At 72.5% G+C, this 57,671-nt stretch carries 40 protein-coding genes and 1 pseudogene (1 of these 41 running past the window's edge); 21 read left to right on the top strand and 20 right to left on the bottom strand.

Features of this window, described 5'->3' with window-relative positions:
• Positions 1–435, top strand: partial view of a cytochrome P450 gene (locus IG78_RS0129025; protein WP_225881911.1) — the final stretch only. Its footprint begins 831 nt before the window's first position; the window shows 435 of its 1,266 coding nt (coding positions 832–1,266); the start codon falls outside the window, past its left edge; it ends in the stop codon at positions 433–435.
• Positions 436–933: 498 nt separating this feature from the next.
• Here IG78_RS0129025 and IG78_RS0129020 read toward each other — a convergent pair.
• Positions 934–1,177 (bottom strand): annotated as a pseudogene (locus IG78_RS0129020) (hypothetical protein); the annotation flags it as partial.
• A 424-nt stretch (positions 1,178–1,601) separates the two neighbouring features.
• Between IG78_RS0129020 and IG78_RS0129015 the strand changes: the two are divergent.
• The 3 genes from IG78_RS0129015 to IG78_RS0129005 all read left to right on the top strand — a co-directional run bounded on the left by IG78_RS0129015 (position 1,602) and on the right by IG78_RS0129005 (position 6,110).
• A complete protein-coding gene (locus IG78_RS0129015; protein WP_051853029.1) occupies positions 1,602–3,857 on the top strand; it encodes an MMPL family transporter in 2,256 nt (751 codons plus the stop codon).
• 232 nt (positions 3,858–4,089) lie between these two features.
• A complete protein-coding gene (locus IG78_RS0129010) occupies positions 4,090–4,974 on the top strand; it encodes a DUF4097 family beta strand repeat-containing protein (protein WP_051853028.1) in 885 nt (294 codons plus the stop codon).
• A 68-nt stretch (positions 4,975–5,042) separates the two neighbouring features.
• Positions 5,043–6,110, top strand: coding sequence for a Ppx/GppA family phosphatase (locus IG78_RS0129005; protein WP_078964714.1), 1,068 nt, complete (start codon positions 5,043–5,045; stop codon positions 6,108–6,110).
• Positions 6,111–6,159: 49 nt separating this feature from the next.
• Here the strand turns inward: IG78_RS0129005 and IG78_RS42825 are convergent, their stop codons facing one another.
• From IG78_RS42825 to IG78_RS0128955, 10 genes are all read right to left on the bottom strand, one after another.
• Complete coding sequence (locus tag IG78_RS42825) at positions 6,160–7,491, bottom strand: aromatic ring-hydroxylating oxygenase subunit alpha (protein ID WP_063760810.1); 1,332 nt, start codon at positions 7,489–7,491, stop codon at positions 6,160–6,162.
• A gap of 58 nt (positions 7,492–7,549) precedes the next feature.
• Positions 7,550–10,342, bottom strand: coding sequence for an undecylprodigiosin ligase RedH (gene redH, locus IG78_RS0128995; RefSeq protein ID WP_030568414.1), 2,793 nt, complete (start codon positions 10,340–10,342; stop codon positions 7,550–7,552).
• Complete coding sequence (locus tag IG78_RS0128990) at positions 10,339–11,481, bottom strand: SAM-dependent methyltransferase (RefSeq protein ID WP_030568412.1); 1,143 nt, start codon at positions 11,479–11,481, stop codon at positions 10,339–10,341. Before IG78_RS0128990 ends, redH begins: the two co-directional genes overlap by 4 nt.
• Positions 11,469–12,296, bottom strand: coding sequence for a thioesterase II family protein (locus tag IG78_RS0128985; RefSeq protein ID WP_037684827.1), 828 nt, complete (start codon positions 12,294–12,296; stop codon positions 11,469–11,471). Before IG78_RS0128985 ends, IG78_RS0128990 begins: the two co-directional genes overlap by 13 nt.
• 59 nt (positions 12,297–12,355) lie before the next feature.
• Entirely contained in the window at positions 12,356–20,443 is an 8,088-nt protein-coding gene (locus tag IG78_RS44355; RefSeq protein ID WP_030568408.1) for a type I polyketide synthase, read from the bottom strand.
• A gap of 11 nt (positions 20,444–20,454) precedes the next feature.
• On the bottom strand, positions 20,455–22,272 hold the full coding sequence (locus IG78_RS0128975; protein WP_078964713.1) for an amino acid adenylation domain-containing protein: 1,818 nt from the start codon (positions 22,270–22,272) through the stop codon (positions 20,455–20,457).
• Positions 22,273–22,277: 5 nt separating this feature from the next.
• A complete protein-coding gene (locus tag IG78_RS0128970) occupies positions 22,278–24,158 on the bottom strand; it encodes an aminotransferase class I/II-fold pyridoxal phosphate-dependent enzyme (RefSeq protein WP_030568404.1) in 1,881 nt (626 codons plus the stop codon).
• Complete coding sequence (locus IG78_RS0128965; protein WP_030568402.1) at positions 24,155–24,415, bottom strand: acyl carrier protein; 261 nt, start codon at positions 24,413–24,415, stop codon at positions 24,155–24,157. The genes IG78_RS0128970 and IG78_RS0128965 overlap by 4 nt, the downstream gene beginning before the upstream one ends.
• 7 nt (positions 24,416–24,422) lie before the next feature.
• Complete coding sequence (locus IG78_RS44350) at positions 24,423–24,731, bottom strand: acyl carrier protein (RefSeq protein WP_030568400.1); 309 nt, start codon at positions 24,729–24,731, stop codon at positions 24,423–24,425.
• A gap of 84 nt (positions 24,732–24,815) precedes the next feature.
• Positions 24,816–25,847, bottom strand: a complete 1,032-nt coding sequence (locus IG78_RS0128955; protein WP_030568399.1) for a beta-ketoacyl-ACP synthase III — start codon at positions 25,845–25,847, stop codon at positions 24,816–24,818.
• 415 nt (positions 25,848–26,262) lie between these two features.
• Between IG78_RS0128955 and IG78_RS0128950 the strand changes: the two genes are divergently transcribed.
• The 5 genes from IG78_RS0128950 to IG78_RS52240 all read left to right on the top strand — a co-directional run bounded on the left by IG78_RS0128950 (position 26,263) and on the right by IG78_RS52240 (position 31,770).
• On the top strand, positions 26,263–27,621 hold the full coding sequence (locus tag IG78_RS0128950; RefSeq protein ID WP_225881910.1) for a beta-ketoacyl-[acyl-carrier-protein] synthase family protein: 1,359 nt from the start codon (positions 26,263–26,265) through the stop codon (positions 27,619–27,621).
• A 54-nt stretch (positions 27,622–27,675) separates the two neighbouring features.
• Positions 27,676–28,587: a DUF6206 family protein gene (locus IG78_RS0128945; protein ID WP_030568395.1), complete on the top strand. Its 912-nt coding sequence runs from the start codon at positions 27,676–27,678 to the stop codon at positions 28,585–28,587.
• A gap of 4 nt (positions 28,588–28,591) precedes the next feature.
• Positions 28,592–29,353 (top strand): 4'-phosphopantetheinyl transferase family protein, encoded by a 762-nt coding sequence (locus IG78_RS0128940; protein WP_030568393.1) that lies wholly within the window; start codon positions 28,592–28,594, stop codon positions 29,351–29,353.
• 13 nt (positions 29,354–29,366) lie between these two features.
• On the top strand, positions 29,367–30,677 hold the full coding sequence (locus IG78_RS0128935) for a hypothetical protein (RefSeq protein ID WP_030568391.1): 1,311 nt from the start codon (positions 29,367–29,369) through the stop codon (positions 30,675–30,677).
• 415 nt (positions 30,678–31,092) lie between these two features.
• Positions 31,093–31,770 (top strand): response regulator transcription factor, encoded by a 678-nt coding sequence (locus IG78_RS52240; RefSeq protein WP_030568389.1) that lies wholly within the window; start codon positions 31,093–31,095, stop codon positions 31,768–31,770.
• Between the two features lie 90 nt (positions 31,771–31,860).
• On the opposite strand, the gene IG78_RS0128925 is transcribed toward IG78_RS52240, so the two are convergent.
• From IG78_RS0128925 to IG78_RS0128910, 4 genes are all read right to left on the bottom strand, one after another.
• Complete coding sequence (locus IG78_RS0128925) at positions 31,861–32,217, bottom strand: RedY protein (protein ID WP_051853027.1); 357 nt, start codon at positions 32,215–32,217, stop codon at positions 31,861–31,863.
• A gap of 16 nt (positions 32,218–32,233) precedes the next feature.
• Positions 32,234–33,454 carry an L-prolyl-[peptidyl-carrier protein] dehydrogenase gene (redW, locus tag IG78_RS0128920; protein WP_030568386.1) on the bottom strand — a complete coding sequence of 407 codons (1,221 nt, stop codon included), beginning with the start codon at positions 33,452–33,454 and terminating at the stop codon, positions 32,234–32,236.
• Entirely contained in the window at positions 33,451–36,996 is a 3,546-nt protein-coding gene (locus IG78_RS44345; protein ID WP_051853026.1) for a polyketide synthase, read from the bottom strand. The genes redW and IG78_RS44345 overlap by 4 nt, the downstream gene beginning before the upstream one ends.
• A gap of 197 nt (positions 36,997–37,193) precedes the next feature.
• Positions 37,194–37,979, bottom strand: coding sequence for an AfsR/SARP family transcriptional regulator (locus IG78_RS0128910; RefSeq protein ID WP_030568382.1), 786 nt, complete (start codon positions 37,977–37,979; stop codon positions 37,194–37,196).
• Positions 37,980–38,382: 403 nt separating this feature from the next.
• Between IG78_RS0128910 and IG78_RS0128905 the strand changes: the two genes are divergently transcribed.
• From IG78_RS0128905 to IG78_RS0128895, 3 genes are read left to right on the top strand one after another with little or no spacing between them, the layout of a single operon-like run.
• Positions 38,383–39,138: a TetR/AcrR family transcriptional regulator gene (locus tag IG78_RS0128905; protein ID WP_078964712.1), complete on the top strand. Its 756-nt coding sequence runs from the start codon at positions 38,383–38,385 to the stop codon at positions 39,136–39,138.
• A complete protein-coding gene (locus IG78_RS0128900; RefSeq protein WP_030568378.1) occupies positions 39,135–39,794 on the top strand; it encodes an ABC transporter ATP-binding protein in 660 nt (219 codons plus the stop codon). Before IG78_RS0128905 ends, IG78_RS0128900 begins: the two co-directional genes overlap by 4 nt.
• On the top strand, positions 39,781–40,605 hold the full coding sequence (locus tag IG78_RS0128895; protein WP_037684825.1) for a hypothetical protein: 825 nt from the start codon (positions 39,781–39,783) through the stop codon (positions 40,603–40,605). Before IG78_RS0128900 ends, IG78_RS0128895 begins: the two co-directional genes overlap by 14 nt.
• Before the next feature lie 37 nt (positions 40,606–40,642).
• Here the strand turns inward: IG78_RS0128895 and IG78_RS0128890 are convergent, their stop codons facing one another.
• The 3 genes from IG78_RS0128890 to IG78_RS0128880 all read right to left on the bottom strand — a co-directional run bounded on the left by IG78_RS0128890 (position 40,643) and on the right by IG78_RS0128880 (position 44,837).
• A complete protein-coding gene (locus tag IG78_RS0128890) occupies positions 40,643–42,082 on the bottom strand; it encodes a cysteine desulfurase (protein ID WP_030568374.1) in 1,440 nt (479 codons plus the stop codon).
• The gene (locus IG78_RS0128885) at positions 42,069–43,523 is read right to left on the bottom strand and encodes a family 2B encapsulin nanocompartment shell protein (protein ID WP_037684849.1); all 1,455 of its coding nucleotides are present in this window, start codon (positions 43,521–43,523) and stop codon (positions 42,069–42,071) included. The genes IG78_RS0128890 and IG78_RS0128885 overlap by 14 nt, the downstream gene beginning before the upstream one ends.
• Before the next feature lie 207 nt (positions 43,524–43,730).
• Positions 43,731–44,837 (bottom strand): mechanosensitive ion channel family protein, encoded by a 1,107-nt coding sequence (locus IG78_RS0128880; protein ID WP_030568371.1) that lies wholly within the window; start codon positions 44,835–44,837, stop codon positions 43,731–43,733.
• 450 nt (positions 44,838–45,287) lie between these two features.
• Between IG78_RS0128880 and IG78_RS0128875 the strand changes: the two genes are divergently transcribed.
• The 6 genes from IG78_RS0128875 (at position 45,288) to IG78_RS0128850 (ending at position 51,737) form a co-directional block, all read left to right on the top strand.
• Positions 45,288–46,415 (top strand): ROK family transcriptional regulator, encoded by a 1,128-nt coding sequence (locus IG78_RS0128875; RefSeq protein WP_030568369.1) that lies wholly within the window; start codon positions 45,288–45,290, stop codon positions 46,413–46,415.
• 46 nt (positions 46,416–46,461) lie between these two features.
• Positions 46,462–47,727, top strand: coding sequence for an ABC transporter substrate-binding protein (locus tag IG78_RS0128870; RefSeq protein WP_030568367.1), 1,266 nt, complete (start codon positions 46,462–46,464; stop codon positions 47,725–47,727).
• Complete coding sequence (locus tag IG78_RS0128865) at positions 47,724–48,668, top strand: carbohydrate ABC transporter permease (RefSeq protein ID WP_030568365.1); 945 nt, start codon at positions 47,724–47,726, stop codon at positions 48,666–48,668. The genes IG78_RS0128870 and IG78_RS0128865 overlap by 4 nt, the downstream gene beginning before the upstream one ends.
• On the top strand, positions 48,661–49,548 hold the full coding sequence (locus IG78_RS0128860; protein ID WP_030568363.1) for a carbohydrate ABC transporter permease: 888 nt from the start codon (positions 48,661–48,663) through the stop codon (positions 49,546–49,548). The genes IG78_RS0128865 and IG78_RS0128860 overlap by 8 nt, the downstream gene beginning before the upstream one ends.
• Positions 49,549–49,638: 90 nt before the next feature.
• A complete protein-coding gene (locus tag IG78_RS0128855; protein ID WP_063760809.1) occupies positions 49,639–50,721 on the top strand; it encodes a Gfo/Idh/MocA family protein in 1,083 nt (360 codons plus the stop codon).
• The gene (locus IG78_RS0128850; RefSeq protein WP_030568359.1) at positions 50,718–51,737 is read left to right on the top strand and encodes a Gfo/Idh/MocA family protein; all 1,020 of its coding nucleotides are present in this window, start codon (positions 50,718–50,720) and stop codon (positions 51,735–51,737) included. Before IG78_RS0128855 ends, IG78_RS0128850 begins: the two co-directional genes overlap by 4 nt.
• A gap of 61 nt (positions 51,738–51,798) precedes the next feature.
• Here IG78_RS0128850 and IG78_RS0128845 read toward each other — a convergent pair whose 3' ends face one another.
• A complete protein-coding gene (locus IG78_RS0128845) occupies positions 51,799–53,115 on the bottom strand; it encodes a CAP domain-containing protein (RefSeq protein ID WP_030568357.1) in 1,317 nt (438 codons plus the stop codon).
• Between the two features lie 288 nt (positions 53,116–53,403).
• On the opposite strand from IG78_RS0128845, the gene IG78_RS0128840 reads away from it, so the two are divergent.
• The 3 genes from IG78_RS0128840 to IG78_RS0128830 are packed head-to-tail and all read left to right on the top strand — an operon-like array spanning position 53,404 to position 56,048.
• Positions 53,404–54,714 (top strand): radical SAM protein, encoded by a 1,311-nt coding sequence (locus IG78_RS0128840; RefSeq protein WP_030568356.1) that lies wholly within the window; start codon positions 53,404–53,406, stop codon positions 54,712–54,714.
• Between the two features lie 29 nt (positions 54,715–54,743).
• The gene (locus IG78_RS0128835; RefSeq protein ID WP_030568354.1) at positions 54,744–55,475 is read left to right on the top strand and encodes an SDR family NAD(P)-dependent oxidoreductase; all 732 of its coding nucleotides are present in this window, start codon (positions 54,744–54,746) and stop codon (positions 55,473–55,475) included.
• 12 nt (positions 55,476–55,487) lie between these two features.
• Positions 55,488–56,048 (top strand): GNAT family N-acetyltransferase, encoded by a 561-nt coding sequence (locus tag IG78_RS0128830; protein ID WP_030568352.1) that lies wholly within the window; start codon positions 55,488–55,490, stop codon positions 56,046–56,048.
• Positions 56,049–56,056: 8 nt separating this feature from the next.
• Here IG78_RS0128830 and IG78_RS0128825 read toward each other — a convergent pair whose 3' ends face one another.
• Positions 56,057–57,583, bottom strand: coding sequence for an amino acid permease (locus tag IG78_RS0128825; RefSeq protein ID WP_199813213.1), 1,527 nt, complete (start codon positions 57,581–57,583; stop codon positions 56,057–56,059).
• Positions 57,584–57,671 lie beyond the last annotated feature (88 nt).

The raw sequence follows: 57,671 nt of genomic DNA, 5'->3' as shown, positions 1-57,671 counted from the left end.
CACCCGCACGAGCGGGACCAACTGCGGCGCGATCCCGCGCGGATGCCCGGCGTCGTCGAGGAGACGCTGCGTGTTCTCACGCCGTTCCAGGTCTTCCACCGCGTCACCACCAAGGAGGTGCGGCTCGGCGACCGGACGCTGCGCGCGGGGCAGTTGGTCGCGGTGTGGGCCGGCGCGGCCAACCGTGACGAGCGGGTCTTCGCCGACCCGCAGGAGTTCCGTCCGGAGCGCGACCCCAACCCGCACCTCGCGTTCGGCAGGGGCATCCACTTCTGCCTGGGGGCGCCGCTCGCCCGTCTCGAGGGCCGGGTCGCCCTCGGCATCCTCCTGGAGCGCTACCCGGAACTGCGCGCGGATCCGGACAACCCGCCGGTCCTGATGCGGAGTCCGGAGCTGACAGGGCCGCGTTCGTTGCCGCTGCGCACCGGCCGGTAGGGGAAACGGTCCGGGGGCCGTCGGTACGACCAGGCGTTCAGTCGGTGGGGCGCCTGCGGGACCTGCGGGGGCCGGGGGACTTGTGGTCCTTCACGGGCTTGCCGAAGCCGAGGCCGTCGTCCGGCCGGAGCGGGCCGACGAGGGAGTGGAAGACGTCGTCGAGGGTGGCCCGGTGCACCGTGATCGCGGCCGCCTCGACCGCCGCACCGTCCAGGGCGTCGAGCACGGCCCGCACGTCCGCGACGCTGCAGTCGCTCGGCAGGTGCAGGGTGAGTTCCTCATGGTCGGCGCGCACACAGTCGAAGAGCCCGGCGGCCTCCTCCATGCCGGTGACGGTGTCGAACTGCAGCCGGATGCTGCCGCCGCACGGCCCCGCGGCGGACAGCGGGATCACCGGCGCCACCGCCTCGGACGCCATCGCCTCGGAAGCCGCCGCTTCGGAAGCCGCCGTGTCGGAGGCCGCCCTGCTCCGCGCGCCCGCCGGGTGGTTCCGCGCGGACGACGGCGGTGTCACCACGAACTCGGGGTCGAGGCCCCGCAGTTGTACGACCACCGAAACCGGGGCGAGGTCGCGATTGACCTCGCCCATGGCGGCGCACAGGGCGTTGAGCAGGGTGAGCCGGGCGGCGGACTGCAGGGGGCCGGTGAGTTGCCGGGCGAGGGCCCGGGTCTCGGCTCCGCCCGCGTCCGCGGCGACCGCGAGCTCCTGACGGAGATCGTCGAGGTACGGGGTGAGGTCCATGACGTCATCATGGCACAAAGATGGCGCCATTCAAGCGCCAATGGACGTTCTCCGGACGCCTGGCCGAATACCGGTCCTCCTTGTTTTTGCCGGAATTCGACCGTGCGGCCGGGTGGATGCGGGGGTACACGGGAGGGCGCAGCGGTCCGGAGCGGGCGGGTCCACCGGGGCTGAATCCCTGGCCTGGAGTGGGTGAGGCGATGTGCGGGGCGGGTTCGGGCGGATGGAGCGCGACGTCCTGTCGCGCTCCCCGGCGCGCACGCTGGGCGCATGAACCGCGCCTTCGGCGTTGGTGCCTTGGCTGTGCCAAAGTGGGCTTGCAGTGGTGCCACGATGGTGCCATAGTTGCGCTGCGGGTCGTACGCCGTACAGGAGCAACGACCGTCCCCTCGTTCCTGACTACCCGACAGGAGTCCTCCTCGCCGTGGCTACCCTCCTCTACAAACTGGGCCGCTTCGCCTTCCGGCGACGCGGCGTGATGGTTCTGCTGTGGGTGCTGGTGTTCGGCGGTGTGGGCTACGCCGCCTCGTCCGCCCCGGCACCCCCCGCCGACACGTTCTCGATGCCCGGCACGGAGTCGCAGAAGGCGTACGACCTGCTGGAGGACAAGTTCCCGGACGCGAGCGCCGACGGCGCCACGGCCCGCGTGGTGCTGCGGGTGCCCGGCGACGGAAAGATCACCGACTCCGGCGCCAAGGCCAAGGTCGGCAGGGTCGTCGCCGAACTGCGCAAGGCGCCCCAGGTCGCCAAGGTCAGCGACCCCTACGCGGGCGGCGCCGCCGTCAGCAAGGACAAGTCGACCGTCTATGTGTCCGCCACCTACAAGGTGATCGCGACCAAGGTGTCCGAGAAGGCGCACGACGCCCTGGACGACACGCTGGCCGACGCGCGCAAGAGCGGTCTGAAGGCCGAAGCCGGCGGTGACGCCGTCAAGGTGGAGCAGACCATGAACGGCTCCGCCGAAGCCGTCGGTATCGCCGTCTCCGCGATCGTCCTGCTGCTCACCTTCGGCTCCCTGATCGCCGCGGGCATGCCGCTGCTCACCGCGCTCGTCGGTGTGGGCGTCGGCATCTCCGGCATCACCGCGCTCGGCTCCACGCTCGGCCTCTCGTCCACGACCACGACCCTGGCCATGATGATCGGGCTCGCCGTCGGCATCGACTACGCGCTGTTCATCGTCTCCCGCTACCGGTCCGAGATCGCCGAAGGCCGTGAACGCCATGACGCCGCGGGCCGGGCCGTGGGCACCGCGGGCAGCGCCGTCGTCTTCGCCGGACTCACCGTCATCATCGCCCTCGGCGGCCTGATCGTGGTGGACATCCCGATGCTCACCAAGATGGGCATGGCGGCCGCGGGCACCGTCGCCGTCGCCGTCCTCATCGCCGTGACACTCGTGCCCGCGCTCCTCGGCTTCGCGCCCATCAAGGTGCTCGCCCGCAAGGACCGCGCGCGGTACAAGGGCAAGCCGCTCTCCGCGCGCAAGCAGCGCAAGGCCGAGAAGCGGGCCGCCAAGCTGCAGCGCCCCAACCTCGGTGCCCGCTGGGCGCGCTTCGTGCTCCGCCACCCGGTCGGCGTGCTCCTCCTGGCCGTCGTGGGCCTCGGCACCGTCGCCGTACCCGCCGCGAGCATGGAGCTCGGCCTGCCCGGCGAGGGCACCATGGCTCCCGACACCACCCAGCGCAAGGCCTACGACATGATGTCGGAGTCCTTCGGCAAGGGCTTCAACGGCCCGCTGATGGTGACCATCGAGGACAAGGACGCCAAGAGCGAGTCCGCGGGCGTGCGCTCGAAGATGGCGAAGGAACCCGGTGTCGAGTCCGTCGGCCCCGCCGTGCTCAACAAGGCGGGCGACACCGCCATCGTGAACGTGGTGCCCACCACGGGCCCCGACGAGGACGACACCAAGAACCTGGTGAAGTCCCTGCGCGGCATGGCGAAGGACATCAAGGCCGACCACGGCCCGGAGATCCTGCTCACCGGCCAGACGGCCTTGTTCATCGACTTCTCGAAGACCCTCGACGACGCGCTCCTGCCCTACCTCGGCACGGTCGTCGGCCTGGCCTTCCTGCTCCTGATGCTGGTCTTCCGCTCGATCCTGGTGCCCCTGAAGGCCGCCCTCGGCTTCCTGCTCTCGGTGGCCGCCGCGCTCGGCGCCGTGGTGGCGGTCTTCCAGTGGGGCTGGCTCGCGGACGTCTTCGGCGTGGACCAGCCGAGCCCGATCATGAGCACGATGCCGATCTTCATGATCGGTGTGGTGTTCGGCCTCGCGATGGACTACGAGGTGTTCCTGGTGACGCGGATGCGCGAGGCGTACGTGCACGGCGCCGAGCCGCGCGAGGCGGTCGTCACCGGCTTCCGGTACGGCGGCCGGGTGGTCACCGCCGCCGCGATCATCATGATCAGTGTGTTCTCCGGCTTCATCATGGAGGAGAACGACCTGGTGAAGATGATCGGCTTCGGACTCGCCGTAGCGGTGCTCTTCGACGCCTTCATCGTCCGGATGGCGCTTGTGCCCGCGCTGTTCGCCCTGCTCGGCAAGTCGGCGTGGTGGTTGCCGAAGTGGCTCGACTGGCTGCTCCCGAACATGGACGTCGAGGGCGAGAAGCTGTCCCGGCGCCTGGCCGCGCAGCAGCGGACCCGGCCGTGGCAGCGGCGGCGCGAACCGCAGTACCGGGGCTGACCGCGGCGCCTTCGCCCACGGGGCGTCCACACAGCGGGCTCCTCCGGCCTCACCGGCCGGCGGGGCCCGCTCCCGATGTCGGCCTCGCGCGGCGCCGGAACCGATGTCGGCCTCGCGCGGCGCCGGAACCGCTGTCGCCCTCGCGCGGCGCCGATCCGCTGTCGGCCGTCGCGGCGCCGACCCATCATGTCCCCTCGGCGGGGACGCCCTGCAGAGTCACGAGGAGGGGACCTTGCCCACGTTCGACACCCCGGAGCCGATCACCGCCACGATCCACGTCGCCATCGGCGTCGCCCACATCACCGCGGGCGGGCGCGCCATCACCGTCGTCGAGGTGCACCCGCGCGACAAGGACAACGACGCCGACGTCCGGGCGGCGCAGGGCACCCGCGTCGACTTCGTACGCAACCGCCTCACGGTACGGACGCCCGACCCCGGCCTGCGGCGCGGCGACGCGGGCGCGGTCCTCGTCGAGGTACGGCTGCCCGGCGGCTCCCGGCTCAACGGCACCGCGTCCCTCGGCGACTTCACCGGCGAAGGCCCCCTCGGCGCCTGCGCCCTGAACACCCTGGACGGCGACATCCGCCTCGACAGGACCGGGCCGGTACGCCTGCGCACGGAGCGCGGTGCCGTCACCGTGAACCACATCGACGGCTTCGCCGAGGTCACCACCGGCTCCGGCCGGGTGCGCGTCCATGAGATCGACGGCGCCGCGGAGATCAGGAACTCCAACGGCGACACCTGGGTCGGCCGGATCTCCGGCGAACTGCGGTTGAAGGTCGCCAACGGCAACGTCTCCGTGGGCCGTGCGTACGCCGACATCGCCTCGAAGTCCGCAGGCGGCGACATCCGCATAGAGGAGGTCGCCCGGGGCCGTGTCGACCTCCAGACGCAGACCGGCAACCTGGAGATCGGCATCCACCCGGGCACCGCGGCCTGGCTCGACGTCAACTCCCGGGCGGGCACCGTGCACAACGACCTGGGCCCCGTCGACGGCCCCGGCCAGGGGGCCCAGACCGTGCACGTGCGCGCCCGCACCGGGCTCGGCGACATCGTGATCCGCCGCGCACAGGGCCTCCCGGGAGCGGCAGGTGACCGAAAAGTTACGGCCAGTTGAAGGAAAGGAAAACGTCAGGCGTACGCGGTGTGCGGCGTGTCGTGACGTGCCCTGGGTACTGAGGGGTCATGCGAGTGAGCGTGCTGGATGTGGGATCGCGCACCGTGCGCCTCGTGGTGGCGGACGCCGCTGGTGGGGCACCGCTGCCCGTGCACACGAAGAAGTGGAAGCTGCGGCTCTGCGACCGGGTCGAACCCGGCGCCCCTTTCGACGAGGAGGCCGTGCGCCTCCTCGTACGGGCGGTCGACGCCGCGGCGTCGACCGCTGGACGTTGGGGTTCCGCGCTGCCGCTCGCCTTCGCGACCGCCGTGGTGCGTGACGCGCCGAACCGTCTGGAGGTCCTGCGCGCGGTGCGGGCGAGCACCGGCGTCGCCCTGTGCACGCTCCCCGGCGAGGTGGAGGCCGAGCTGACCTTCCTCGGCGCGCGGCGCTGGCTGGGCTGGCGGGCGGGGCCCCTGGTCCTGTTCGACATCGGCGGGGGCTCGCTGGAGGTGGCCTTCGGGCGGGGGCGCCTGCCGGACTTCGCGGTGTCGCTGCCGCTCGGCGCGAACCGGCTGACCCATGAGTTCCGCACCGGCGACGACCCGCCGTCCGCGCAGACGATCAAGGCGATGCGGCGCAAGGTGCGCCACCAGATGCGGGACGTGGGGGCACGGATCCGCTGGGAGGGCCCGCGCACCGCGGTCGCGACCTCGCGCACGTGCCAGCAGTTGGCGCGGCTGACCGGCGAGGCCCCCGGACGGCGTGGTCCCTTCGTACACCGGAGCCTGGAGCGCGAGGCCCTGCGCCGGTCGACGGAGCGACTCGCCCGCCTCCCGGTGTCCGAGCGCGCGCAACTGCCGGGGATCTCGGCGCCACGGGCGGCGCAGAGCCTGGCCGGCGCGGTCGTCGCGCACACGGCCATGAAGCTGATGGGCATCGACAGGGCGGAGGTCTGCCCCTGGGCGGTGCGCGAGGGCATCCTGCTGCGCCACATCGAGGAGGGGCCGCAGTGGTGGGCCGGCCTGACCGCGCGGCTCACCGATGCCACCGACGACACCGATGCCACCGATGCCACCGACGCGACCGATGCCATCGATGCCACCGATGACACAGACGTGCCGCCACCGGTGGCGCTGCGGGTGGCCAGGCGCTGACGCCCCGCGGCGCACGTTCCGGCGGGTGGCGCCGGAACGCGCACCGGGGTCAGGGCGCGGTCTTGCTCAACCCGCCCGCACGGGCCCCCTTCCTGGTCCGCCGGTCACCGCTGCCATTGCCGTTGCTGCTGCCGTTGCTGCTGCCGGGCGCCTTGCCGTTCCCGTTGGTGCTTCCGTCGGCGCTTGCGCCGGTGCTGCCCTTGGTGCTTCCGTCGGCGCCGCCGTGGGCGCGGGCCGGAGCGGGCGCCGCCTCCTGGTCCTGGACCGCGGCCGGACCCGCGGCCGCCGCCCCCGGCTGCTTCCCGGACGCCACCGGCACCACAGGCGTCTCCGCCGCCGCGGACGCCTCAGCCGCCGCGCGTGCCTCCGCCTTCAACCGGTCCCGCATCTGCAGGAACTTGGCGTTCAGCTCGTCCACGGCGATGAACTTGTTCACGCCGCGCTCGCTGACCTTCGGTTCCTGCCGCGCCATGATGTCGTTGTCCTGCCGGTCCTGGACGTACTGCTCCATCATCAGCGACAACCGCAGGATCGGCGGCCGCAACTGCTTGACCGGCACCATCGCCTTGAGCAGCGGATACTCGTAGAGCCGCATGATCGCCTGGGTGTTGTGCTCGTCGATGGGCACGAGCCAGGTCGTGACCTCCAGGAGCCCCTGCCGTACGTGGGTCATGCACGGCGCCTGGTAGATGAGGTCGAAGTGCCAGGTGTTGGAGGGGTTGCCCTCCTCGCACTGGTCGAAGGTGTTGCGGATGATCGTGCCCTCGACGTCCACGCGATGGTTCACGATCTTGTTGGCGGCGATGTAGCGCTCCCGGCCGTCCAGCCAGAGCTTGCGCCAACTGCCGTACATGAAGGTGTAGTCGATGATGTTCGCCCAGTGATCGCGGTGCACGAACGTCACGTGGTAGAACTCGAGCAGGCTCTCGATGTAGCGCGTGTAGTGCACCGGGCGGCTGAAGGTGATCGTCTCGTACGGCCGCGGGTGCTCCGCGAGTTCGCGCGCGAGCGCGATGTCCGGCAGGACCTCACGCTTGTCGCCCCACCACAGCCACACCAGGTCGTGCTGTTCACGCACCTCGTAGGTGTCGATCTTCAGGGACGCGGGGATGCGGCCGTCCGCGCCGAGCGCGGGGACGTGCCGGCAGGTGCCCTCGGTGTTGAACCGGAAGCCGTGGTAGGGGCACGCGATCGAGTTGCCCACCAGACGCCCGTCGGCGAGGTTCGCGCCCTTGTGCGGGCAGCGCGCCGACTGGCACACCAGCTTGCCGTCGAGGTCGCGCCAGAGCACGAGTTCCTCGCCGAGGCGGCGCACGCCGGTGGGCGCGTCCTGTTTGATGTCTTCGGTCCGCAGAATCGGATACCACTGGTTCGGGATCATCTGGAACGTCTCGCCTTCCTCTCGTGTACCTCGCGTGCCGGCCCGGCGAGCGGGGCGCTCAGCCCTCCACGACCTCGACGACACCGGTGTCGCCGTCGACCATGACCATGTCGCCGGTGTTGATCACTTGCGTGGCGTACTTGGTGTTGACCACCGAGGGCACGTTGAACTCCCGGGACACGATCGAGCTGTGCGAGAGCATCGAGCCGATGTCCGTGACGACCCCGCCGGCGATGGCGAACAGCGGTGTCCAGGAGGCGTCCGTGTGCCGGGTGACCAGGATCTCGCCGGCCTGGAACTCGTCGGCCTGCCACACCAGGTCCTCGACGATGCGGGCCCGCCCCACGATCCGCCCGGGGCTCGATCCGAGCCCCGCAAGGCGCGCCCCGTCCTTCACGGGTCGCACCGCGCGCGTGCTGTCGTGCTCACCGACGAAGGTGAGCGGCGGCTCCGGCAGCCGGTTGCGGTACTCGTGCACCCGGCGCCGCTCCTCGGTCCTCGCCCGCGGGAACACGGCACGCGCGGGCAGCTCACCGGCCAGATAGCCGCGTACGTCGGCGAAGTCGAGGTAGGCCACCTCGTCCAGGGAGTGCAGCAGCCCCTCATCGACAAGCCGCCGCCCCACCTCGTACACGACGTTCCTGACCAGCCAGATCGACGTGATCATCGACATCCGGGTGGTCTCGCGCAGCTCGCTGCACAGGGCGTACATCGAGATGAGGCCCTCGATGGTGGCCCGCTGCGGCAGCGGCAGCTTCTTCAGGACCTCCCGGGCGTCGCCCTCCTGCCGGGCGCGGCTGCGGCCCATGATGTCGTCGGCGGTGAAGCCGTCGGCGGCGTAGCGGCGGATCATCTGGAAGATGTACGAGGGGTCGTCGATCCAGCGCTGGTGGGTGAGCTCCATCTCCTGGCGGCCGCGGGTGCCGTTGGCGCGCAGGAACGGCTCCATCTGCGCCTGCCAGAACGCCTCGCCGTCCGGGTCGGCGCGCAGTTGGTCCGCGACCTCCTCCAGAGGCGCCGCCTCGATGATCTCCATGACCCGCGGCCTGGCCTTCGCGGCCTGGGCGACGGCCCAGATCTCCTGGGCCGAGGCGACCGTGCGCAGGCTCGACATATCGGTCTTGATGCGGTTCTGGAGGTTGTCGCCCGCGGCGCCGAGCCAGCGGGCGCACAGCTCGGTGAGGATGCCGTAGAAGCCGAACGCGTTGATGTAGTACGGCATGTAGCCGACGTGCGCGTCGTGGAAGTAGTCCAGGTAGCGGCTGAGTTCGGCGTGCAGTTCGCGGCGGCCCATCCGGGTCAGGTCCAGGCGCCGGGCCCGGTCGAACTCGTAGAGGCGGGCGTCGACCATGGTGCGGGCGCGGCCCTTCATCACCAGCATCTCGTTCGCCGTGGCCCGCAGCCAGTGCGTGGCCGAGAGCAGGTCCCGCATGCCGCCGGGGAAGGTGCCGAACGGGTTCTCGTACGTCGCCAGGTCCACCTCCTCGCTGACGAACCGGCGGGTGAAGTGCCGCTGGTCGCGGGTGGGCAGGGCCTGGCCGAGGAGGTAGGAGGTGTAGGAGATGTTGAGGTACACATGGCCCTGGAGGAAGCCCATGTGCAGGCCCACGTCACCGGTCTCGCGCACGCCGAGCGCCGCCGCGCAGTCGCCGTGCACATGGTCCTGGTAGTGGCGGGCGAAGCTCAGGCCGAGCGGGGTCATCAGGCCGACGAAGATCTCCCCGATGTCCATGCGCGACCAGAGGGTGCCGTGCCGCACGGTGTCCGGCTGCCCTTCGAGGCGTTCGGGGAGGTAGGGGCTGCGGGCGTCGCCCGAGGCCTCGGGCCGGGGCCGGGTGGTGATCGGGCGGGCCTGGAGCAGATACAGCGCCCCGTCGCGCAGCGCCCACTCGATGTCCTGCTCCGTGCCGTACCGGGCCCGGACGTCGAGGGCGGTCCTGGCGAGGGCGGCGAGCTGGTCGCGCGTCAGGCAGGGGGCGTCCCGGTCGGCGGCGTCGACCTTCGTCATGCCGATGCGTCCCGGCGCGAGCGGCGCGCACTTGGTGACCTTGTAGCGCACGCGTTCCTCGACGACGTCGAGCGTGCGGTCGTCCACCACGAAGAAGTCGCTGGAGACCCTGCCGGACACCAGGCCCTCGCCGAGCCCGCAGCAGGCCTCCACCACCAGGCGGTGCGGCCTGCCGCCGATCGGGTCGACGGTGAAGAGCACCCCGCTGACGTCGGCGGGCACCATCTCCTGCACGACGACGGCGATGGCCCCCGCGGGCTCCCCGGCGCGGTAGGCGGCGGCGCGGTCCGACCACAGCGACGCCCAGCAGACCTTGACCGCGTCGAGCAGCGCCGCGTCCCCGGACACATCGAGGACGGTGTCGTGCTGACCGGCGAAGGAGCGCTCGGCGGAGTCCTCGCGCGGCGCGGAGGAGCGCACCGCGACCCGCGGGCGGCCGAGGGCCTCGTACGCCGCCAGGATCGTGCGGGCAAGGGGCTCCGGGACGTCCCGGGCCAGGATCACCTCGCGGACGGCGGCCGGTGGCGCGGAGCGGGCCTCGGCGGCGCGGAGTTCGGCGGTGAGGCCGCTCTCGCGCAGGAACAGCTCGAAGAGCCCGGTGGTGAGACAGAACGCGGGCGGCACCGGAAGCCCCGCCCGGATCAGCTCGTCGAGCCGGGCGCCCTTGCCGCCGAGCTCGTCGGGGCCCGCCGGGTGCGGGCTGCCGAGCACGGCCACGAGGTCCGCGTGCGCGGCCGCGCCCGCCGCGACAGGGGCCTCCTGGGCCCCGGTCCCGGTCCCGGTCGTCGCCCCGGTCCCGGTCGTCGCTTCGGTACCGGTCTCGGTCGTCGCCTTCGTCGTCATGACGTGGCCCTCTCGACGGTGGTGGTGGCGGAGCGGGCCGGGAGTGCCCCGGTCGGGCCCGTCGCGGAGTTGCTGCCGGTGAACGCGCGGAACGCCTGTCCCGGCAGCACCCGCGTGGCCCGTACGTCGTCGAAACCGGCCTCACCGAGCTGGCCGAGCAGTTCGTCCTCGCGCGGCAGGGGCCCGCCGAACCGCGCGTACTCGAACCACAGGTTGAGCACTTCGAGGCCGAGGGTGCCGCTGCCCCGGCAGGAGGAGGTGAGCAGCAGCGTGCCGCCGGGGGCGAGCAGGGAGCGGGCGCGCGCGAGGACCTCGGCGCGCTCGTCCTGCGGGAAGTAGTAGATGTTGTTGTGCATCGTGACGATGTCGAACTGCGGTTGCAGGTCGAGCGTGCGCAGATCGCCGTGGCGGGTCTCGACGCGGTCCGCGAGCCCCCACTGGGCCATGTTCTTGGCCGCCTGCTCGGCGACCTCCGCCTGCACGTCGACGGCGAGTGCGGTCAGGCGCGGATTGAGCTCCGCCGCGTACCGCACGTAGGCGCCGCTGCCGCAGCCGACCTCCAGGAGCCGCACCGGCGCGGTGCGCGGCAGCGCCTTCCTGACGGCCGCCTCGACGAAGCCGCGCACCACCAGGGACGACCGCGCGACGACCAGGCCGTCCTGGTCACAGAGACCGAACCGGCCGCCGCCCTGGAGCATCCGCGGGGCGTCCCGCAGCGCAGGCACATGGAAGCGGAGCAGCTCTTCGAGGGTCGCCGCGACGGCGTCGTTGCCGACCTGCGCCAGCGCCTTGGCGGTACGGCTCCTGAGCCGGTAGCAGCCCTCGCGCCGGTCGAGTTCGCCGAGGCGCACCCCGATGTCCAGCCAGGCACGAAGGCGTTGCCGCTCCTCGCGGCCCGTGCCCAGGTGTTCGGCGAGGCTCTCCAGGTCGCAGGGGCGTGTCGCCATGCAGCGCAGCACACCGGAGCCCGCGGCCGCGGCCAGGAACGACGCCCGGTACGACGGGGTGAACAGGGTGCGGTTGAGCGTGAGCAGCAGCGGAAGGCGCGGGTCCGCGACGGTCCTTGCCATCGTGGCCAGGCCCGTGAACGGCTCCTGCGCCCGGTCCTTGACGGCCCTGGCCAGGCTCAGTAGGTCCATGAGGGTTCCCTCTCCTCGGCGGTACGGGTGAGTTCGGCGCGCAGCTCACGAAGGAGCGGAAGCCGTGCGGGTCCGTTCAGGTAGAAGTGGCCGCCCCGCACCCTGCGGTGCAGCAGGGAGGCGGCGGTGTACGCCCGCCACGCCTCCACCTGGGCGGGCGGGGCGATCGGGTCGTGGGTCGCGGAGAACGCCGTCATCGGGCAGTCGAGCGGGCGGCGCGGCCGCCAGCGGTAGTGCGCGCACAGCGTCAGGTCGGCACGCAGCACCGGCAGTCTGCGCTCCAGATAGGCGCTGCCCACCCGGTCGTCGGGGCGCAGCGCGCCGAGGTCGCGCACGAGTTGCCGCAGGGCGTCGTCGCCGAGCTCCTGGCCGTCCGGGCCGCCGTACAGGTGCGGCGCCTTGCTGCCGGACACGAACAGGTGCCGGGGTCCGGGCAGGCCGCGGTCCCGCAGCGCGCAGGCGACCTCGTAGGCGAGCAGCGCGCCCATGCTGTGCCCGAAGAAGACGTGCCGGGATCCGGGGGCGGCGTGCCCGGCCGCGATCAGGGCCTCGGTCGCGTCCCGTGCCAGTTCCGCCATCTCCGTGTACGGGGCCTCGTCGCTCCGCAGGCCACGGCCGGGCAGCAGGACGGGTACGACGGTGACGCCGGGCCCGATCCTGTCCGCCCAGTCGCGGAAGACGGACGGGGTGCCGCCCGCGTAGCCGAAGCAGATCAGCCGGGGCCCCGCGGTATCGGCGGCGCCGGGTGCGGGCGCGAAGCCGGGGCCTGTGAACCAGGCGCGGGCCGGCGCCTGCGGCCGTTCGGTGCGGGGCATCGGGTTCCTCTCGGGCTCGGGGCGGGCGGGATCGGGCGCGGGATCGCTGGCGGGGGATGTCAGCGCGGGACGCGGGCGCGGCCCTCGGGCGTGTCGAGCCAGGCGAGCGTCCGCCGCACGCCCTCCTCGAAGCCGACCGCGCTCTTGAAGCCGAAGTCGTCGCGGGCACGGTCGATCGCGTAGGACTGGTCGCGGTCGAAGAGGTGCACCGCGTGCCGGGTGAGCACCGGCCGCGCCTTGAGCCGCAGCGCCCCGTAGAGCCCCTCCGACAGCGTCGCCACACCGCGCGCCACCGGCGCGGGCAGGCTCAGGAAGGGCGGCTTCACGCCGAGCCCGCGGGCGAGGGCCTCGACGTACTCGCGCCAGGTGGTGCGGTCGGCGTCGCGCAGATTGTAGGTGCCGCCCGCGGCGCTCGCGGACGCACAGGCGGCGATCATGGCGTCGGCCGCGTCGGCCACGTACAGCAGCCCCGCGGGGACGTCGCCGCCGCGGATATAGACCATCTGCCTGCTCAGGAGCAGCGTGGCGATCTCGACGACGAAGTCCTTGCTGCGCGGCCCGTACACGCTCACCGGGCGCACCACGGTCAGCGGCAGGTCCGCGCGCGCCGCGGCCTCGCGCACCGCCTGCTCGCCGAGGAGCTTGCTGCGGTTGTAGGGCAGCCCGATGTCGCGCGGCGGGGTCTCCTCGTCGCAGGGGCGGACCGGGTAGCCGTACACGTCGGTGGTGCTGACGTGCACAAAGCGCTCGACGTCGCCCGCGTGGACCGCGGCCTCGACGAGGTTGCGGCTGCCGTCGACATTGACGCGCCGGAAGTCCGCCCAGGGTCCCCAGTCCGCGGACAGGCCCGTGCAGTTGTACACGTGCCGCACCCCGGTGACGGCCCGGCGCAGACTGTCCGTATCGCCCAGGTCCCCGACGGCCACCTCGACGTCGGCGCCCGCGAAGGCGGAGCGGTCGCTGCCCGCACGGACGAGGGCACGCACGCGGTGGCCGCGTTCGGCGAGGCGCCGGGTGAGGTGTCCGCCGATGAACCCGGCCGCGCCCGCTACCAGGACGTCGGGCGCGGCGGACCGGGCGGCGGGGGCGGGCGCCACGGCGGGGGAGGGCGCGGTGGCGGCGGTGGCGGGTGCCGCCTCCGGAGCCGTCTCGGGTGTCGCCTCGGGAGCCGCCTCGGGTGGTGTCCCGGGAACCGTCTCGGGTGGCGTCCCGGGGCGCGGCCCGGTGCGTGCGGTTCCGTTCGTCCTGCGCTGCGTCATGGCGTGCCCCAACAGGTCCAGTGCGCGGTCGAGTTCGTCCTCGGTGTGGTCGGCGTTGATGAAGAAGCGCAGGCGGCACTCGTCGCGCGGCACGGCCGGATAGCCGATCGGCATCACGTTCACGCCGAGGCGCAGCAGCGCGTTGGAGAGCGCCATGGTCTCCTCCCAGCCGCCGATGACGACGGGGACCACCGCCGATGCCCGCGACACGCCGATGTCGAGGCCACGGGCGCGCCCCGAGTCGCGGAAGTGCTCGGCGAGGTGCCGCAGTTGGGTGACGCGCTCCGGTTCGTCCCGCAGGACCCGCAGCGCCTCCAGGGCGGCGGCGGTGTTGGCGGGCGATGTGCCGGTGCTGAAGATGTGCAGCGGTGCGGTGAACTTCAGGTACTCGACGATCGTGCGCCGTGCCGCGACATAGCCGCCGAGGCTGCCGACGGCCTTGCTGAGCGTGCCCATCCACAGGTCGACGTCGGCGCGGTCGACGCCGAAGTACTCGCCGATGCCACGCCCGGTGCGCCCGAGCACGCCGAGGGAGTGGGCCTCGTCGACCATCAGGAGCGCGCCGTGCCGGTTCTTGACGTCGATGAACTTCGGCAGGTCGGGGAGGTCCCCGTCCTGGCTGTAGGCGCCCTCGACGAGGACGAGGGCCCGGCGCGCGCGGGCCCGGGACCCGGTGAGCGCGCGGTCGAGCGCCCGCCAGTCGTTGTGCGGGAAGGGCAGCCGCCGCGCGCCCGAGAGGACGCTGCCGCGCACGGCGCTGTCGTGGATCCACTCGTCGTGCAGGATCAGGTCGTCGGGGCCGAAGAGGTGCCCGATGGTGGCGACGTTCGTGGCGTGCCCGCCCGCGAAGACGATCGCGGCCTCGGTGCCGAGGAACGAGGCGATCTCGGCGTCCAGTTCGTGGTGCAGCGGGGTCTCGCCGAACAGCAGCGGCGTCGCCGAGCAGGACGTGCCGTACCGGTCGACGGCGGCGCGGGCTGCCTGCCGGACACGCGGATGGTGGGACAGGGCCAGGTAGTTGAAGGCGGAGAAGTTGAGGACGGTGCGGCCGCCGACGGTGGCCCTGCCGCTGTTGTAGCCCTCGTGGGTGCGCCCGTAGGGATTGTCCCCGTCGGCGGTGGCCTGCCGGAGCCGCCCCTGCAACTCGGCGTACTCCGGCCACTCCTCGAAGACGCGTTCCTGCCGGACGGGCGGGCCGGTGGTGTCCGGCGCCGCGGGGGCGGCGGGCGCGGGCACCGGCGGGGCGCCGTCACGCACGGGCACGGCGCCCGTGAGGAGCGCGGCGAGCTGCCCCACCGTCGGGTCCTCGGGCAACTGCTCGCGGTTCCCGTTCAAGTGCCCAGGGAACAGCCGTTGCAGGGCCCGCTCCAGCTCCGTACGCATCAGCGAGTCGAAGCCGAGGTCGGCGCCGAGGCGCGCGTCGGGCGGGATGTGCTCGACGGGGTGCCCGCAGACGCGGGACACCTGCGCGCGCACTTCCTGTGGGGCGGCGGGGGCCTCTGCGGCCGGGCCTGCTTTCTGCGGTACGAGAGCCGCTACCTGGGGTACGGGAGCTGCTTCCCGCGGTACGGGGGTTGCTTCCTGCGGCACGGGAGCTGCTTCCTGCCGTACGGGACCTGCTTCCCGCGTTACGGGGGCGAGCCCGGGCGCCTCTCCCGGCGGAGGCGGCGTGAACCAGTACCGCTCCCGCTCGAACACCGCGTGCGGCACCGGAACGACAGGACCGCGCCGACCTTCGTCGAGGGCCGCCCAGTCCACCGTGGCGCCCGCACAGTGCAGTCGCCCCAGGGACTGGAGCAGCGTCTCCCAGTCGCCCGTGGCGCCCGGCACGGTACCGGCCCGGCCCCGCCGCAGCGAGGGCAGCCACAGCAGCGGGTCCGCGTCCGGGTCGGACTCCGCCGTGCCGGTCCCCGGCGCGTCGCCCGCCGTGCCGGAAGCCGTCATCGACCGGCCGAGCCCGAGCAGGGTCGGATGCGGGCCCACTTCCACGAAGGCGGTGCAGCCGAGCCGCCGCACCGTGCCGAAGCCGTCGGCGAACCGCACGGTACCGAGGAGATGGTCCACCAGGGCGTCGCCGTCGATGCGGCCGACCGTTTCGCCGGTGGCGTCCGACACCCACGGGACGACGGGCTCGGCGAAGCGCACGGTACGCGCGGCCTCGCGCAGCGGCTCCGCGGCCCCCGCCATGAGCGTCGAGTGGAAGGCGCCCGACACGGCGAGGGGCTTGACGACGACGGAGCGTTCCGCGAGCGCGGTACGGGCCCGCTCGATCTCCGCGCGGCCACCGGACAGCACCAGGTGCGTGGGCGAGTTGACGGCGGCCACGGACAGCGGTCCGTACCGTTGTGCGACGTCACGCACAATCGACGCGTCGCCCAGGCAGGCGATCATCGCGCCGTCGCCCGGCTGTTCGTCCATGAGCCTGCCGCGGACCGCCGCGAGCCGCAGCGCGTCCTCGAACGTCATCGCCCCGGCCACGCACGCGGCGGCGTACGCGCCGACGCTGTGCCCGAGGACGGCGGCGGGCCGCACGCCCAGGGACATCCACAGCTCGGCGAGCGCGACCTCCAGGGCCACGAGCGCGGGCTGGCAGTAACGGGTGGCGCGCAGCCGCCGGGTGCCGTCGTCGGCGAACAGCAGCTCGGTCAGGGGCACACCGAGGTGCGGCCGCAGCACGTCGTCCGCCCGCTCGATGCTGCGGGCGAAGGGCGGGTGCGTGTCGTACAGGCCCTTGCCCATGCCCGGGTACTGCGTGCCCTGGCCGCCGAACAGGAACGCCGTGCGCGGCCCGGGCCCGTGCCCGGCCGTACCGCGCACCACGGCCGTCGATGCCGCCCCGCCCGCCAGCGCCTCAAGGCCCGCGTCGAGCGCCTCGGCCGACCCGCCGACGATCACCGCACGGTGCCCGAGCCGGGCCCTGCCCGTCCCCGCGGACCGGCACAGGTCGGCCACCGGCGCCTCCGGGCGGGCGGCCAGGTGGGTGCGCCAGCGCCGGGCCAGGGCGGTCAGCGCGGTCGGCGTGTGGCCCGACAGGCACAGGGCGTGCACCGGCCGCGCGGTCGCGGGGGCGGGCCGGGGCTCGGGCGGCTCGGACGGCTCGGGCGGCTCGGGCGGTGACTCCAGGACGACGTGCGCGTTGGCGCCGCCGAACCCGAAGGAGCTGACGGCCGCCCGCACCGGCCCGCGCCGCGGCAGCGGCGTACGGCGTGTCGGTACGTCGAGGCCCGCGCCGTCCCAGTCCAGTCGCCGGCTGGGTGTGCTCAGATGGAGCGTCGGCGGCACCTCGCGCTCCCGTACGACGAGCGCCGCCTTGATGAGGCCCGCGACGCCCGCGGCCGCCTCCAGGTGCCCGATGTTGGTCTTCACCGAGCCGACCAGGCAGCGGGCACCGTCCGGCCGCCCCATGCCGTACGCCTCCGCGATGCCCTCCCACTCGACCGGATCACCCAGCGGTGTGCCGGTGCCGTGTGCCTCGACGTAGTCGACTTCCTTGCCGCTCAGCCCGGCCCGCGCCAGGGCCTGTTCGACGACGGCGCGCTGGGCGGAGCCCCGGGGTGCGGTGAGGCCGTTGCTGCGGCCGCCGTGGCCGGTGGCCGAGCCCCTGATCACGGCGTGCACGCGGTCGCCGTCGGCGAGGGCGGCCGCGAGCGGCTTCAGGCAGACGAGGCCCGCGCCCTCGCCGCGCACATAGCCGCCCGCCGTGTCGTCGAACGTGCGGCAGCGCCCGTCGGCCGACAGCATCCCGCCGTCGGCGAACGCCACCGAGAGGCCGGGCGTCAGCATCAGGTTCACACCGCCCGCGAGCGCCAGGGAGCACTCGCCCCCGCGCAGGCTGTCGCACGCCAGGTGGACGGCCGTCAGGGACGACGAGCACGCCGTGTCCAGGGCGAGGCTCGGGCCGCGCAGGTCGAGCGCGTAGGACAGCCGGCCCGCGGCGACGGCGTGCGCGTTGCCGGTGGCGCCGTGCACGTCGACGGTGTCCAGGCGGCCCATCACCAGCTCGGCGTAGTCGTGGCTGCTGATGCCGACGAACACGCCGGTGTCGCTGCCCGCGAGCGATGTCGGGTCGCTGCCCGCGTCCTCCAGGGTCTGCCAGGCCGTCTCCAGGAGCAGCCGCTGCTGCGGGTCCATGCGGACGGCCTCGCGCGCCGACAGGCCGAAGAACCGGGCGTCGAACTCCTCGACGCCGTCGACGAACCCACCGAAGTCGGGCGCGGCGACCTGCCCGGCGTCCCAGCGGTCCCGCGGCACCTCGGTGATCGCGTCCCGGCCGTCACGAAGCAGCCGCCAGTAGCTGTCCGGGTCCGGCGCGCCGGGGAAGCGACAGCCGATGCCGACGACGGCGATCGGCTCGTGCCCGCCACCGTCGGCCAGGGGCTGTCGGAGCTGTTCGGGATGTTCCCCGGGCCGCGTGGTCGGCGTGGTCCGAGTGCACGAGGGGGGCGCGGCGGTCCGCGCGGGCACGGTGGAGTGCGGCGCCGGGGCGGACCCCGCGCCGGTGGTGGCGAGGTGGGCGGCGATCGCCCGGATCGTCGGGTGGTCGAAGACCACGGTCGCGGGAATCTCGCGGCCGGTGCGGGCGCTCAGCTCCGCGAGGACCGCCACGGCCTGCTTGGAGTCCAGGCCGAGGGACGCGAGCGGCAGGGCCGGGTCCACCGCAGCCGCGGTGAGCCCGAGGCGTTCGGCGACACGGGCGGTCAGCCAGGCCTCAACGGCGTCGGGGTCCCAGACGGCGCCCGCGGGGACCCGGGCGGTGAGCAGCCCGGTCAGCGTGTCGACGCGCGGCCGCAGAAGCAGCTCCCCGACCGGGATCGCGACGCCGTGCCGCTGCTCCAACTCGCCCACGAGGGACAGCAGATCCCGGTAGCCGAGGCCGAGCTCGGCGAACGTGCGCGTGGCCACGTCCGGGAGGCCGCCGTCGATGTCGACGTAAGGACGCAGGACCTCCTCGACCGCCGCGCCCACCGGCTGCCGCGGCGGTGGCGCGGCAGCCGGGGCGGGCGGCGGTGGCGTGTCGCGGGCGACGCTGGCCGCCACCACCTTCAGGCCGAGGTCGAGGAAGTCCTGCCGGCAGGACTGACGCTGGATCTTGCCGCTGGTGGTCCTGTGCACCGTGGACCGCTTCAGGAGGACGACGGCGTGCGGTGCGACCTCGTGCTCGTCGGCGATCGCGGACCGCAGCCGTGCGAGCAGGCCCGGCGCGTCGTCGGCCCGCCTGCCGTCGATCTCGTACGCGACCACGAGGCGCTCGGCGCCGTCCACCTCGACGGCGAAGGCCGCGCCGCAGCCCTTGCGGACGGCGGGCTCCGCGCGCTCCACGGTGCGTTCGATGTCGTGGGGGTAGTGGTTACGGCCCTGGACGATGACGACGTCCTTGGTGCGGCCGACGATGTGGAGCTGTCCGCCGCGCAGGAAGCCCAGGTCACCCGTACGCAGATACGGCGTGCCGCTCCTGCCGCCCGCGCCGCCCTCGCCGTCGTCCTCCCCGGCCATAAGGGCGCGGAACGTCGCCTCGGTGGCCTCGGGGCGGCGCCAGTAGCCGCGGGCCACGCTGCCGCCCGCGATCCACACCTCGCCGATCGTGCCCTCGTCCGCGATCCGGCGCCGGGTCCGCGGGTCCACGACCGCCACGTCAAGGCCCGGCACCGCGGGACCGCAGCCCACGACCCGGGTGACGCGGCTCCCCGTGGCCGGGGCCGCGTGTCCCGCGCCGAGCGCCGCGGTGTCGAACTCCCCGACGACCGGGGGCTCGTGGGCGCGTACGCCGGTCACCATCAGGGTGGCTTCGGCGAGGCCGTAGCAGGGCAGCAGCGCGGCGCGCCGGAACCCGCACGGCGCGAACCGCTCGGTGAACCGGTCCAGGGTGTCCGCGCGCACCGGCTCCGCCCCGTTCAGGGCGAGGCGCCAGTGGCTCAGGTCGAGCCGGTCACGCTCCTCGTCGGTGATCCGGCGGGCGCACGCCTCGAAGCCGAAGTCGGGGGCGACGCTCGTCGAGGCGCGCGTCTCGGACAGGGTCCGGAGCCACAGCAGGGGGCGGCGCACGAACGACATCGGGGACATCAGGTGCGCGGGGAACCCGCCGTACAGGGGCGAAAGGATGCCGCCGATCAGCCCCATGTCGTGGTACGGGGGCAGCCACGACACCATCGCGGATCCGGTGTCGTGCGCCAGCCTCCGGTGGATGGCGGAGAGGTTGTGCAGCAGATTGCCGTGGCCGACCATGACGCCCTTGGGCGCGGACGTCGAGCCGGAGGTGTACTGGAGGAACGCCAGCGAGTCGGCGGTCAGTTCGGGTTCGCGCCAGTCGTCCGCGTGCACGGCGCCCCAGCCGTCGGGCCCGCCACCCCCGGCACCCGGCGCGCCAGGACCGTCAGGGCCGTCAGGGCCACCCGTCACCAGCCACCGCAGTCCGCCGAGCCCGAGCGCGGCCAGCTCGTCCCTGCGGTCGCCCGCGAACCGGGACAGGTCGCCGGTGGTGAGCGCGTGCGTGGCCCGCGAGTCCCGTGCGATCGCGGCGAGCCGCGGCATGGTCTGCCCGAAGCGGCGGGTGTCCGGCGGGTACGCGGGCACGGCGAAGGACCCCGCGTACAGACACCCGAGGAACCCGGCGATGTAGTCGAGCCCGGGCGGGTGCAGGAGCAGCACCGGCTCGCCCGCCGCGCCCTCGTGCTGCAGCAGGGCGGCCACGCGGCGGGCCTGGAGGTCGAGTTCGGCGAACGTCCAGGAGTGGTCGGCGCCGGTGTCGCCCGCCGGGCCGGGGGTCTCGGTGCCGCTCAGGAAGCGGTAGGCGAGGGTGTCCGGCCGGTGCTCGGCGTGCCGGCGCAGCACGGCGACGAGGGTCCGTGGCGCGTCGCCTCGGCGGTGGTTCTCGCTCGGGCCTTGGGTCATGTACGTCTCCGTCACTTGCCGGGCACGGCGCGCGGGGCGGTGGCGGAAGCGGGCGCCGCGCCGCCGAGGCGCTGGTAGTCGGTCTTGCCGTTGGCGTTGCGCGGCAGTTCGTCGAGGCAGGTGGCCGTGCGCGGCACCATGTAGCGGGGCAGGTACCGCGCGCAGTGCCGCTTGAGCTCGATGAGTCCGGGCCGCGGGGTGCTGCCGCTGAGGGTGAAGTAGAGGGCGACCCCCGAGAGGTCGCTGCTTCCGGTGCCGGTGCCGGTGCCGGTGTCGTTGCCGCTGTCGGTGCCGCCGTCGGTGACGACGACCGCGGCGTGCGCGATGCCGGGGTGCCGCAGCACGGCGGCCTCGATCTCGCCCAGTTCCACGCGGTGCCCGGCCAGTTTCACCATGCGGTCCTTGCGGCCCCGGTACACGAGGGCGCCGTCGTCGAGGCCCACCAGGTCGCCGGTGGCGTGGCGGCCCTGGCGGTGCCCGGCCGCCGCGGGCTCGGACTCGCGGCGCCAGTAGCCGGGGGTGACGCAGTCGCCCTCGACGACGAGTTCCCCGAACGCGTCGGGCCCGGTGAGCACCCGGCCCGCGTCGTCGACGACGGACACCTTGGCGCCGGGCAGCGGGGTGCCGATGGGCACGGGTTCGTGCCGTGACAGGTCCTCCGGGCGCACCCGGTGGTACGTGCACACGTTCGTCTCGGTGGGCCCGTACAGGTTGTAGAGCCCGGTGTCCGGCGTGAGCCGGGCCGCGAGCGCGCGCAACTGCGGCATCGGGAACACCTCGCCCGCGAACAGGACGTACCGCAGACTCCGGGCGGTGTCGGTGGTGAGCGCGTCCGAGACCGTGAGCAGATGCAGCACGGACGGCACCGAGTACCAGACGCTGACGCCGTGTTCGCGGATGCCCGCGGCGAGCGCGCCCACGTCCCGGGTCGCCGCGTCCGGCACGATCCACAGGCCCGCTCCCGCCGACAGGGCTGTGAACAGGTCGAAGGTCGACAGGTCGAAGTTGAACGAGGCGTGGCCCGCGAACACGTCGCCGGGCCCGACGTCGAGTTCGTCGCGCGCCCACCGGATGAAGCACGCGAGGTTGCGGTACGTGATGCGGACACCCTTGGGGGTGCCTGTCGACCCCGATGTGTACAGGAGCGCGGCCAGGTCGTCGCGCTCCAGGGACGGCAGCAGGACGACATGACCCGCGGCGTTCGAGGTGAACGCGGACCAGCCGTGCACGGCGGGCGCACGAGGCGCCTCGCCGAACGGTGCCGGGCGCCGGGACTCGTCCTTGCCGCCGCCGTCGGGGCGCGGTGGCTCGTCGTCCGTGAGCACGACCGCCCGTACCGACGCGGGGAGCGGGCGGTCGGCGAGGGCCGCCAGGCGTCGGCTGTCCGTGACGAGGACGACGGGTTCGGCGTCCGCCAGGATCGTCCGCACCCGCGCCACCGGCTGCCCGCCGTCCAGCGGCACATACGCGCAGCCCGCGTGCAGCGCGGCGAGGATCGCCTGCGCGTAGCGCGGCTGTTTGTCCGCCCAGATCGCCACCCGGTCGCCGACCTCGGCGCCGAGCCCGAGCAGCCCCGAGGCGACGGCGGCGACCTGCGCGGCGAGTTCGCCGTACGTGCAGGCGCCGGGCCCCACGAAGGCGGGCCGCGCCGACTGCCCGGCGTCCTGCGGCCACGGTTTGCGGATGAGCGCGACATCGGACGGTGAGGTGAGGGCGGACCGGGCCTGCTCACAGGGGGCGGTGGGGGCGGTGGGGGCGGTGGGGTCGGAGGGGCCAGGGGGAGCGGTGGCGGCGGTGGACCGGAACAGGTCCCGCGTACGGAGGGTCATCGCGCTCACCCGGCCGACGGCAGGACGCCGGTCTCGCGGGCGGCCTCGACGAAGACGCCCGCCGCCGTCTCCAGGTCCTCCCTGGTGTGTTCGCAGGTCACGCTGACCCGTAGCCGCGCGTCTCCGAGCGGCACCCCGGGGAACACCACCGTCTGACAGAACAGGCCGCGGGCCCGTACGGCCCTGCCCATCTCCAGGGCCCTGCGCTCGTCGCCGATGACGAGCGGCAGGATGGCGCTCTCGGTGTTCTCCAGGTCGAAGCCCGCGTCGGCGAGCTGCCGGTGCAGGAAGCGGATGTTGGACCAGAGCCGGACGAGCCGCTCCGGCTCCGCCTCGATGACGTCGAGGGAGGCGATGAGCCCGGCGGCGACCCCGGCGGGGATGTTGGCGGCGAACACGTACGAACTGGCGTAGTAGCGCAGGTACTCGACGACGTCCTCCTCGCCGACGACGAAACCGCCCATGCCCGCGAGGGACTTGCTCATGGTGCCGAGCTCCAGGTCGACCTCGCCCTTGAGGCCGAAATGCTCGGCGGTGCCCGAGCCGCGCTCGCCGAGCACACCCGTGGCGTGCGCGTCGTCGATCATGACGCGGGCGCCGTACTCGCGGCCGAGCCGGACGATCTCGGGCAGGTCGCAGATGTCGCCGTGCATGCTGAACACGCCGTCGGCGACGATGAGTTTGCCGGTGCCGCGGTCGTCGCAGCGCTTGAGGATGCGCTCCAGGTCCGCCATGTCGTTGTGCTGGTAGATCTTGCGGACCGAGCCCGCGAGGCGGGCGCCGTCGACGATGCTCATGTGGTTGAGCTTGTCGACGACCAGCGTGTCGTAGCTCTTGACGAGGGCGGAGATGGTGCCGAGGTTGGCCGCGTACCCGCCCGGGAAGACGATGCAGGCCGGTCGGCCCTTGAACGCGGCGAGGCGCCTTTCCAGCTCCTTGTGCAGCATGTTGGTGCCGCCGATGAAACGCGATCCTGTGTGGGTCGCGCCGAAGGTGCGGGTGGCGTCGCAGATTGCCTCGATCACCTTCGGGTGGTTGGCGACCCCGAGGTAGTTGTTGGAGGCGAACATCAGGAACTCGCGCTTGCGGCCGGTGTGTTCGTCGAGAATGACCGCGCGGTTGCCGCAGCGGGATTGCAGCGGCATGCCGTACCAGTAGAGGCGTTCGGCCTCGCGGCCACGCAGATGGGACCGGAAACTGCGGGTCTTGGCGAAGAGGTCGCCGTCGCGCTCCTCCACGAAGTCCTTCATGGACCGGCTGTCCCAGGGCGTCTCCTCGTCCGCGGGCCGCTGCTCGCCGGCGGCCGTCGCGGAGATGTGGTCGCGCAGTGCGCAGATCAGACCGCGCAGCGTCGGCGCGGTGAGCGTGCCCGCGAGGTTGTCGGGCAGGCCGAGTTCGCGGGCGCAGTCGGCCACGATCGACACGAGGACCACCGAGTCGACGCCGAGCTCCCCCTCGAAGTCGGCGTCGAGGGCCAGTTGGTCGCGCCGGTACTGGGTGTGGTGCATGGCGGCGCGGAGGACGGCTTCGACGAGGGGGTCGTCGTCGGGTGCGGCCGGTGCGGGCGGGCCGTTCGGCTCGGGCCGGGGGCCCGGGAGCGCGGCCCGCACGGCGGCGGTCAGCTCACCGATCGTCGCCAGACCCGCGGGCAGCGGCGCGGCGAGCGCGAAGCGTTCCCGCACCAGGGCGAGGATCGACTCGTGGATCACGGAGTCGATGCCGAGCTCCGCCTCGAAGTGGCTGTCGGGCAGCAGGTACGACTCGTCGTACAGGGTCCGCGAGGCCACGATGTCCACGATCTGCCGTTGCACGGCCGCGTTGTCATGGCCGTGGGGGACATCGGGGTCGGGTACGGGCGGGGCCGTGGTGTCCGTGACGTCGGTCATCGCACGCTCTCTCCTTTGGCCCGCAGCCGTTCGACGAGCGCGGCGATCGAGTCGACGGTCCGGAAGTTCGCCGGGGAGATCTCCTGCAGCGGGACGGTGACGCGGAAGTCGCTCTGCAAGTAGTGCACCAGGTCGAAGATCCCGGCCGAGTCGATGATGTTCAGCTCGGTGATGGGGAGTTGGGCGTCGAGGCCTTCGGTGTCGCCGTCTAGCCAGACGTCGGCGATGTAGTTGATGATCGACTCTTCGGTGGTCATGGCCGCCCTACGCCCGGTCTCCGGTGATCGACGCCGTACCGGCGCCCGGGCTCGTGAGGGGGCGCCTTCCCTCGATGAGTGCGGCGACCGCCGCGACCGTGTCGCCCGGGGTCGCCGCGTCCTCACCGATGTCGACCTTGAACTCGGACTGGATGACGAGGAGCAGCTCGACCAGGAACAGCGAGTCCATGTCGAGGTCCTCGAACCTGGTGTCCGGGGCGACCTCCGCACGGTCCACCTCGAACCGGTCGACCAGCAGATCGACCAGCCTCCCGTACGTCTCGCCCGTCTCGCTCGTCTCACGTGTCTCGCTCATGCGGTTCTCCTTCTGCTCTGTCGCGCGACCGGCCCCAGTTGTGGTCCGCGGCTGCGGTCGAATCTCCAGATGGCGGGCGAGTCCTCAGATGCGGTCGAGCCGCGGCCAGGTCAGCACCGTCGACCCCCAGGTGAGCCCGCCGCCGAACGCGGTGAGCAGCACCCGTCCGCCCGCCCGCAGGACACCGTCGTTGTGGGCCTGGTCAAGGGCGAGGGGGATGGACGCGGCCGCGGTGTTGCCGACGTCGGCGATGTTGCTGAAGCAGCGCGGCCGCGGGATGCCGACCTCGTCGGCCACATGGTTGGTGATGCGCAGATTGGCCTGGTGTCCCACCAGGTGGTCGACGTCCCGCGGTGCCCATCCGGCGCGGTCCAGGACCGCCCGCGCCGACGCGGACATGCGCTGCACCGCGTGCCGGAACACCTCCTTGCCGTCCATGGCGAAGTAGCGGTCCGCGGGCTGCGGCGGCACGCCCGAAAGACGCTGCCGCGATCCGCCCGAGGGCACCGTGATCAGGTCCTCCCTGCCGCCGTCGCTGCCCAGGTCGAACGGCCCGAGCGCGCCCGGCTCCGCGGGGTCGCCGGCGCGCAGGACCACGGCGCCCGCACCGTCACCGAAGATCACCGCGGTGGACCGGTCCCCGGGGTCGAGCAGCGTGGAGAACGTCTCCGCGCCGATCACCAGGACACGGTCGGCGGCACCGGTGGCGATCAGACCGGCCGCGGTGGCGAGGGCGTACACGAAGCCCGTACAGACCGCGGACACGTCGAAGGCGGCGGTGCCGGTCAGACCGAGCCGCGCCGCGACGGTGGGGGCGGTCGCCGGGCACGGCCGGTCCGGCGTGGTGGTGGCGAGCAGCACGGCGTCCACGACGGGCGTGCCGGACGACTTGAGTGCCTTGGCTCCGGCGCCGACGGCCAGGTCGGAGGTGGCGGTGCCGGGTGCGGCGAAGTACCGCTGCCGGATGCCGGTGCGGGACCGGATCCACGCGTCGGAGCTGTCGAGACGCGCGGCGAGCTCGTCGTTGCTGACGACGGTCGGCGGCAGACAGCCGCCGACCCCGGTGAGGACCGCGGCCCGCTGCGGTGGCGGCTGACTCGGTGGGGGTGCGGTCACGCGTGCTCCTCGGTCTCCCGGACGGCAGGACGCTGGTGTGGCTGGTGTGACTGATGTGGCGGTGCTGAGCTGTTGCTGGTTGCTGGTTGCTGGTTGCTGGTTGCTGGTTGCTGGTTGCCGGTGATCGGCTGACGGCTCGGGCTGTGGCGTCCCGGGCGCGGCCCGGGTGCGTGCCGCGGTGTCGGAGGCATCGCCGTGCAACCGTGCGGTGCACTTCGAGTGTCGCGGGGCGGGCTGACAGGACACGGTCACGGAAGCTGACGGCTCGCTGACGGCACGCTGATCGGGCCGGGAGCGGCGGCGCGGCCCGCCCGAAGCCCGCGTGGTCAGCCATCGGTCAGCGTTCGGCGGCGTGACCGGTCAGGCACGGCCCGCAGACTCGACCTCAAGCGACCGGAGAGGTGGGGCGCATTCGATGAGCACGAGGTACGGCAGGGCCATCCGGAAGGAACCGGGCGCGGCCGTCGGCGATGACGCGGCACCGCCCGGCGACGACACGGTCGACGACACCGCCGCCACCGACACCGCGGCCGCCGACAGCACCACCGCCGACAGTACTGACGCCATCGCCGTCACCGGCCTGGGCCTTGTCACGGCCGCAGGCATCGGTGTGGACGCCACCTGGGCCGGGGTGTGCGCGGGCCGCTCCACCGCCGCGACGGACCCGCACCTCGCGGGGCTCCCCGTCGACATCTCCTGCACCGTGCCCGGCTTCTCCTCCCGCGAGCACGTCGGCCGGCGCAGCGCCCTGACGCACGACCGGTTCAGCCAACTGTCGTTGGCCGCCGCGCGCGAGGCCGTCGCGGACAGCGGGCTCGATCCGCGTACGTGGGACGGGGCCAGGGTGGGCGTCGTCGTGGGCTGCGGCCTCGGCGGCGTCGCGACCTGGGAGACCCAGCACCGCCGCATGCTCGGCGAAGGGCCGCAGGCGGTCTCGGCCCTCCTGATCCCCATGCTGGTGCCGAACATGGTCGCCGGACACCTCGCCATGGACCTGGGCGCGACAGGACCGAACCTGGTGACCGCCACGGCCTGCGCTTCCGGCGCCACCGCCGTCGGCACGGCGCTCGCCCTGCTCCGCGACGGCAGTTGCGACGTGGTGGTCGCGGGCGGCGGCGAGGCCGGTGTGACCCCGCTGATGGTGACCGGCTTCGCGCAGATGGGCGCCCTCTCGCGACGGACCGGCGAACCCGCCGCCGCCTCCCGCCCCTTCGACCGGGACCGGGACGGATTCGTCATCGGCGAGGGCAGCGGCATGCTCGTCCTCGAACGGGTCGCCGACGCCCGCGCGCGGGGCGCCACCGTACGGGCCCGCATCGCCGGGTACGGCGCGTCGGCCGACGCCCACCACATGACGGCACCCGACCCGCAGGGCACCGGAGTGCTCCTGGCGCTGCGTACGGCGCTCGCACGGGCGGGCGTCATGCCGGACGAGGTCGACCATGTGAACGCGCACGGCACGTCCACACCGCTCAACGACGCGGCCGAGGCAGCGGTCCTTCGCAAGTTCCTCGGCGCGGGCCCCGCGGTCACCTCCACCAAGGGCGTGCTCGGCCACACCCTGGGTGCCGCGGGCGCGATCGAGGCGGCGCTCACCGTCCTCGCCGTACAGCACGGCAGGGTGCCGCCGACCGCCAACCTGTGCCACCAGGACCCCGACGTCGAACTGGACATCGTCGCGGGCGCCCCGCGCGAGCGGCGGCTCGACGCCGCCGTCAGCAACTCCTTCGGCTTCGGGGGCCAGAACGCCGTGCTCGTGGTGACCGCGGCGTGAGGCGGTCCCGCGCCGCCGACACCGGAACGAACCGCGCCGAGAGTTAGGCACCCCATGACCTTCACGGTCCCGCACACCGCTCTGGCGCGCCTGGAGACACAGGTCCAGGACGCCCTGCGCGCCCCCGACGACAACGCCCGCGGCGGCGCCAACAGCACCCTCGACGTCCTGGGATACGGCGAGATCACCCTCGTCCTGCGGCTCCGCACCGCCGAGGGGTCCTTCGCCTGCAAACGGCTGCCCGCCTTCCCGGGCCAGGACCGCTTCGACCGCTACCGCCGCTCCCTCGACGAGTACCTGCGCCTTTTGACCGAACGCGGCCTCACCGTGGCCCCCACCGAGGTGTGGCACACCCGCGGGCCCGGCGGACGCGTCATCGCCTACTGCGTGCAGCGCGAACTCCCGCGGGAGCGGCTGTGTTCGCGGCTGCTCCACACACAGGACGAGACCTGGGCGAAGAACTTCTTCGCCCGCTTCCTCGACGGCGTCGACGCCGCCGTACACCCCGGGCTCGGCCTCGACGCGCAGGCATCCAACTGGATGGACGTGGGCGGTGAGCTGACCTATCTGGACGTCACCACGCCGCTGATGCGCGACGCCCGCGGCCGCGAACGCCTCGACGTGCGGCTCTTCTTCACCTCGCTGCCGTGGATCCTGCGCGACGCCGTACGCGTCTCCATGGCCAAGTCGATCTTCGACAAGTTCTACGAGACGCGCGGCGTACTGCTCGACTTCCTCGGCAACCTCCACAAGGAACGCCTCGGCGCCCTGATCCCCGCGTTCCTCGAACAGGCCAACGCCCGCCTGGAGAAGCCGCTCACCGCCGACGAGGTCGCCGCGTACTACCGGGGCGACGCCCGGATGTGGGAGCTGATCCAGCGGCTGCGCGCCGTCGACCGGTTCTGGCACCGCACCGTGCGGCGCAAGCCCTACCCCTTCCTGCTCCCGCCCCCGGTGGACCGCTGACCCCATGGCCCTCATCGCGCGTACCGCGGCGCCCCCTCTCGACGACGGCGTGACCCTCGACCCCACCCGCCCCCTGCGGATAACCCATGTCCGCGGCCCCCTGACCCTGGCCGTGGTGTCCATCGCCTGGATGCGGGCCCGCGACGAAGCGGACCGCGCCGCGATCCAGGCCAGACACCTGTCCGCCGAGGAGGCGGCCCGGGCCGCCGAACTCCCCGTACCCAAGCGGCGCGTGGAGTGGACGGCCGGGCGCCTCGCCCTCAAGCACGGCGTCAGCGCGTATCTGCGCCGCCACGGCGGCGGCCACGTCCACACCCGGGACGTGCGCGTGGACCCGGTGCCCCGGGGCATCAGGGCGGGCAAGCCCACGGTGAACGCGCCGGTGGAGGTCGGCCTCACCCACTCCGGCGACCTGGCCGTGGCCGCCTGCGGCCCCCGTACGCTCGGCATCGACCTGGAACGCACCCGCCAGGTGCCCCGGGCGCTCGCCGAGCTCCTGGCCCCGACCGCGCCCAACTGCCCCCTGCTCGCCACCATGCCGCTCTCGCTGCGCTGGGCCTGCAAGGAGGCCGTGCTCAAACACTTCGGCTTCGGCCTGCGCGTCGACACCCGGGAGGTCGAACTCACCGCCTGGCGTGCCGACGGCCGCTTCTCCTGGCGCCCCGGCCCCGGGCTGCGCCGCTACGCCCCCACCGCGAACGCCGCCCGCCTGGACAGTTGGGCCAGAGAGGTCGACGGCTACTCCCTTGCCCTCGTGTGGAGTTGAGGAGAACACGACGATGACCACCGACCGGGCCCCCCGCCCCGCCGCCGCACCCGCCGGAACCGTCCGGTTCGCCGACGCCCTGGACACGGCGGCCCGGATCGCCGTGCTCAGTCCCTCGTCGCACAACTGCCAGCCCTGGGCGCTCGCGTGGGCGCGCGGCGCCGAGTCGCGGGCGGCGGCGGCGCGGCTGCTGGAGGAGGGCGGCAACGAACCGCCGTCCTCGGGAGAGGGTGCCGACGGAACGTGTCAGTACCTCGTACTCGGGCTCGACGGTGGCCGCAGTCTGCGCGCGCTGCCCGCGCACGCCGTCGAGATGCTACTGAGCTGCGGCCTGTACGGGCAGCTCCTGCTGCGGGCCCTCGACGCGCAGGGCTGGACCGTGGACGCCCTGCGCTTCGCGGCAGGTCCTGCGGAGGGCGAGCCGGTGCCAGGGTTACGGCTGCCCGGCACCGACTGGCCCCACGCCTGGGCGGCCCTGTGCGTCGTGCAACTGCGGCCCACGGCCGGGACGGCGGAGCGCGCCGGGGAGCTGGCGGCCCTGCGCACCGCCGCGAGGGCGCGCCGCACCAATCGGGCGCCCTACCGCCCCCATCCGGTCCGCCCCGCCCTCCTGGACGGCCTGGCGACCCCGTCGGGCCGCGGTGCGGCCCGCGGCGCCGAGGTCGGCGTACGGCACCTGACCTCCGGCGCCGACCGCGCGGCGTTCGCGGACCTGGTGGCGCGGTACGGAGGCCGCGACTTCAGCCACCGCACGGCCTGGCGCGAGACCCACGCCTATCTGCGGCCCACCGCGGCGGCGGCCACCGCGCGCGGTGACGGGTTCGCCCTCGACCAGCTCTTCGGGCCACTTCCGTGGCCGCGCCGGCAGGCACTGCGCGTGGCGCTTGCCCCGGCGACGATGCGACTGCTCAGCCACGCCGGCTACGACCGCCTGCTCGCCCGCAGGCTCGCGCTCGTCGTACGGCCCACCCCGGCCGTCGTCGCGATGAGCTTCACCCGGAGCGAGCCGACCGCCGGGGGCACGCCGACGACCGGGCGCGGGCCGACCACCGAGCACGCGCCGACGGTCGAGCACGCGCCGACGGTCGAGGACGCCGTGAAGGGCGGAGCGCGACTGGCCGATTACTGGCTGTGTGCCACCCGGGCCGGGCTCGTCCTGCACCCCGTGAGTGTCGTACTCCAGCACGAGGACGTGCGGGCCGCCTTCCAGTCGCGCCTCGATATTCCTGGGCGCGCCTTCTTCGTGAGCCGTCTGGGGTGGCCCACCACCGAGTTCCCGCGCTCCCCGCGGCGCTCCGCAGGCGCACCCATACGCTGGATCTGACTTTCGCTCCGCGCCGTTTCGAGCCATTCTCATGCTTCTTTCATTAACCCTCGCGCAGAGACCAGTTGCGGCCACATACTGTTGCAGTGCGGATGGAATATTCCGCACCCGCACGTCTGCCCCGATACGTCGGCGGAGCGAAGGAGGGGCAGGGTAAAGCGCAAATCGAACACGCGGCGGACTCGTTTACGGGTTTACGGGCGGCGGCGACGAGGGGTACCCGAAGGCGCATGGTCGTGTCATTCAACAGGGGGCGGCGAGATGGGGAACTGCTGCAAGGAGCACCTTCCGGAAGTCACCGCCGGGCCGGTGCGGCCGGTCTGCCCCGGTGTGCTGCCGTGACGGAAGGCGCGGTCCGGTGCGACCGGCGCGGCGGCGGGACGCTGCCGAACGGGATGTGGTGAGGCGGCGACCCATGAAGATCCGAGTCCTGGTGTGCTGCGATGAGTCGATCATGTCCGCGGCGATGCGTGCGCTGCTCGATCAGCAGCCGGACATCGAGGTCACGGGCTATGCCACCGGCCGTGAATCCGCCGCGGCCGTCGCCGAGATGGCACCCCACGTCATGATCGTGGTGGCCCCCGCGCTCGGCCTTGACGACAAACGCGAGCTCGCCGCGCTCGCCGCCCTGACGAAGATCATCCTCATCGCCAAGGCCGAGTCCGCGCACCGCTCCGTCGAGGCCCTGTGCATCGGCGTCAGAGCGGTCCTCGCCCCGGACTCCTCCGCCGACGACCTGATTCACGTGCTCCGTACGGTGAGCGCGGGCGCCACCATGGTGATGCCGGCCGCCGCCCGGCGCAGCCTGCAGCGGCTGCCCGAGCGGCAGGGGTGGACGAGCCGCTCCGCGGAGATGGCGGCGGAGCTCACCCCGCGCGAGTCCGAGGTGATCGTGCTGCTCGCGCAGGGCAAGTCGAATGCGGAAGTCGCCGCGGAACTCTCGGTGTCCCTCGCGACCGTCAGATCCCATGTTCACCATGTGCTCCGCAAGATGGGTGTGAGCACACGCGCCCAGGCAGTCGCCATCGCCTATGAAACAGGATTAATGGCGGCCATTGGACGGACCGCTGAATTCCGGGGCCAAGAAGGATGAACGGGGCCGTTCCCGGTCGGGACGGTTGAACTTTATTCACCGCGCGTTTCCGCGGCCTGTTCCGACCGCCCGGTTTTTCGGTTCGCAACATCAGCGGGATCGGTATCCGGAACCCACACGCTCGCCGGTCGACTCGGCCACCACCACGGCCATCTTCTCGAAATCGGCAACCAGCCGACGAAATGGCTCGCTTCGCATATCGCGTTCGAAAGCCTCCCGGCCGGTCACCTCGATGATCTCGAAGTACTCACCGGGCGATGTGGCTTCGGCGTCGGGTACGCGCAGCACCGCGAACGCCACCACACCCGGCAGTTGCGGGCAGGTCGCGTAGTCGACGTCACGGACCCAGGACTCGAAGCGCTCCGGTGCCACGCCCTCGTGCAGGCGGATGCGGTGCACGATGACGGTGGGGGTGGCGGAGCCGTGTTCGGGAGCGGCGGAGGACATGGTGGGTGACATCCCGTCAGCTAGTTGGGGTGGTGGCGCGGCGGCGGTTCGTGGGGCGGCTGCCGCCGAGACCGAGCGCGCGGGCGATGTTGTTCTTCTGGATCTCGTTGGTCCCGGAGAAGATGCGTGCGGGCAGTGCGTCCCGCAGCAGGGTCTCGGCGTCATTACCCGTCAGAACGCCCAGCGCGCCCCGTAGTTGCACGGCGTCAAGACCGATCCGTACGGCTGCCTCGCTCACGGCGAGCTTCGCGAGGGCGGGCGCGACCTCGTCCTCGCTGCCCCGCGCGAGCCCCCGCGCCGCCTTGTGCAGGAGCAGCCGCGCCGACTCCAGGGCGAGGACCATGTCGACGACGCGATGGCTCACCGCCTGGAAGCCGCCGATGGGTACGCCGAACTGCTCGCGCTCGCGCACATGGTCGACGGTGGACTCCACCACCCGCCGCATCGCGCCCAGGTACACCGCGAACAGACAGGTGCGCTCCCACTTCATGGACCCCGCGAAGACACTGGCCCCCGCGCCCTCGGCGCCCAGGACACGGTCCGCGGGCACCACGCACCCGTCGAGCCGCACATCCGCCGTCGGCGAGCCGCGAAGACCCACCTTGTCGTACGGGGGCCCGACCGTGAGCCCCGGCGTGTCCGCGTCGACGACGAACGCCGTGAGCCCGAAGAAGCCCCCGCCCGGCGCCGTCGCCGCCTGCACCACCAGGACGTCCGCCACGGGCGCGTTCGTCGTGAACGCCTTGGCTCCGTCCAGGACGTAGTGGTCGCCCTCGCGCACCGCCCGGGTCCGCAGGGCCAGGGTGTCCGAACCGGCCTCCGGCTCCGTGATGCCGTGCGCGGCGATCCGCTCGCCCGAGCAGAGCGCGGGCAGCCAGCGCTGCTTCTGCTCCTCGGTGCCGAACTCCACGATCGGCATCACGGCGGCGAACAGGTGCGCGGCGACGGAGAACGCGAACCCGGTGTCGGGCGTGCCGTGGCCCAGTGCCTCCAGGACGGCGGTCGCCGCCACGGCGTCCAGGCCGCTGCCGCCGTAGCGCTCGGGTACGACACTGCCGACGAGGCCCTGCCTGCCCGCGAGCAGCCAGCGCCGCCGGAACTCCGCGTGATCCGAAGGCTGCGGCGGCTCGCCGAGATCACGCCGGGCGAACTGTTCCACCGCGCGGCACATGTCCTGCGTCTCGGCGCACATGTCCTGCGTCTCGGCCTCGGTGGTGGTGCTGTGGGTGCGGCTCATCGCGGCCGGACCTCCTCTTCCTGGACTTCGTCGCCGTCGTCGCGAACGTCGCGGACGTCACGAACATGGCGGTCGTCGGGTTGCTCCTCGACGAGGACGTGGTAGTTGATGCCGCCGGTGCCGAAGGAGCTGACGGCCGCGCGCCGCGGCCTGCCGGGCGGCCGGGTCCATGGTTCGGGCCTGGTGAGGATCTCGGCCGGGATGGCGGCGAGGCCGAGTGCCGGATTGAGCGTCCGCAGCGAGGTGTTGGGCGGCAGCGTCGCTGCCCGCAGGGCAAGCAGGGTGCGCAGCAGCCCGGCGCTGCCTGCCGCCGCGAAGGTGTGGCCGAAAAACGACTTCGCGGAGCCGATCCGCAGGGGTTCGGCCCGTGGCCCGCCCGCGTACAGCCGGGCCGCCGCGGCGATCTCGACGCGGTCGCCGACCTTGGTGCCGGTGCCGTGCGCTTCCAGGTAGTCGACGGTGCAGGGCTCGAAGTCGACCTGAGCGAAGGCCCGTTGCATGGCGCGCACCTGGCCGTCGACGTCCGGTGCGATGAGGGACTTGGCGTCGTTGGACGCGCCGACGGCCCGGATCAGACCGTGGATCGGGTCGCCGTCGCGGCGCGCGTCGTCGTACCGCTTGAGCAGGAAGAGACCGCAGCCGTCACCGGGGGTGAACCCGTCCGCCGTGGCGTCGAACGGTGCGTTCGTGCCGTGCGAAAGGAGGCCGAGCGCCGAGCACAACACCATGTCCCTCACGGTGCAGGCGAGTTCGACGCCGCCCGCGACGGCGTAGTCCACGGTGCCCGCGCGCAGTTCGCCGACGGCGATGTCGAGTGCGGCGAGCGAGGACGCGCAGGCGGCCTCCACGGCGAGCGGCACCGCTTCGAGCCCGTACTCGTTGGCGAGCAGCGCGGCGACGCCGCTGGCCAGACAGCCGTCGAGGAGCGCGGGGGCGAGGGCGTCGCCACGCTCGTCCTGGCCGGTCGCGCCGGTCCGTTCCCGCAGCCGCTCGAGGAGCTTCTTGCGTTGCAGCGCGGACAGGCCCCCGAGCGCCGCGAGGCCGGTGACAGTGTCGTCGAGGCCGCCGAGGGCGAGCGCGGTGTGGGCGCGCCGTTCCCGTGTCGGCCCGAGGGTGCCGCCGACGGCGACGATGCCGCGCCCGGTGGGCCGCCCCCGGGTGCGGCACGGCGCGAACAGCTCCGCGGCGACGGTGAGCGCGAGCTGCTGCGCGCCGTCGAGCACCGCGTACCGCGGCGGCAGCACCGCCGGGTCCTCCGGCGGCTCGGCGGGCACCGGCACATGGCCGCCGCGGTCGGTATAGGTGTGGGTGAGGCTGAGGGCGCCGGGGGAGTGGTACAGCTCCCGGTCGAGGACGCTGTCCGGTACGGGCGCGATGCGGGTGCGGCCCGATCGCACGACACGCCAGAACCCGGCCGCGTCGTCGGCCCCGGCGAACCGCCCACCGAGCCCGACCACCGCGATCGGCACGGCACGCGTGGCGGCGGCCCAGGTACGCCGGGCGCGGGGGCGTCCCGGCGTGAGCCACCCGGTGCGCCCAGGAACCGGGGCGGGGCCCCTGCCCACGGATGCGGTGCCGCCGGACGCCGTGCCCGGGTGTTCCTCCAGTACGAGATGGCAGAACGTCCCGGTCAGCGACGCCCCATGGACCACGGCCCGCCGCGGCACACCGGCCCGCACGCCCGCCGTCCACGGTGCGCCCGTACGTGTGCCGGGACCCACGGCGACAGCCCCGCCCGGAACCGGATACCTCCGGTCATGCAGCGCGGACGCGACCTTGGCGAGCGCGGCGAGCCCCGCATGGGCGAACGCGCGGCCGTCACCGGTGCCGAGGACAGCGCCGGCGAGGACGCGGCCGACGTCCACGGAGGGGTGGCCGATGTCCACGGAGGGGCGGCTCACGTCCGTGGAGGGGCTATCCACGTCCGCGGAGGGGTGGCCGACGTCCGCGGAAGGGCTATCCACGTCCACGGGGTGGCCGACGTCCGCGGAGGGGTGGCTGACGTCCGCGGAGGGGTGACCCACGTTCACGGAAGGGTTATCCACGTTCACGGAAGGGCGGCTCACGTCCGCGGAGGGGTGACCCACGTCCGCGGAGGGGCGGTCGACGTCCGCGGAGGAGCGACTCACGTCCGCGGAGGAGCGACTCACGTCCGCGGAGGAGCGACTCACGTCCGCGGAGGGGTGACCCACGTCCGCGGAAGGGCGACCCACGTCCACGGAAGGGCTATCCACGTCCACGGAGAGGTGGCCGACGTCCGCGGAGGGGCGGCTCACGTCCGCGGAGGGGTGACCCACGTCCGCGGAAGGACTATCCACGTCCACGGAAGGGCGGCTCACGTCCGCGGAAGGGCGGCCGACGTCCACGGAAGGGCGACTCACGTCCACGGAGGGGTGCCCGACGTCCGCGAAGGGGTGGCCGACGTCCTCGGAGGGGTGGCCGACGTCCGCGGAAGGACTATCCACATCCACGGAAGGGCGGTCGACGTCCGCGGAGGGGCGACTCACGTCCACGGAGAGGTGGCCGACGTCCGCGGAGGGGCGATCGGCGGCCAAGGAAGGGTGGCCGGTGTCGACGCCGGGCCCGAGTGCGGACTCCACCGCCTCCACGTACTGCACGGTGTCCGCATCGGCACCCGCCGCCCGCAGCGACTCCTCCGCCGCGAGCCGCCGCAGCGCGGTGGAGCGCGACGGCCGGAAGCAGCCGGGCAGCGGATCGTGGCGGAGCGTGCAGTCGAGGATCGTGGCGTAGACGCGGTCCCCGTCACGGACGGCGTCCGGGAGCCGCTTGAGGAGGACGGCGCCGACGCCTTCGGTGAGCGGCAGCGCGGGCGGCCCTTCGCCGCCGGGCCGCTCCGGCCCGCCCACCTCCGACCCCCCGCGCAGCTTCGCGGCCAACGCCCGCGCCACGTACGGACTTTCACGGCGCTGCCCCGCGAGCACGAGGGCCGCGTCGGACACTTCCGCACGCAACTGCCGCACCGCCTGTGAGACGGCCACGAACGACGTGGCCTCCGCCGATTCGACGGCGAGGGTGCGGCCGCGCAGCTTGAAGGCCGCGGCGATCCGTGCGGGGATGGTGCTCGCCATCTCGCCGACCCGGTCGTGCGGCGAGCCGCCGAGCCGTCGCGTGAGGATCGCGCGCAGTTCCTCGGCGGCGCGCGCCGCGCTGTCCGGCTCCGCGCCCGCGGCGCTCGCGGCGCGCTCCACCTCGCGTGCGTACCGGGGCAGTTCGACGCGCAGGGCGTTGGCGTGCTGCCGGTCGAGGGCGAAGCACAGGCCGGTGATGACATCGGTGCGCTCGGCGGGCAGCGGCCGGTCCGGGTGGCCCGCGTCGGCCAGGCACCGCCGTGCCGCCTCCAGCATGAGGAGCTGCATCCGGTTCATGGACTTGGCCTGCATCGGCGGGATGCCGAACCGGGCCACGTCGACGACGACGTCGTCGAGCGTGCCCGGATCGAGCTCGGCGATCCCGACGATCGCGATGGGCTCCCCTGGCCGCGCGGGCCAGGACCGGCGCGCTTGCGGATCAAACGTCGTCACGCGGCTGCTCCTGCGGTCGTCGGCGGGCTTGCGCCAGCGCGCACTCCGGCGTGCGGAGAACAACGCAATTCAAAGGGCAAGCAGTTTGTGGAGGGAGTGTGGAGAAATGGGGTCGGCCGCCCTGTCGGAGTGTGCGGAGAAAGCGGGACTGATGGCGGCCGGTGGTGCCGGAAGGTTTCGGTGGCAGGAGAAATGACTCACGGGGCGGCTGTGGCGGTGGAGAGGGAAAGCGCCGGATCCTGCGAAAGGATTTCCGTGTGCCGCCGCTGTAGTACGATTCCCGGCCGCACCCCCAGCTCCTCGTCGAGACGCCGGCGCGTCGCGTGGAACAGTTCCAGGGCGTCCGCCTGCCGGCCCGTCCGGTACAGGGCGAGCATCAGCAGTTCGCAGAAGCGCTCGCGCAGGGGGTGCTGGGCCACCAGACGGCGCAGCTCGGCCACCGCCCGTGAGGTGTCCTCGACCGCGATCCGGGCGCGGACCAGGTCCTCCCAGACGGTGAGGCGCCGCTCGTCGAAGAGCGCGGCCGCGCCCCGGCAGCGCAGCCCGTCCCCGGCGTCGAGGAGCGCGGGCCCCTGCCAGAGCTCCAGGCCCGCCTGTAACAGCTCGATGGCGCGCTCGGGCTGCACGGACAGCGCGGCCGCGCCACGGGTGGCCAGGTCGAGGAAGCGATTGCCGTCGACGCAGGCGGGCGGCACGTCGAGCAGATAGCCGCCGCGCACCGCCCGGAGCACGGTCGCCCCGCATCGTTGCGGACGGTGGCCGTCCAGCGCCTTGCGCAGCCGGGTGGCGTGCGCCTGGAGCGCGTTGCGTGCGTTGCCGAGCGGCTGGCCCGCCCACAGCTCGTCGGCGAGGTCCGCGTGCGAGACCGCCCGGCCCGCGTCGAGCGCGAGCGTGGCCAGCATGGCCCGTACCTTGTTGGACTGGATTCCGTGGCGCATTCCGTCCGCGGCCACGGAAACGGGCCCCAGGACATTGATGTGCATGATGTTCCCCCGGTGCGGCAATCGACGTCACTGGGCAGCAAAGGGCAGCAAAGGGCAGCACTCGCCGCTCCGAGGGGAGCGGGCACCGGAATTCCCATAGGCTCCTTGGTCCCCTCTACGGTCCCCTCGGCCCCCTCTGTTCGGCTGTGCACGATTTTCGCAGGGAGCGCTGTACCGCGGCCATCGATCACCTGACGGGTTTACCTGATATGTGTCCCGATCAATTTCCGGAGAACCGCCTCCATCATTCGTGGAGAAATGACGGAGCGCACCTCAACGGACGGCTGAGAAGGGTGCGCCCCGGGTGTGTCGGTACGCCGGAGCGGTGGGCGCGTGATCCGCGCGGAGTCCGGCGTTCCGCCCTGCTGGACAGCGGGCTAAACAGTTGTTTAGTCTGCTGTACATGCGTTCAATGCCCGACGACCGCACCACCCGGGCGGTCATCCGAGACGAGGCCCTGAGACTCTTCGCCGCACAGGGCCCCGAAGCCGTCACCATCCGGCAGATCGCGACCGCGGCGGGGGTATCGCCGGGACTGGTCGTGCACCACTTCCGCTCCAAGGACAATCTGCGGCAGGAGGTCGACCAGTACGTCCTCACCGTCTTCGAGGGCCTGCTGAGCGAGCTGACCGGAGACGGCACGGTCTCGTTCGAGGACGCGGGCGCCGCGACCGGCTCCCTGGGCGAGATCTTCCTGCAGCACCTGCCCGTCGGCTCGCCGCTGCCCGGCTATCTGCGCATGCTGCTGCTCTCCGACACGGACGCGGGCCGCGGCCTGTTCCGCCGCCTGTACGCCGTGAGCCGGGAGACCCTGGACGCCCTCGCCGACGCCGGCGCCGCGTCGCGCGGCAAGGACCCGCAGGTGCGCGCCGCGTTGTTGCTGGTCAACGACCTCTCGGTGTTTCTGCTCCGCGATCAGCTCACCGCGGTCCTCGGCATCGACCCCCTGTCCGCTGCCGGTCTCGCCCGCCTCGGACCCGAACTCCTGAGCATCTACGCGGGCGGCCTGAACGCGGACGCCCCGGCACCGGAGATACCCCCGGAAGCCCCGGAAGCCCCGGAAGCCCCGGAAACAGCGCCGGAAGAAGCGCCGGGACAGGCATCGCACCAAGCACCGGAAGCAGCACAGGCACCCGAAGCAGTAGGAGGCCAGGCATGACCCCAAGGCCACAGCCCGCACTCGCCGCCAGGGACATCCACAAGGCATTCGGCAAACACCAGGTCCTGCGGGGCGCCGACCTCACCGTCGAACCGGGCCAACTGGTCGCCGTGGTCGGTGAGAACGGCTCGGGCAAGTCCACCCTTCTGAAGGCGATCGCGGGCACCCTGGCCGTCGACAGCGGCGAGGTCCGCCTCGGCGGCGAGCTCGGCTACTGCCCGCAGGACCCGGTCCTCAACCTCAATCTCACCGTGGACCAGCACCTTCAGTACTTCGCCGCCGCCCACAAGCTCCACAGCCTGGACCGGGCCGACGAACTGCTGGGCCTGCTCGGCTACGAGAAGTACCGCGAGACCGCCGCGGGCGACCTCTCCGGCGGCACCCGGCAGAAGCTCAACCTGACCCTCGCGCTGCTGCACGACCCGGACGTCCTGCTGCTCGACGAGCCGTACCAGGGCTTCGACTGGGAGACGTATCTGCGCTTCTGGGACCTGGTCGACCAACTGCACGAGCGGAACAAGGCAGTCGTCGTCATCACCCATCTCGTCTTCGAGCAGGAGCGGTTCGACGTGCTCGCCGACCTCGTCGACGGCCGTCTCACCCCGCGTACGGCAGCGGCAGTGGCAGCGAAGGAGCACAGCAATGTCGGCGCCTGAGGCCCTCAAGGGCACCCCCAGCACCCGGAGTGCCCCGAGCACCCCGCTGTACGGCCAGTTCCCGACCGCGCTCGGGTTCTCCGTGCGCGAGCAGAGCCGCAACCGCCTCGCCGCGCTGCTCCTGGTCCTGTTCGTACCGCTCTGGTATCTCCTGATGACCTCGATCGCGGGCGACAAGGACCTGGAGTTCAAGCTCTACGCGACCGGCGAGCTCCTGAGCGTCGACGGCACGCACGTCACGCTGATCACCGCGGGCATGAACTCCCTGACGATGATCTCCGGCTTCGTCGTCTTCGACGCGGTCCGCAAGGCCCTGAACTTCGACAAGCGCCTCGCCTTCGCCGGGTTCCGCCAGTCCACCCTCATCGGCGCCAAGATGCTCGCCATCGGCATCGTCGCGGGCACGATCGCGCTCTACACCGCCCTCGCCCTGCTGATCTACTGGCGCCCGGGGCTCTCCGGCTGGGCGACCGTCCTGGCCGGGTTCGTCGCCATGACGCTCACCTACGGCTCGCTCGGGCTGTTGCTCGGCGTCCTGGTCAAGAACGACCTCGAGGGCTTCTTCCTGATCATCATGGGCGGCCTCACGGACACGTTCCTGCAGAACCCGCTCGGCAACCCGGCCGCCAACAAGCCGGTCCTGCAGTACTTCCCGTCCTTCGGGCCGATGCAGTTCTCCGTCGGCGGCTCGCTCGGCGACACCGTCATGTGGCGCTATCTCGGCTTCGGTCTGATCTGGGCGGCGTCCTTCGCCGTCATCGGTCTGATCGTGTTCCACCTCAGGACCCGGAGCCGCCGCCCGACGCGCTGACGGCCCCGGGCCCCGAACCGGACCGCGTCCCTCCCGGCTATCCCTCGCCGGCGCCGGGCCCGGCCTCCTGGAGGCGCCGCAGGGACGCCACCAACTGGTCCACCTCGCCGGAGGTGTTGTACAGGGCGAGGGAGGCGCGGGCCGCGGACTCCAGGCCGTAGTGGGCGAGCGCGGGCTGCGCGCAGTGGTGGCCCGCGCGCACCGCGATCCCGTCCCGGTCCAGCCAGTCCGCCACCGACGCCGGATCGTGGCCCGCGAGCGTGAACGTCAGGACCGCGATCCGCTCGGCGGCCGAGCCGATGACCTCGACCCCCGGCACGGTGGCGAGGGCCGTCCGCGCGTACGACATCAGCGCCTGCTCGTACGCCGCCACGGCCTGCTGGTCGAATCCGCGCAGCCAGTCGATGGCCGCAAGCAGGCCGACGACGCCCGAGATGTGGCCGGTGCCCGCCTCCATCATGTGCGGCATCGCCGCGAACGTCGTCCGCTCGAAGCTCACCGACTCGATCATGTTGCCGCCGCCCTGCCACGGCCGCATCGCCGCCATGGCCTCCGGCGTCGCGAACAGTGCCCCGATGCCGGTCGGCGCGAACAGCTTGTGCCCGGAGAAGGCGTAGAAGTCCGCACCCAACTCCTGCACGTCCACCGGCATGTGGGCCACCGCCTGCGCCCCGTCGACCAGGACCTTCGCGCCGTAGCGGTGGGCGAGGGCAGCCATCTCACGCACCGGCGGCACGGTGCCGAGCACGTTCGACGCCTGGCTGACCACGACCAGTTGGGTGCGGGCCGAGAGCAGGTCGGCGTAGGCGTTCTGGTCGATCGAGCCGTCCGGGGTGAGCGGCACCGGGACCACCCGGGCGCGGGTCTCGTCCGCGAGCAACTGCCAGGGGACGATGTTCGAGTGGTGCTCAAGTACGGGTACGAGGATCTCGTCCCCGGGGCCCAGACGCGTGCGGCCCCAGCTCTGCGCCACGAGGTTGATGGCCTCCGTGGTACCTCGTACGAACATGATCGTGTCCGGTGAGGGCGCTCCCAGGAGCTGCGCGACCGCGGCGCGCCCCGCCTCGTACAGCTCCGTCGCCTCCCTGGCCATGGTGTGCGCGCCGCGGTGGATGTTGGAGTTGGCCGCGCTGTAGTAGGCGCTCACGGCCTCGATGACCTGGCGCGGCTTCTGTGTGGTCGCGCCGTTGTCGAGCCAGATCAGCGAGTGGCCGTTGACGGTGCGGTGCAGGATCGGCACGTCCTGGCGGGCGGCCTCGGGGGAGAAGCCGCCCGGCGGGGTCGGGGCGGGCAGCCCGGCGGTGTCGGGCACGGGTACGGGCGTCGCCGCCGGGACCGAGGGCGCCGCGGGGACACCGCCGGACACATCGGCGGCGGAAGGCACCGGTACGCCAGGAACCGTCGGTACGGCAGGCGTCACCGGCGGCAGTGTCTGCTCAGGGGCCCGCAGCAGCGTCCTGAGATCAGGAGTAGTCATGGTAGTTGTTCACCTCGACGTTCTGGAGCACCGCGAGGGCGTCGTCGACGAGCACCGCCGTGTTGAAGTACGCCGTCATCAGGTACGAGGTGATGCCCTTCCGGTCGGTCCCCATGTTCCGCATGGACAGACCGGGTTCGAGCTCATCGGCGACCTCGGAGGGCCGCAGACCGACCACGCCCCGGTCCGCCTCGCCCGTCCGCATCAGGAGGATCTCGGTGGTGCCGATCGCCGCCGCCGAGCCGCCTGAGCCGACGCCGTTGCTGAACGCCACCTTGTCGGACGGCAGGAGCGGCACCCCGCGCCAGGTCAGCAGCGGGCTGCCGAGCCGGTTGTCGGTCACAGGGGGCACCCCACGCCGGGTGCATTCGCGGCCGAACGCGGCGATGGCCTTGGGGTGCGCGAGGAAGTAGCAGGGCTGCTTCCACACCTTCGCCAGGAGTTCGTCGAGGTCGTCGGGGGTCGGCGCGCCGGTGCGCGACTGCACCCGCTGGCCGGGGGCGACGCTGTTGAACAGGCCGAACTCCGGGTGGTTGAGGAGCGCCGACTCCTGCCGCTCGCGCAGCGCCTCGACCGTGAGCAGGGCCTGCTGGCGGGTCTGGTCGACGTCGCCGCTGTAGACGTCGTGGACGCGGGTGTGCACGCGCAGCACGGTCTGCGCGAGCGTCATGTGGTACTCGCGGGGCATGTCCTCGTAGTCGACGTACGTGGCGGGCAGGTCGGGCTCGCCGATGTGACCGGCGGCGAGGTCCACGGGCACCTCGGAGCCGGGGCGGGCCCCGTCGCCGGCCACGTACGTGGTGAGGGAGGACCGCACCCGCTCGTCGCGGTCGGCGAGCGACGCGAGGGCGCTGCGCTCGGCGCACAGGGCGATGCCGGGCGTCAGGGCCTGTACGCGGTACGGCGAGGTCTCCTCGCGGGTCCAGGCGCCGAGGTCGAAGAACTGGCCGTCGCCGATGACCTCGATGAGCTGTTCCTCGCCGTACCGCCCGGTCACGCGCTTCTCGGCACGGCCCTGCACGATGATCCACAGTTGGTCCGCGGGGTCGCCCTCCTGCGCGAGCACCTGCCCGGCCTCGAAGGAGACCTCGGTGAAGGCGTCGGCGAGCTCGGTGAGACAGGACTCTTCGGCGTCGCGCAGATAGGGCAGTTCGCGCAGGTCGCCCGGGACGACACGGGGCGAGCCGCTGTCGGTGTGGGTGGCGATGCGGTCGTCGCCGAGCACGAACGTACGCCGCCGGTTCACGCGGTACACACCGGACTTGAGGTCCACCCAGGGGAGGGCGCGCATCAGATAGCGGGGCGTGGTGCCGCGCATCTGCGGCGCGGTCTTGGTGGCGGTGGCGAGTTGCCGTGCGGCGTCCGGAGAGAGCGAAAGGCGTTCGGTCACGGGGTCCTCCTCGAAGACGGGCAGGGGCCGATCGTCTTCGTGCGGATCCATGACCACAAGGTGTAATTTTTCAACTACTTTTGGCACTAGGCCGGAAAAAACCGTACTCCTGGTCGGACGGGGCGGATGCCGCTCCCCGAGCGGCGGATCCGTGGCCGCCCCTCGATGCCTTCCACATGCCCAGACGGCATATGCGGCCGGATCTGCCCCCCTACGGGGTGTTCGCCCCCCTCCAAAAGCCCCTTATGGAAAGGGTTTTCAGACCGCCTTCTCACTGTGCGGCACCGGCTGCGCGGACGCGTCCCGCTGGTGGGGGATCAGCACGGGCAGTTCCCCCTGCCCCTGTCGGACGGTCACCGTCCGCGTCGGCGCGGGGACCGGGATGCCCTCCGCCCGGTAGCGGCGGTGCAGCCGCTTGATGAACTCGTGCTTGATCCGGTACTGGTCGCTGAACTCGCCGACCCCCAGGATCACCGTGAAGCCGATCCGGGAGTCGCCGAACGTGTGGAAGCGGATCGCGGCCTCGTGGTCGGGGACGGCCCCGGTGATCTCCGTCATCACCTCGTCGACGACCTCGACGGTGACCTTCTCGACGCGGTCGAGGTCGGCGTCGTAGCCGACGCCCGCCTGCACCATGATCGACAGCTCCTGTTCGGGGCGGCTGTAGTTGGTCATGTTGGTGCCCGCGAGCTTGGCGTTCGGAATGATGACGAGGTTGTTGGAGAGGTTGCGCACCACGGTGTTGCGCCAGTTGATGTCGACGACGTAGCCCTCCTCGCCGCTGGTCAGCTCGATGTAGTCGCCCGGCTGCACGGTCTTCGCGGCGAGGATGTGCACGCCCGCGAAGAGGTTCGCGAGGGTGTCCTGGAGGGCGAGCGCGACGGCGAGTCCGCCCACGCCGAGCGCCGTGAGCAGCGGGGCGATGGAGACGCCGAGCGTCTGCAGCACGACGAGGAAGCCGATGGCGAGCACCACGACGCGGCTGATGTTCACGAATATCGTCGCCGAGCCGGCCACGCCGGAGCGTGACTGCGCCAGGGACTTGACGAGCCCCGCGACGATACGGGCCGCGGTGACCGTGGCCGCGAGGATCAGGAGCGCGGACAGGACGAGGTTGACGGTGCGCCCGGTGTGCGGGGTCAGCGGCAGCGCGGTCGCCGCCGCGGCCAGGCCCGCCGCCACCGCCGCGCACGGCACGATGGCCCGCGCCGCGTCGACGATGACGTCGTCCCCGCCCCAGCGGGTACGGCTCGCGCGCTCGCCGAGCCAGCGCAGGGTCGTCCGCAGCAGCAGGGCCGCGGCGAGTCCGGAGAGCACCGCGACGCCGGCGATCGTCCAGTCGTGCAGGGTGAGGGCTCGGTCCATCAATACGCTCCCGTGGTCGGCCGGTTCGCTCCGTGCCCACCGCCGCGCACACTCCCGCGCCGGGCGACACGGCCGCCCATCCTGCCCTATCCACACGATCCCTTCACACCGGCCCCCACCTGCGATCTTCGTACCCGGGACCGCCATCGGAGGGGGCTTCGCCGTCGCCGTGGGGTCCCGGGCCGGTCCGGCGTCCGCCATCCCCCTCCGGGGCACCCGGTACCGCGTCAGCTCCGGCGCAGGGCGCCCGGTACGTCACCGTGGCCCGCACCGTGACGCCAAGGCTCGTCGGGGCCGCCGGCCCCGGCAGCGAGACGGTGGCCGCGCGGGGTCTTCCCGGCGGCCCCGCTTTATGCAACTCTCCTACCGAATCTCGGCGCGAGACGGTCGGTCCCCCACCAGTCGGTCCGTCATCGGGCTGCCCCGCCATGTCACCGAGGTGCAGAGCTGATGCGAAAAAGAACGCGCGGCCATGATCTGGCCGCCCTGCGCCGCCTCAACACCACCGTCGTCCTGCGCGCCCTGCACCGCCGCAGCCCCCAGACTCTCGCCGAACTCGCCGCAGGCACAGGCCTGTCCCGGCCCACCGTGGACGCCGCCCTGGAGGAGCTCACCGGACAGGGGTGGGTCACGGAGGCGGCGGCGGGGGAGCGGGCGCGGGGGCGCCCGGCACGGCGGTTCCGGTTCCGCGGCGAGGCAGGCTACGTGGTCGGCGCCGACATAGGGCTGCACAAGATGGTGCTGCTCCTCGCCGACCTCGCGGGCACCGTCCTCGCCGCCGAACGCCGCGACGTCGACCCCGACCTGGGCGGCGGTCCCCGGCTCGCCCTCCTCCAGGACGGCATCGACGCCTTCCTCGACGCCCACACCGTCCGGCGCGACCTGGTGCTCGCCCGCTGCGTCGGCGTGCCCGGCGTCGTGGACGGGGGCGGCCACATCACCTCCGTCGTGGTGCCCGAGTGGTCCGGCGTCGACCTGGGCCGGCTCCTCGCCGACGGCGAGTCGGGCCACACGCTCGTCGAGAACGACGTGAACCTCGCCGTGCTCGCCGAGCGCTGGCAGGGCGCCGCCACCCTGGCCGGTGACGTGGTGTGCGTCCTCACCGGCCACCGCGTCTCGTGCAGCCTGACCATCGGCGGCCGACTGCACCGCGGGGGCCGCGGCGGCGCCGGTGAACTCGGCCTCCTCCCGCTGCTCGGCATGAACACCGCGCACGAGGCACTGCGGTGGAAGGAGGACCCGCGCCCCGGCGAGTCCGAGGTCGCCGCGCTCGCCAGGGCCGCGGGCGCCGACGACCCCCGGGCGCTCGCCGCCCTCGGCGACTTCGCGGACCGCATCACCCCCGGCATCGCCGCCCTCGCGCTCGCCGTCGACCCGGAACTCGTCGTCCTCACCGGCGGCGCGACCCCGCTCGGCCCGCATCTCGTACCGCTCATCGAGGAACGGCTGCGCCCGCTGACCCTGCACGTCCCGCGGATCGCGCTGAGCGGCCTCGGCGAGCGCGGCGTCGCCCTCGGCGCGGTGCGCAAGGCACTCGACCGCGTGGAGGAGGAACTGCTCACCGACCCGGCCGGCTGACCCCGCCCGCCCCACCACCCCCAACGCAACGCAAGCGGAGGCACATATGCACAGGAGGACCCTCCTCTGCTCCGGCCTGGCGGCGGCGTCGGCACCCGTGCTCGCCGCCTGCTCGGACGAGGGCGGCAGCACCGACGCCGGCGGCCGCACCACGCTGTCGTACGGCATGTGGGACCCCGCCCAGGTTCCCGGCATGGAGCAGATCATCGCCGCGTTCGAGAAGGAGCACCCGGACATACGGGTGCGCGTCGAGCTGACGCCGTGGGCGAACTACTGGACCACCCTGAAGACCTCGATGCGCGGCGGCACCGCCCCCGACGTCTTTTGGATGAACGCCGTCAACTTCCAGTTGTACGCGGCCCATGACGTCCTGGAGCCGCTGTCCGAGCACATCGAACGCGACCGCACCCCGGTCGACCGCCACCCTGAGCAGCTCGTGCGGCTCTACGCCTACGACGGCACCCAGTACGGGCTGCCCAAGGACTTCGACACCGTCGGCCTCTGGTACAACAAGGCCCTCTTCGACAAGGCGGGCATCAAGTACCCCGACACCAGTTGGACCTGGGACGATCTGCGGGACGCCGCGGCCGAGCTGACCAATCCGCGCGAGCGCGTACACGGCTTCTGCTCCGAGATGCATCGCCAGTTCGTGCTCTACCCCGCGATCCACGCCGCGAGCGGCCACGTCCTGCGCGACGGGAAGTCCGGCTTCGGCGACGAACGCTCCATCGAGGGGCTGCGGTTCCTCACCGACATGATCGACCGCGGCTGGTCGCCGCCGCAGAGCGCCATGGTGGAGAGCACCGCACGGGTGCGCTACTGGTCGGAGAAGGCGGCCATGGTGCACGACCTGTCGGCGATGGCCGGGCAGATGTACGCGGTGCCCGCCCTGAAGGACCACGGCGGCGTCACCGTCCTTCCCAAGGGCCGCGAGCGCACCACCATCATCCACGGCCTCGCCAACGTGATCTCCGCCAAGAGCGAAAAGAAGGCCGCGGCCTGGAAGTTCGTGCACTTCATGGCGGGCCGCAGGGCCGCCGAGATCCAGGCGAAGTCGGGCGTCACCATCTCCAGCTACGCGGGCACCCAGGACGCCTGGCTGAAGTCGATGCCGGAGTTCGACCTGAGGCACTTCCTCGACATGGAGAAGTCCGCCGCCCCGTACCCCAGCTCCAAGAACACCGCCGTCTGGGAGAACCTCCAGTACCCGCTCCTCGGCGCCGCGTTCAGCGGCAAGGGCGGCATCGAGGGCGCGGCCCGCACCCTGGGCGAGCAGATGGACCGGGCCCTGAAGGAGGAGCGCCAGTCATGAGTGTCTTTCCCGCCACGGCGGCCGCGAAGTCGGCAGGACGCAGGTCCCCCACCTCCACCGCGCGGCCCGCACCGCGCGGACAGCGGACCGCGTACTGGTTCATCGCACCCCTCGGCCTCGGCTTCGCCGTCTTCTACTTCTGGCCGATGATCCAGACGTTCTACTTCAGCTTCACGAAGTTCGGGCCCTTCGGCGGCCACACCTGGACCGGAACCGACAACTACGCGCGCGTGCTGCGCGACGTGACCGTCTGGCAGGCGCTCGGCAACACCCTGATCTACTGCGGCATCGGGCTTCTCGCGCTGCCCCTCGCCATCGTCGTCGCCGCCCTGCTCAACCGGCGGGGGCTGCGCGGGGTCGCCGTCTACCGCGCTCTGTACTTCGTGCCGTTCGTGACCCTGCCCGTCGCCGTCGGCCTGGTCTGGAACTGGCTGTACAGCGGCGACTTCGGCCTCCTCAACGAGATCCTCGGGTGGTTCGGTGTCGACCGGCACTACTGGGTGTCCGACCCCTCGACGGCGGTGCTCGCCATCGGCGCGGTGATGGTCTGGTCGACCACCGGCTACTACCTGGTCATCTTCATGGCCGGCATCAAGTCGATCCCACAGGACTACTACGAGGCCGCGGAACTGGACGGCGCCGGGGCGCTGCGCCGCTTCTTCACCATCACGCTGCCGCTGCTGAGCCCGACGCTGTTCTTCGCCTCCGTCATCTGCATGATCCAGTCCCTGCAGACCTTCGACCTGATCTACATCATGATGGGCGAGAAGAACCCGGCCGTCGGGGACACCCAGTCGGTCGTCGGCCTCTTCTACAAATGGGCGTTCATCGAGAACGCCCAGGGCGCCGCGGCCGCCCTCGCCTTCCTGCTGATGCTGCTCATCGCGGGTCTCACCTATCTGCAGTTCCGGCTCCAGCGGAAGTGGGTGCACTATGGCTGACACCAGGACCGACGGCGTACGGGCCCCGGTCGGGGGCGGGGCCGGCGCGTCCCGGCCGCCGCGGGTGAACGCGGGCTCCGTGGCGACCCACGCGGCGCTCTCGCTCGGCGCGCTCGTGATGGTCTTCCCGTTCCTCTGGCAACTGCTCACCGCGGTCAAATCGCTCGCCGAGGTCTCCCGGGTCCCGCCCACCTTCCTGCCCGACGACTGGAACTGGACGAGCTTCGACGAGGTGTTCACCGCGCTGCCGTTCCGCGAGATGCTCACCAACAGCGTGCTCGCCACGGCCGGGCGCACCGCGGGCCAGCTCGTGTTCTGCTCCCTCGCCGCCTACGCCTTCGCACGGCTGCGCTTCCGCGGCCGTGACGTGCTCTTCGGGCTCTTCCTGTCGGTCCTGATGGTGCCGAGCTCCCTGCTCGTCCTGCCGCAGTACGACATCATCCAGCAGTTCGGGCTGCTCAACTCGACGCCCGCGCTGTTCCTCCCCGGCATGTTCAGCGCCTTCGGCACGTTCCTGCTGCGGCAGGCGTTCCTCGCCCTGCCCAGGGAACTGGAGGAGGCCGCGCGCATCGACGGCGCCGGCACCTTCCGCATCTTCTGGTCGATCATGCTCCCGCTGATCAGGCCCGCGCTCGCCGCGCTCGCCGTCATCACCGCGATGACCGCCTGGAACGACCTGCTGTGGCCCCTCATCGTCAACACCGACCCCCAGACCATGCCGATCAGCGCCGGACTGTCCTCCCTGGAAGGGCAGTACGAGACGAACTACCCGGTGATGATGGCCGGTTCCCTCATCGCGAGCCTTCCGATGCTGCTCGTCTACGTATTCCTCCAGCGCCACTTCGTACAGAGCGTCGCCTTCTCCGGGGCCAAGGGCTGACGGCACGAACTGTCACGGACGTACGCACAGGACGTACGCACACGACGTACGCACACACGACCTCACGTACCGAGAAAGGCCAGGTCATCCATGCCACCCCTGCACATCGGCCTGCTCGGCGCGGGCGGTATCGCCCGCGCTCATCTGCCCGGCTGGCTGGAACTGGGCGCGCGGGTCAGCGTCCACACCCAGGACGGCTCAGCCGACAAGCTCGCGGGCGAGTACGCGGAGCTCGGCCACGACGTCACCGCCGTGCCCGACCTCGACGACCTCCTCGCCGGGTGCCGCGCCGTCGACATCTGCACGCCGACGCCGACCCACAAGGACCTCGCGCTCGCCGCGATCGCCGCGGGCAGGCACGTAGTCTGCGAGAAGCCGCTCGCCCTGACCGTGCCGGACGCCGAGGAGATCGCGGCCGCCGCCGCGGAAGCCGGAGTACAACTGCACCCGGCGCACGTGGTGCGCTACTTCCCGGCGTACGCGGCGATGCGGGACGCCGTCGTCCGCGGGGAGCTAGGCGACCTCGCCGTCCTGCGCTTCACCCGGGGCGGCGCGCGGCCGCAGTGGGCGCCGTGGTTCGGTGACCCCGCCAAGTCCGGCGGTGTGATCATGGACTTGATGGTGCACGACATCGACATCGCCCGCTGGGTCGCGGGTGACGTGGTGCGCGTGCACGCCCGCACCCGTGGCTCCGAGCGGGCCACCGGCGCCCCGGCCGACGTGGTGACGGCCACGGCCGTGCTCACCCACGCCTCCGGCGCCATCAGCCATGTCACCGGCCTTTGGGGACTGCCCGACCAGCGGTTCCGCACCACGTTCCGGGTCGCGGGCGCGGACGGCCTGCTGTGCCACGACTCCCTCGCCGTGCCCGGCTTCCGCATCACCGCGCAGGGCGTGCGCGCCGCGAACGAGGGCATCCCGTCGAGCCCCATGACGGAGAGCCCCTACCTCACCGAACTCCGCGAGTTCGCCACCTCCTGGGAGGATCCCGCCGCCCGGCCGCGCGTCGACGCCCACGACGGCACGGCGGCGGTGCGGATCGCCTGCGCCGCGGTCGAGTCGAGCCGCACCGGCCAGGCCGTCGAACTGCCCCCGGCCTCCCGCCCCGCCGCACCGGAACGCGGCACCGCCGCGACCACCCACGCCACCGACCCCGAGGAGCCCACCCGATGAAGGTCGCCGTCCTCTCGTTCGCCCACGTCCACGCGGCCGCCTACCTCCGCCTGCTGCGCGACATGCCGGGCGTGGAGGTCGTCGGCTCCGACCCGGAGGGCGCCGCCGCCGCGGCCCCGGGCGAGACCCGCGGCCGCGCCTTCGCCGACCAGCACGGAGTGCCGTACGTGGACACGTACGAGGAGGCCTTCGCCCGGGGGCCCGACGCGGTCGTCGTCTGCTCCGAGAACGCCCGCCACCGCCCGCTCGTCGAACTCGCCGCCGCCCACCGCGTCGACGTCCTCTGCGAGAAGCCGCTCGCGACCACCGTGGCGGACGGCGAGGCCATGGTCGCCGCGTGCCGGGCGGCGGGCGTGCGGCTCGCCGTCGCCTTCCCGGTGCGCTTCAGTCCCGCGTACGCGGCCGTCAAGCGGGCCGTCGCCGCCGGTGACGCCGGACGCGTCCTGACCGTGTCCGGCGCCAACAACGGCCATCTGCCGACGCGGGCGCGCCGCTGGTTCGCCGACCCCGAACTCGCGGGCGGCGGCGCCCTGATGGACCACACCGTGCACATCGCCGACCTCCTCGACGACCTGTTCGCGGCCCGCGCGGTGGAGGTCTACGCCCAGACCAACAACCTCCTGTACGCGGACGAGGTCGCCGCGGAGACCGCGGGCCTCGTCACCGTGGAGTACGACAACGGCACGGTCGCCACCATCGACTGCAGTTGGTCCCACCCGCGGTCCCACCCGGCCTGGGGCGGCCTGGAGATGACCCTCGTCGGCGAGCACGCCACCCTGGAGATGGACGCCTTCGACCAGAAGGTGCACGGCCACAGCGAACGCCACGCCCGGCCCCTGGAACTCTCCTTCGGCGCCGACCTCGACTCCCGCATGCTGCGCGCCTTCCTGTTCGGCCCCGGCCCCGACGGCATGGACCTCGCGGACGGCGAGGGCGGCCTGCGGACCCTGCGGATCGTCGAGGCCGGGTACGAGTCGGCGCGGCGGGGCACGGCGGTGGCCGTGGCGGGCGGCTGAGGCGAGCCCGCCGCCGGGGAGCGAGCCCGCTGCCGGGAGCGGGTCAGTCCCGAGGAGCGGGTCAGCCGCCGAAGAGCTGGGTCCAGTACGTCCCCGCCGGGCCGCCGCCCGCGAAGCCGACGCCGAGGTGGGTGAAGGCGGGTTTGAGGATGTTGGCGCGGTGTCCGGGGCTGTCCATCCAGCCCTGGACCACCTCGGCGGCCGAGCGCTGGCCGCAGGCGATGTTCTCGCCGATCGTGCGCCGGGTGCTGCCCGCGGCGGCGGCGCGGTGCCAGGGTTCGCTGCCGTCCGGCGCGGTGTGGGAGTAGAACCCGCGGGCGACCATGTCGGCGCTGTGGGCCTGGGCGGCCGCGGCCAGGCGGGCGTCGGGGGCGAGGGGCCGCAGTCCGGCCGCGGCGCGGTGGCCGTTGGTGAGCGCGAGGACGTCGGCCGCCGTGCGGGCCAGGCCCTGCGGCGTGAGCGGCTCGGCCCACAGCGCCGTCCAGAACACGTCCCCGGTGCGCCCGTCGGGCACGTGCGCCACCCCTGCGTGGACGTACGCCGGGTCGAGGACCGTCTGCCGGGAGCGGTCGTCGCCCAGGCAGTGGTCGAGGAAGTCGGCGGGGGTGCGCGGTCCTGACACCAGGTGCTCGCCGACCGTCAGATAGGCGTAGCCTCCGGCGGCCACGCGCTGGTGCAGCGAGACGCCGTCGGGGCCCTCGGAGCCGAGCCTGCCGCGGGCCGCCATCCCGGCGGCGTGCGCGCGGGCCGCGTCGGTGAGGCGGGGGTCGAACCGCACGGGCGCGGCGCCCACGCGGGCGCGCGCGGCGTTGACGAGACCGAGGAAGGGGTCGCTTCGCGGGGGCGTGTGCACGGGCGGCGACGCCGCCGGGGGCACCCTCGGCGGCGGGGGAGCCGGGTCGTCGGCCACCTCCAGGCCGAAGTCCCTTGCCACTCCGGCGAGCCCGTCCGCGTACCCCTGGCCGAGCGCGCGCAGCTTCCAGGCCGGGCCGCGGCGGTAGATCTCGGCGAGCAGGAGCACCGTCTCGTGCGCGGGACGCGGGGGCGTGAAGCGGGCGACGGGTTCGCCGCGTGGGCCGATGACCTGGAGGGCCACCGCGGGCAGCCTGCCCAGCGGGGTGCCGGGCTCGGCCGGGCTGACGACGACGGTGACGCGGCTCGCACCGGGCCGCAGACGGCGCGCGTCCACCGTGATCGTGTCGCCGCTGAGGCGGGCGCCGGACGCGGCGGGCTGGTTGTAGAAGACGAAGTCGGCATCGCCCGCGACCTTGCCCCCGTCGCCGGTGATGAGGACCGACAGGTCGAAGGGGCCCGGCACGCGCAGCGTGAGAGTGCCGTCCGGCAGAGGCAGATTGCCTCCCGCCACCAGCTCGTTCATCAGCGCCCGCCCCCTGCGCGTCGGTCGGGACCGGGCCGCCGCGGCCCCGTGACCACGTGACCACGTGCGGTGACTTGGAGAACGCACGGCCGGGGCGACCGGGTTCCCGGGATTCCGCCTCGGACCGGAGCCGGATTCGGCGCGGCGAGGCACGGTATTAGCGTGGACCTTGCGCGCGGTGATCCCGAGCGCTACCGCAAAACCGGACGTAATGCGCTGTTTTCGACAAAAGTCGGCAAATGGCGACAAATAATGTCAAAGCTCAAGAGGATCCGAGGTGCCCGCCCCATGCCCAGGCGTACGGAGCTGATCGAAGGACTCATGCAGCGGCACTCCCAGGTGCCGCGCGAGGCCGTGATCAAGGAGGACCTGCTGCGCGGCGGGATCGCCTTCGACCAGTCGGCGCTCAGCGACAGCGCCAACGAGGCCGCAGGCGATGTCAAACCGAAGTCGTACTTCATCTTCTCCTTCGACCACGGCACCCTGCCGGAGCTGGGCGAGGCCGCCCTGCGCCGCCCGCCGGAGGAGATCGTGCTCACCGGCGGCCCCTACGAGCTGCGCCGCACGGTGGTGTCGGTGCGGGTGAACCCCTCGTCGCCGTACCGCGTGGCCGCCGACGCCGACGGCCTGCTCGGCCTCTACCTGGACGGGCAGCGCATCTCCGACGTGGGCCTGCCGCCGATGCCCGACTACTACCGGCACAAGCTCGCGAACGGCAAGTCCGTCATGGAGGTCGCGCCGACCATCCAGTGGGGCTACCTGATCTACCTCACCGTCTTCCGGGTCTGCCAGTACTTCGGCGCCAAGGAGGAGTGTCAGTACTGCGACATCAATCACAACTGGCGCCAGCACAAGGCGGCGGGCCGCCCCTACACCGGCGTCAAGCCCGTGGAGGAGGTCCTGGAGGCCCTGGAGATCATCGACAAGTACGACACCGCCAAGGCGTCCACGGCGTACACCCTCACCGGCGGCGCGGTCACCTCGCAGATCGGCGGCAAGGACGAGGCCGACTTCTACGGCCAGTACGCGAAGGCCATCGAGGAGCGCTTCCCCGGCCGCTGGATCGGCAAGGTCGTCGCGCAGGCGCTGCCCAAGGAGGACGTGCAGCGCTTCCACGACTACGGAGTGCGCATCTACCACCCGAACTACGAGGTGTGGGACCGGCGCCTGTTCGAGCTGTTCTGCCCCGGCAAGGAGCGCTACGTGGGCCGCGACGAGTGGCACCGGCGCATCCTGGACTCCGCCGAGGTCTTCGGGCCGCGCAACGTCATCCCCAACTTCGTCGCGGGCGTCGAGATGGCCGAGCCCTTCGGTTTCACGACGGTCGACGAGGCCATCGACTCCACCGTCGAGGGCCTGCGGTACTTCATGGGGCACGGGATCACCCCGCGGTTCACCACCTGGTGCCCGGAGCCGACCACGCCGCTCGGCAAGGCCAACCCACTGGGCGCGCCCCTGGAGTACCACGTGCGGCTGCTCCAGGAGTACCGCGCCACGATGGCGGAGTTCGGCCTGTCCTCGCCTCCCGGCTACGGCCCCGCGGGCCCCGGCAACGCGGTCTTCTCGGTGAGCAGCTTCATGGACAGCCTTCCGGCATGACCCACCCCAGCGACCCGGCCGGAGGCCCCATGCAGCAGTACGTGACCGTCGTCACCGGAGGAACCCGCGGCATCGGCGCCGCGATCGCCCTGCGTCTCGCGCGGGACGGCCACGACGTCGCCGTCGGCTACCGCTCGGACGAGGCGGCCGCCGAGCGCACGGCGGAGGCCGTCCGCGCGGCCGGCCGCCGGTGTGTCGCGGTCCGCATCGACACCACGGACGAGCACGACGTGGACCGCCTCTTCGAGAAGGCGGCCGCCGAACTCGGCACCGTCACAGGGCTGGTGAACAACGCGGGCGTCAGCGGCCCGAACGGCCCGCTCGCCGAGGCGGACGCCGAGGGCATGCGCCGGGCCATCGACGTCAACGTCCTCGGCTATCTGCTCTGCGCGCGGCGCGCCGTGCGGGACATGACCCGTGCCGGTGGCGGCGCCATCGTGAACATCTCCTCCGGCGCCGCGACCCTCGGCAGCCCCGGACAGTACGTCCACTACGCCGCCACGAAGGCCGCGACGGACACCATGACCGTGGGCCTGGCCAAGGAGGTCGCCCCGCTCGGCATCCGCGTCAACTGCGTGGCTCCCGGCGTCATCTGGACCGAGTTCCACCAGGACCCCGAGCGCCCGGCGAAGCTCGCGGCCACCATCCCCATGGGGCGTTCGGGCCGACCGGAGGAGATCTCAGGCGCCGTGGCGTGGCTGCTCTCGGACGACGCGTCGTACACGACGGGCGCGGTCCTGCGCGTCGCGGGCGGAATGTGAGGCGCTGACGCCATGACCACACGGACCCCGCGGCTCACCGAAGCCGTCGTCCTGCGCCCCGCGTCCCAGGACGACGCCGGTGCCCTGGCCCGCGCCTACCGCCGCAACCGTGCCCACCTGGGCCCCTGGGACCCGGTCCGCCCCGAGTCCTTCTACACCCCCGAGGGCCAGGCCGAGCGGATGCGTGCCTACGAGGAGGAGCACGAGGCGGGCAGGACGGCGCGCTGGTACCTGTGGGACGAGGGCACCGGGGAGGTGGCCGGGGGCGTCTCGCTCAACGGCATCTCCCTCGGCCCCCTCCGCAGCGCCGCCATCGGCTACTGGATCGACGCCGGCCAGGTGGGACGCGGCCTCGCCGCCGCCGCGGTGACCGCGGTGTGCGCGGTGGCCGACGGACGGCTGGGGCTGCACCGCGTCGAGGCCGGGACCCTCCTGGACAACACGGCCTCGCAGCGCGTCCTCGCCAAGTGCGGCTTCGAGGAGTACGGCCTGGCCCGCGACTACCTCCACATCAACGGCGCCTGGCGCGACCACCGCCTCTTCCAGCGGATCCTCAACGACCGCACGCCATGACGACCCGGTCAGATGATGTCTTCCGCGATCTCCGCCTGCTCCTTGTCGGTGCCGTACGCGGACGGTGTGCTGTAGGTGCGGCGGGCCACGAACCACCACACGGTGGCGAGGACCAGGACCACGGCGAGGGCGATCGACGCGTAGTTCATCGAGTCCGCGGTCACCGGCGAGGCCTGCGGCAGGCAGAACAGGACGGTCACGAAGGCGACCCAGCAGACCGCGACCCAGCCGATCGGCTTGCTCCACCGGCCGAGGTTCCACGGCCCAGGCTGGAAGCGGTCGCCCGCCCGCAGGCGCAGGAACACCGGGATCGCGTACGCGGGCGTGATGCCGATGACGTTGATGGCCGTGACCGCGCCGTAGGCCGTCGCGGAGTACAGCGAGGGCAGCGCGATGACGGCGGCGAGGCCCACCGACAGCCACACGGCGGGCACCGGCGCCTGCGAACGGGCGTTGACCTTCCGCCAGATCTTCGAACCCGGCAGCGCGTTGTCACGGCTGAACGCGAACACCATGCGGCTGGCCGCGGCCGTCTCGGCGTTGCCGCAGAACAACTGCGCCACGATCACGATGAGCATCAGGGCGGTGGCCCCTGACGTGCCGAGGCCGTCGATGAAGATCTGCGCGGGCGGCACGCCGGTCGCGCTCTCCTGGGTGCCCACGTAGTCCTGGATCGCGAAGGTGAGACCGGCGAGCAGGACGAAACCGGCGACCCAGGAGACCCAGATGGCCCGCACGATGCCACGGGCCGCGGTCACGGAGGCGTTGTTGGTCTCCTCCGACAGGTGCGCGGAGGCGTCGTACCCGGAGAACGTGTACTGGGCGAGCAGCAGACCGATCATGGTGACGTACAGCGGGTTCGACCAGCCGGTGTCGTTGACGAACTCGCCGAAGACGAACGACGGCGACTTGTGGCTGTCGGGGAAGATCGTGAGGACGCCGACGATCACCGCGACACCGGTCAGGTGCCACCACACGGAGATGGAGTTGAAGAGGCTGACCAGACGGACGTTGAAGAGGTTCAACAGGGCGTGCAGGAGCAGGATGCACAGGAAGATGACGAACGTGGACCCGGCCGTCGGGTGGAAGTCGGTGTGCATGCTCAGGAGCGCGCCGCTGAACAGGGCAGCGCCGTAGTCGATGCCCGCGATCGCCCCCAGCAGACCGAGCAGGTTCAGCCACCCCGTGTACCAGCCCCAGCGGCGCCCGCCGAGCCGGTCCGCCATGTAGTACAGCGCGCCCGACGTGGGATAGGCGCTGGTGACCTCGGCGAGCGCGAGACCCACGAACAGGACCATCAGACCGACGCCCGCCCAGCCCCACATCATCACCGCGGGCCCGCCGGTGCCGAGGCCGAAGCCGTACAGCGTCATGCAGCCGGACAGGATGGATATGACGGAGAAGCTGATGGCGAAGTTGCCGAAACCGCCCATGCGGCGGGCGAGTACGGGTTGGTAGCCGAGCTCTCTGAGCCGTTGTTCCTCGTCCGGGAGCGCTGACGCCGGGACGGAGCTCGACACGGTGGTGCGGGACACGGGTGAACCTCCGGGAGGGGGAAGAGCGGGTGGTGCGGGGATCAGCGGGAGGTGTGGGGGGTGTGAGGGGCATGAGGGGCATGAGGGG

It is taken from the genome of Streptomyces aureocirculatus, assembly GCF_000720475.1.
In the GTDB taxonomy this organism is placed as follows: Bacteria; Actinomycetota; Actinomycetes; order Streptomycetales; family Streptomycetaceae; genus Streptomyces; species Streptomyces aureocirculatus.
This window is presented reverse-complemented; position numbering and strand designations above follow the sequence as displayed.

Bases quoted from the DNA above. Each gene is read 5' to 3' on its own strand.
- IG78_RS0129005 (WP_078964714.1), top strand. From the start codon at position 5,043: ATGCGAGTGAGCGTGCTGGATGTGGGATCGCGCACCGTGCGCCTCGTG.
- IG78_RS42825 (WP_063760810.1), bottom strand. From the start codon at position 7,491: ATGATCCCGAACCAGTGGTATCCGATTCTGCGGACCGAAGACATCAAA.
- redH (WP_030568414.1), bottom strand. From the start codon at position 10,342: ATGACGACGAAGGCGACGACCGAGACCGGTACCGAAGCGACGACCGGG.
- IG78_RS0128990 (WP_030568412.1), bottom strand. From the start codon at position 11,481: ATGGACCTACTGAGCCTGGCCAGGGCCGTCAAGGACCGGGCGCAGGAG.
- IG78_RS0128985 (WP_037684827.1), bottom strand. From the start codon at position 12,296: ATGCCCCGCACCGAACGGCCGCAGGCGCCGGCCCGCGCCTGGTTCACA.
- IG78_RS44355 (WP_030568408.1), bottom strand. From the start codon at position 20,443: ATGACCCAAGGCCCGAGCGAGAACCACCGCCGAGGCGACGCGCCACGG.
- IG78_RS0128975 (WP_078964713.1), bottom strand. From the start codon at position 22,272: ATGACCCTCCGTACGCGGGACCTGTTCCGGTCCACCGCCGCCACCGCT.
- IG78_RS0128970 (WP_030568404.1), bottom strand. From the start codon at position 24,158: ATGACCGACGTCACGGACACCACGGCCCCGCCCGTACCCGACCCCGAT.
- IG78_RS0128965 (WP_030568402.1), bottom strand. From the start codon at position 24,415: ATGACCACCGAAGAGTCGATCATCAACTACATCGCCGACGTCTGGCTA.
- IG78_RS44350 (WP_030568400.1), bottom strand. From the start codon at position 24,731: ATGAGCGAGACACGTGAGACGAGCGAGACGGGCGAGACGTACGGGAGG.
- IG78_RS0128950 (WP_225881910.1), top strand. From the start codon at position 26,263: ATGAGCACGAGGTACGGCAGGGCCATCCGGAAGGAACCGGGCGCGGCC.
- IG78_RS0128945 (WP_030568395.1), top strand. From the start codon at position 27,676: ATGACCTTCACGGTCCCGCACACCGCTCTGGCGCGCCTGGAGACACAG.
- IG78_RS0128940 (WP_030568393.1), top strand. From the start codon at position 28,592: ATGGCCCTCATCGCGCGTACCGCGGCGCCCCCTCTCGACGACGGCGTG.
- IG78_RS0128935 (WP_030568391.1), top strand. From the start codon at position 29,367: ATGACCACCGACCGGGCCCCCCGCCCCGCCGCCGCACCCGCCGGAACC.
- IG78_RS52240 (WP_030568389.1), top strand. From the start codon at position 31,093: ATGAAGATCCGAGTCCTGGTGTGCTGCGATGAGTCGATCATGTCCGCG.
- IG78_RS0128925 (WP_051853027.1), bottom strand. From the start codon at position 32,217: ATGTCCTCCGCCGCTCCCGAACACGGCTCCGCCACCCCCACCGTCATC.
- redW (WP_030568386.1), bottom strand. From the start codon at position 33,454: ATGAGCCGCACCCACAGCACCACCACCGAGGCCGAGACGCAGGACATG.
- IG78_RS0128910 (WP_030568382.1), bottom strand. From the start codon at position 37,979: ATGCACATCAATGTCCTGGGGCCCGTTTCCGTGGCCGCGGACGGAATG.
- IG78_RS0128905 (WP_078964712.1), top strand. From the start codon at position 38,383: ATGCGTTCAATGCCCGACGACCGCACCACCCGGGCGGTCATCCGAGAC.
- IG78_RS0128900 (WP_030568378.1), top strand. From the start codon at position 39,135: ATGACCCCAAGGCCACAGCCCGCACTCGCCGCCAGGGACATCCACAAG.
- IG78_RS0128895 (WP_037684825.1), top strand. From the start codon at position 39,781: ATGTCGGCGCCTGAGGCCCTCAAGGGCACCCCCAGCACCCGGAGTGCC.
- IG78_RS0128890 (WP_030568374.1), bottom strand. From the start codon at position 42,082: ATGACTACTCCTGATCTCAGGACGCTGCTGCGGGCCCCTGAGCAGACA.
- IG78_RS0128885 (WP_037684849.1), bottom strand. From the start codon at position 43,523: ATGGATCCGCACGAAGACGATCGGCCCCTGCCCGTCTTCGAGGAGGAC.
- IG78_RS0128880 (WP_030568371.1), bottom strand. From the start codon at position 44,837: ATGGACCGAGCCCTCACCCTGCACGACTGGACGATCGCCGGCGTCGCG.
- IG78_RS0128875 (WP_030568369.1), top strand. From the start codon at position 45,288: ATGCGAAAAAGAACGCGCGGCCATGATCTGGCCGCCCTGCGCCGCCTC.
- IG78_RS0128870 (WP_030568367.1), top strand. From the start codon at position 46,462: ATGCACAGGAGGACCCTCCTCTGCTCCGGCCTGGCGGCGGCGTCGGCA.
- IG78_RS0128865 (WP_030568365.1), top strand. From the start codon at position 47,724: ATGAGTGTCTTTCCCGCCACGGCGGCCGCGAAGTCGGCAGGACGCAGG.
- IG78_RS0128860 (WP_030568363.1), top strand. From the start codon at position 48,661: ATGGCTGACACCAGGACCGACGGCGTACGGGCCCCGGTCGGGGGCGGG.
- IG78_RS0128855 (WP_063760809.1), top strand. From the start codon at position 49,639: ATGCCACCCCTGCACATCGGCCTGCTCGGCGCGGGCGGTATCGCCCGC.
- IG78_RS0128850 (WP_030568359.1), top strand. From the start codon at position 50,718: ATGAAGGTCGCCGTCCTCTCGTTCGCCCACGTCCACGCGGCCGCCTAC.
- IG78_RS0128845 (WP_030568357.1), bottom strand. From the start codon at position 53,115: ATGAACGAGCTGGTGGCGGGAGGCAATCTGCCTCTGCCGGACGGCACT.
- IG78_RS0128840 (WP_030568356.1), top strand. From the start codon at position 53,404: ATGCCCAGGCGTACGGAGCTGATCGAAGGACTCATGCAGCGGCACTCC.
- IG78_RS0128835 (WP_030568354.1), top strand. From the start codon at position 54,744: ATGCAGCAGTACGTGACCGTCGTCACCGGAGGAACCCGCGGCATCGGC.
- IG78_RS0128830 (WP_030568352.1), top strand. From the start codon at position 55,488: ATGACCACACGGACCCCGCGGCTCACCGAAGCCGTCGTCCTGCGCCCC.